53 protein-coding genes (2 of these 53 running past the window's edge) are annotated in these 55710 nt (G+C 73.9%); 30 read left to right on the top strand and 23 right to left on the bottom strand.

The window, feature by feature from the left end; genetic code table 11:
* Both dtd and AB0D32_RS10265 read right to left on the bottom strand, forming a co-directional pair.
* On the bottom strand, positions 1-251 hold the 5' portion of the coding sequence (gene dtd, locus AB0D32_RS10260; protein WP_357087295.1) for a D-aminoacyl-tRNA deacylase. It extends 172 nt beyond the left edge of the window; only the first 251 of its 423 coding nucleotides appear in the window; it begins with the start codon at positions 249-251; the stop codon falls past the left edge of the window.
* Positions 251-1735 (bottom strand): methyltransferase, encoded by a 1485-nt coding sequence (locus AB0D32_RS10265; RefSeq protein WP_357087297.1) that lies wholly within the window; start codon positions 1733-1735, stop codon positions 251-253. Before AB0D32_RS10265 ends, dtd begins: the two co-directional genes overlap by 1 nt.
* Positions 1736-1882: 147 nt before the next feature.
* On the opposite strand from AB0D32_RS10265, the gene AB0D32_RS10270 reads away from it, so the two are divergent.
* The gene (locus AB0D32_RS10270; RefSeq protein WP_357087299.1) at positions 1883-2464 is read left to right on the top strand and encodes an HhH-GPD-type base excision DNA repair protein; all 582 of its coding nucleotides are present in this window, start codon (positions 1883-1885) and stop codon (positions 2462-2464) included.
* An 8-nt stretch (positions 2465-2472) separates the two neighbouring features.
* On the opposite strand, the gene AB0D32_RS10275 is transcribed toward AB0D32_RS10270, so the two are convergent.
* Positions 2473-2784, bottom strand: coding sequence for a hypothetical protein (locus tag AB0D32_RS10275; RefSeq protein ID WP_091634101.1), 312 nt, complete (start codon positions 2782-2784; stop codon positions 2473-2475).
* Positions 2774-3085, bottom strand: coding sequence for a hypothetical protein (locus tag AB0D32_RS10280; protein WP_357087302.1), 312 nt, complete (start codon positions 3083-3085; stop codon positions 2774-2776). Before AB0D32_RS10280 ends, AB0D32_RS10275 begins: the two co-directional genes overlap by 11 nt.
* A gap of 107 nt (positions 3086-3192) precedes the next feature.
* Here AB0D32_RS10280 and AB0D32_RS10285 point away from each other — a divergent pair, with 107 nt between their 5' ends.
* Positions 3193-3549, top strand: coding sequence for a DUF3099 domain-containing protein (locus AB0D32_RS10285; protein ID WP_357087304.1), 357 nt, complete (start codon positions 3193-3195; stop codon positions 3547-3549).
* A gap of 138 nt (positions 3550-3687) precedes the next feature.
* Here AB0D32_RS10285 and AB0D32_RS10290 read toward each other — a convergent pair whose 3' ends face one another.
* Both AB0D32_RS10290 and AB0D32_RS10295 read right to left on the bottom strand, forming a co-directional pair.
* Positions 3688-4584, bottom strand: a complete 897-nt coding sequence (locus AB0D32_RS10290) for a PfkB family carbohydrate kinase (RefSeq protein ID WP_357087307.1) — start codon at positions 4582-4584, stop codon at positions 3688-3690.
* The gene (locus AB0D32_RS10295) at positions 4581-5510 is read right to left on the bottom strand and encodes a pseudouridine-5'-phosphate glycosidase (RefSeq protein ID WP_357087309.1); all 930 of its coding nucleotides are present in this window, start codon (positions 5508-5510) and stop codon (positions 4581-4583) included. Before AB0D32_RS10295 ends, AB0D32_RS10290 begins: the two co-directional genes overlap by 4 nt.
* An 87-nt stretch (positions 5511-5597) precedes the next feature.
* Between AB0D32_RS10295 and AB0D32_RS10300 the strand changes: the two genes are divergently transcribed.
* The 3 genes from AB0D32_RS10300 (at position 5598) to AB0D32_RS10310 (ending at position 8407) form a co-directional block, all read left to right on the top strand.
* Positions 5598-5816 carry a DUF3039 domain-containing protein gene (locus AB0D32_RS10300; RefSeq protein ID WP_089001394.1) on the top strand — a complete coding sequence of 73 codons (219 nt, stop codon included), beginning with the start codon at positions 5598-5600 and terminating at the stop codon, positions 5814-5816.
* Between the two features lie 40 nt (positions 5817-5856).
* On the top strand, positions 5857-6507 hold the full coding sequence (locus AB0D32_RS10305; protein WP_357087312.1) for a TRIC cation channel family protein: 651 nt from the start codon (positions 5857-5859) through the stop codon (positions 6505-6507).
* 169 nt (positions 6508-6676) lie between these two features.
* Positions 6677-8407 (top strand): DEAD/DEAH box helicase, encoded by a 1731-nt coding sequence (locus tag AB0D32_RS10310; RefSeq protein WP_357087314.1) that lies wholly within the window; start codon positions 6677-6679, stop codon positions 8405-8407.
* 188 nt (positions 8408-8595) lie between these two features.
* On the opposite strand, the gene AB0D32_RS10315 is transcribed toward AB0D32_RS10310, so the two are convergent.
* Positions 8596-8829 (bottom strand): hypothetical protein, encoded by a 234-nt coding sequence (locus tag AB0D32_RS10315; protein ID WP_074474066.1) that lies wholly within the window; start codon positions 8827-8829, stop codon positions 8596-8598.
* A gap of 244 nt (positions 8830-9073) precedes the next feature.
* A complete protein-coding gene (locus tag AB0D32_RS10320; protein ID WP_357087317.1) occupies positions 9074-10684 on the bottom strand; it encodes an RNA polymerase sigma factor in 1611 nt (536 codons plus the stop codon).
* Between the two features lie 286 nt (positions 10685-10970).
* Here AB0D32_RS10320 and AB0D32_RS10325 point away from each other — a divergent pair, with 286 nt between their 5' ends.
* Positions 10971-11786 carry an inositol monophosphatase family protein gene (locus tag AB0D32_RS10325; protein WP_357087319.1) on the top strand — a complete coding sequence of 272 codons (816 nt, stop codon included), beginning with the start codon at positions 10971-10973 and terminating at the stop codon, positions 11784-11786.
* 271 nt (positions 11787-12057) lie between these two features.
* Here AB0D32_RS10325 and AB0D32_RS10330 read toward each other — a convergent pair whose 3' ends face one another.
* Positions 12058-12573, bottom strand: a complete 516-nt coding sequence (locus AB0D32_RS10330; RefSeq protein WP_357087455.1) for a LytR C-terminal domain-containing protein — start codon at positions 12571-12573, stop codon at positions 12058-12060.
* 434 nt (positions 12574-13007) lie between these two features.
* Between AB0D32_RS10330 and AB0D32_RS10335 the strand changes: the two genes are divergently transcribed.
* Both AB0D32_RS10335 and AB0D32_RS10340 read left to right on the top strand, forming a co-directional pair.
* Entirely contained in the window at positions 13008-13304 is a 297-nt protein-coding gene (locus AB0D32_RS10335) for a DUF4193 domain-containing protein (protein ID WP_007075406.1), read from the top strand.
* A gap of 136 nt (positions 13305-13440) precedes the next feature.
* On the top strand, positions 13441-14313 hold the full coding sequence (locus AB0D32_RS10340) for a hypothetical protein (RefSeq protein ID WP_357087321.1): 873 nt from the start codon (positions 13441-13443) through the stop codon (positions 14311-14313).
* A gap of 114 nt (positions 14314-14427) precedes the next feature.
* On the opposite strand, the gene AB0D32_RS10345 is transcribed toward AB0D32_RS10340, so the two are convergent.
* On the bottom strand, positions 14428-14928 hold the full coding sequence (locus AB0D32_RS10345; protein ID WP_357087457.1) for a DUF3093 domain-containing protein: 501 nt from the start codon (positions 14926-14928) through the stop codon (positions 14428-14430).
* Between the two features lie 90 nt (positions 14929-15018).
* On the opposite strand from AB0D32_RS10345, the gene dut reads away from it, so the two are divergent.
* The 4 genes from dut to AB0D32_RS10365 all read left to right on the top strand — a co-directional run bounded on the left by dut (position 15019) and on the right by AB0D32_RS10365 (position 17543).
* Positions 15019-15615: a dUTP diphosphatase gene (gene dut, locus AB0D32_RS10350; protein WP_357087323.1), complete on the top strand. Its 597-nt coding sequence runs from the start codon at positions 15019-15021 to the stop codon at positions 15613-15615.
* Positions 15616-15640: 25 nt separating this feature from the next.
* Complete coding sequence (locus AB0D32_RS10355) at positions 15641-16309, top strand: DUF3710 domain-containing protein (RefSeq protein ID WP_357087325.1); 669 nt, start codon at positions 15641-15643, stop codon at positions 16307-16309.
* A 126-nt stretch (positions 16310-16435) separates the two neighbouring features.
* Entirely contained in the window at positions 16436-16816 is a 381-nt protein-coding gene (locus AB0D32_RS10360; protein ID WP_357087327.1) for an OB-fold nucleic acid binding domain-containing protein, read from the top strand.
* 31 nt (positions 16817-16847) lie between these two features.
* Positions 16848-17543 carry a DUF3159 domain-containing protein gene (locus AB0D32_RS10365; RefSeq protein WP_357087329.1) on the top strand — a complete coding sequence of 232 codons (696 nt, stop codon included), beginning with the start codon at positions 16848-16850 and terminating at the stop codon, positions 17541-17543.
* Positions 17544-17553: 10 nt separating this feature from the next.
* On the opposite strand, the gene AB0D32_RS10370 is transcribed toward AB0D32_RS10365, so the two are convergent.
* Together AB0D32_RS10370 and AB0D32_RS10375 are read right to left on the bottom strand one after the other, a co-directional pair.
* Positions 17554-18243, bottom strand: coding sequence for a TrkA family potassium uptake protein (locus AB0D32_RS10370; RefSeq protein ID WP_357087332.1), 690 nt, complete (start codon positions 18241-18243; stop codon positions 17554-17556).
* Between the two features lie 2 nt (positions 18244-18245).
* Positions 18246-18911: a TrkA family potassium uptake protein gene (locus AB0D32_RS10375; protein ID WP_357087335.1), complete on the bottom strand. Its 666-nt coding sequence runs from the start codon at positions 18909-18911 to the stop codon at positions 18246-18248.
* A gap of 162 nt (positions 18912-19073) precedes the next feature.
* On the opposite strand from AB0D32_RS10375, the gene AB0D32_RS10380 reads away from it, so the two are divergent.
* The 4 genes from AB0D32_RS10380 (at position 19074) to dxs (ending at position 25674) form a co-directional block, all read left to right on the top strand.
* Positions 19074-21149 carry an APC family permease gene (locus AB0D32_RS10380; RefSeq protein WP_357087338.1) on the top strand — a complete coding sequence of 692 codons (2076 nt, stop codon included), beginning with the start codon at positions 19074-19076 and terminating at the stop codon, positions 21147-21149.
* Positions 21146-22429, top strand: coding sequence for a TRAM domain-containing protein (locus AB0D32_RS10385; protein ID WP_357087340.1), 1284 nt, complete (start codon positions 21146-21148; stop codon positions 22427-22429). The genes AB0D32_RS10380 and AB0D32_RS10385 overlap by 4 nt, the downstream gene beginning before the upstream one ends.
* Positions 22426-23595 (top strand): anhydro-N-acetylmuramic acid kinase, encoded by a 1170-nt coding sequence (locus AB0D32_RS10390; protein ID WP_357087342.1) that lies wholly within the window; start codon positions 22426-22428, stop codon positions 23593-23595. Before AB0D32_RS10385 ends, AB0D32_RS10390 begins: the two co-directional genes overlap by 4 nt.
* A gap of 135 nt (positions 23596-23730) precedes the next feature.
* Positions 23731-25674 carry a 1-deoxy-D-xylulose-5-phosphate synthase gene (dxs, locus tag AB0D32_RS10395; protein WP_357087344.1) on the top strand — a complete coding sequence of 648 codons (1944 nt, stop codon included), beginning with the start codon at positions 23731-23733 and terminating at the stop codon, positions 25672-25674.
* Between the two features lie 242 nt (positions 25675-25916).
* On the opposite strand, the gene AB0D32_RS10400 is transcribed toward dxs, so the two are convergent.
* On the bottom strand, positions 25917-27113 hold the full coding sequence (locus AB0D32_RS10400) for a hypothetical protein (protein ID WP_357087346.1): 1197 nt from the start codon (positions 27111-27113) through the stop codon (positions 25917-25919).
* Positions 27114-27320: 207 nt separating this feature from the next.
* Here AB0D32_RS10400 and AB0D32_RS10405 point away from each other — a divergent pair, with 207 nt between their 5' ends.
* Complete coding sequence (locus AB0D32_RS10405; protein WP_357087348.1) at positions 27321-29420, top strand: hypothetical protein; 2100 nt, start codon at positions 27321-27323, stop codon at positions 29418-29420.
* Positions 29420-31210: a hypothetical protein gene (locus AB0D32_RS10410; protein WP_357087349.1), complete on the top strand. Its 1791-nt coding sequence runs from the start codon at positions 29420-29422 to the stop codon at positions 31208-31210. Before AB0D32_RS10405 ends, AB0D32_RS10410 begins: the two co-directional genes overlap by 1 nt.
* Before the next feature lie 4 nt (positions 31211-31214).
* Here the strand turns inward: AB0D32_RS10410 and AB0D32_RS10415 are convergent, their stop codons facing one another.
* Complete coding sequence (locus AB0D32_RS10415) at positions 31215-33053, bottom strand: hypothetical protein (RefSeq protein ID WP_357087460.1); 1839 nt, start codon at positions 33051-33053, stop codon at positions 31215-31217.
* 118 nt (positions 33054-33171) lie between these two features.
* Between AB0D32_RS10415 and AB0D32_RS10420 the strand changes: the two genes are divergently transcribed.
* The gene (locus AB0D32_RS10420; RefSeq protein ID WP_357087352.1) at positions 33172-34452 is read left to right on the top strand and encodes a PQQ-binding-like beta-propeller repeat protein; all 1281 of its coding nucleotides are present in this window, start codon (positions 33172-33174) and stop codon (positions 34450-34452) included.
* A 15-nt stretch (positions 34453-34467) separates the two neighbouring features.
* On the top strand, positions 34468-35763 hold the full coding sequence (locus tag AB0D32_RS10425; protein WP_357087354.1) for a PQQ-binding-like beta-propeller repeat protein: 1296 nt from the start codon (positions 34468-34470) through the stop codon (positions 35761-35763).
* A gap of 39 nt (positions 35764-35802) precedes the next feature.
* Here AB0D32_RS10425 and AB0D32_RS10430 read toward each other — a convergent pair whose 3' ends face one another.
* Positions 35803-37098, bottom strand: a complete 1296-nt coding sequence (locus tag AB0D32_RS10430) for a peptidase C39 family protein (protein ID WP_357087357.1) — start codon at positions 37096-37098, stop codon at positions 35803-35805.
* Positions 37099-37247: 149 nt separating this feature from the next.
* Between AB0D32_RS10430 and AB0D32_RS10435 the strand changes: the two genes are divergently transcribed.
* The 4 genes from AB0D32_RS10435 (at position 37248) to AB0D32_RS10450 (ending at position 39937) form a co-directional block, all read left to right on the top strand.
* Positions 37248-37916, top strand: a complete 669-nt coding sequence (locus AB0D32_RS10435) for a response regulator transcription factor (protein ID WP_357087359.1) — start codon at positions 37248-37250, stop codon at positions 37914-37916.
* A gap of 74 nt (positions 37917-37990) precedes the next feature.
* Entirely contained in the window at positions 37991-39160 is a 1170-nt protein-coding gene (locus AB0D32_RS10440) for a HAMP domain-containing sensor histidine kinase (RefSeq protein ID WP_357087463.1), read from the top strand.
* A 169-nt stretch (positions 39161-39329) separates the two neighbouring features.
* A complete protein-coding gene (locus tag AB0D32_RS10445) occupies positions 39330-39554 on the top strand; it encodes a hypothetical protein (protein ID WP_357087361.1) in 225 nt (74 codons plus the stop codon).
* Positions 39551-39937, top strand: a complete 387-nt coding sequence (locus AB0D32_RS10450; protein WP_357087364.1) for a VOC family protein — start codon at positions 39551-39553, stop codon at positions 39935-39937. The genes AB0D32_RS10445 and AB0D32_RS10450 overlap by 4 nt, the downstream gene beginning before the upstream one ends.
* Positions 39938-39991: 54 nt before the next feature.
* Here AB0D32_RS10450 and AB0D32_RS10455 read toward each other — a convergent pair whose 3' ends face one another.
* From AB0D32_RS10455 to AB0D32_RS10470, 4 genes are all read right to left on the bottom strand, one after another.
* On the bottom strand, positions 39992-40957 hold the full coding sequence (locus AB0D32_RS10455) for a hypothetical protein (RefSeq protein WP_357087366.1): 966 nt from the start codon (positions 40955-40957) through the stop codon (positions 39992-39994).
* Between the two features lie 159 nt (positions 40958-41116).
* Entirely contained in the window at positions 41117-43186 is a 2070-nt protein-coding gene (locus tag AB0D32_RS10460) for a 3-hydroxyacyl-CoA dehydrogenase NAD-binding domain-containing protein (protein ID WP_357087368.1), read from the bottom strand.
* 55 nt (positions 43187-43241) lie between these two features.
* Complete coding sequence (locus tag AB0D32_RS10465; protein WP_357087372.1) at positions 43242-44438, bottom strand: thiolase family protein; 1197 nt, start codon at positions 44436-44438, stop codon at positions 43242-43244.
* Between the two features lie 116 nt (positions 44439-44554).
* Complete coding sequence (locus AB0D32_RS10470) at positions 44555-45883, bottom strand: ribonuclease D (RefSeq protein ID WP_357087375.1); 1329 nt, start codon at positions 45881-45883, stop codon at positions 44555-44557.
* A 208-nt stretch (positions 45884-46091) separates the two neighbouring features.
* On the opposite strand from AB0D32_RS10470, the gene AB0D32_RS10475 reads away from it, so the two are divergent.
* Both AB0D32_RS10475 and AB0D32_RS10480 read left to right on the top strand, forming a co-directional pair.
* Complete coding sequence (locus tag AB0D32_RS10475; RefSeq protein WP_357087377.1) at positions 46092-47339, top strand: trypsin-like peptidase domain-containing protein; 1248 nt, start codon at positions 46092-46094, stop codon at positions 47337-47339.
* Between the two features lie 79 nt (positions 47340-47418).
* A complete protein-coding gene (locus AB0D32_RS10480) occupies positions 47419-48309 on the top strand; it encodes a hypothetical protein (RefSeq protein WP_357087379.1) in 891 nt (296 codons plus the stop codon).
* 17 nt (positions 48310-48326) lie between these two features.
* Here AB0D32_RS10480 and AB0D32_RS10485 read toward each other — a convergent pair whose 3' ends face one another.
* Entirely contained in the window at positions 48327-48899 is a 573-nt protein-coding gene (locus AB0D32_RS10485) for a DUF3000 domain-containing protein (protein WP_357087383.1), read from the bottom strand.
* Positions 48900-49070: 171 nt separating this feature from the next.
* Here AB0D32_RS10485 and hemE point away from each other — a divergent pair, with 171 nt between their 5' ends.
* Genes hemE through hemQ form a run of 3 tightly spaced genes read left to right on the top strand, consistent with a single transcriptional unit; the run spans position 49071 to position 52281 of the window.
* Positions 49071-50168, top strand: a complete 1098-nt coding sequence (gene hemE, locus AB0D32_RS10490; protein WP_357087386.1) for a uroporphyrinogen decarboxylase — start codon at positions 49071-49073, stop codon at positions 50166-50168.
* Positions 50169-50173: 5 nt separating this feature from the next.
* Positions 50174-51583: a protoporphyrinogen oxidase gene (gene hemG / locus AB0D32_RS10495; RefSeq protein ID WP_357087389.1), complete on the top strand. Its 1410-nt coding sequence runs from the start codon at positions 50174-50176 to the stop codon at positions 51581-51583.
* The gene (hemQ, locus tag AB0D32_RS10500) at positions 51580-52281 is read left to right on the top strand and encodes a hydrogen peroxide-dependent heme synthase (RefSeq protein ID WP_357087392.1); all 702 of its coding nucleotides are present in this window, start codon (positions 51580-51582) and stop codon (positions 52279-52281) included. The genes hemG and hemQ overlap by 4 nt, the downstream gene beginning before the upstream one ends.
* Positions 52282-53086: 805 nt before the next feature.
* Here hemQ and AB0D32_RS10505 read toward each other — a convergent pair.
* From AB0D32_RS10505 to AB0D32_RS10515, 3 genes are all read right to left on the bottom strand, one after another.
* On the bottom strand, positions 53087-54202 hold the full coding sequence (locus AB0D32_RS10505) for a lytic polysaccharide monooxygenase (RefSeq protein ID WP_357087395.1): 1116 nt from the start codon (positions 54200-54202) through the stop codon (positions 53087-53089).
* Positions 54203-54312: 110 nt separating this feature from the next.
* Positions 54313-54771, bottom strand: a complete 459-nt coding sequence (locus AB0D32_RS10510; protein WP_357087398.1) for a GNAT family N-acetyltransferase — start codon at positions 54769-54771, stop codon at positions 54313-54315.
* A gap of 74 nt (positions 54772-54845) precedes the next feature.
* On the bottom strand, positions 54846-55106 hold the full coding sequence (locus AB0D32_RS10515) for a Prokaryotic metallothionein (RefSeq protein ID WP_357087400.1): 261 nt from the start codon (positions 55104-55106) through the stop codon (positions 54846-54848).
* A gap of 286 nt (positions 55107-55392) precedes the next feature.
* Here AB0D32_RS10515 and AB0D32_RS10520 point away from each other — a divergent pair, with 286 nt between their 5' ends.
* Positions 55393-55710: the beginning of a lytic polysaccharide monooxygenase gene (locus AB0D32_RS10520; RefSeq protein ID WP_357087402.1), read on the top strand. 417 nt of this gene lie beyond the right edge of the window; 318 of the gene's 735 nt are visible here — the first part of the coding sequence; it begins with the start codon at positions 55393-55395; the stop codon falls past the right edge of the window.

A 55710-nucleotide genomic window follows, 5' to 3' on the forward strand; every position in this document is an offset into this window, starting at 1 on the left:
CGGCCCTTGCGGGCGTCGCCGTAGAGGGTGAACTGGCTGACCACCAGGATCGGCGCGCCGGTGTCCGCCGCGGAGCGTTCCTCGTCGAGGATCCGCAGCTCGTGCACCTTGCGGGCCATCGTGCGGGCGGTCTCGGCGGTGTCGGTGTGGGTCACCCCGAGCAGCACCAGCAGCCCGTCGTCGATCGCGCCGACCACCTCGCCGTCGACCGTCACACCGGCCCGGCCGACGGTCTGCACCACGGCCCGCATCAGTCGGCGACCGGCTCGATGAAGCCGCGCTCGACGAGGTGCGCGACGATCGGCCCGGCCGCCTCGGCCAGCTCCCCGGGGGCGACGTCGTGCGCGGCGGCGAGCAGGACGAGCTGGTCGCGCAGCGTCAGCCGCCCGTCCGCCCCGCCGACCAGGGCCAGGACGAGAGGGTCGATCTCCTCGGTCCAGCGCAGGCCGTGCGGCATGGCCAGCACCTGCCGGTCGACCGCCCAGCCCTCGTCGCCCATGGTGGCCTCCTGCCGCAGTTGGAGACCGTCGGCGGCCCGGTAGCGGGCGGCGAGCAGCCCGTCGGTGTCGCGGGAGCGGAGCCAGTCCTGACGGTCGAACCACGTGCCGACCCGGTCGCCGAGCGGCGTCTCGACCCGCTGGCGCAGGTCCTCCACCCGGACGACCGGGTCGTCGTGGCCGGAGCGGCGCAGCGAGACGATGCCGAAGCCGATCGCCTCCACCTTGTGCGCGTCGAACCAGTCCAGCCAGTCCGCCATCCGCCGAGGGTCGGCTGCCTCGCCGACGTCGGTGAGCCACAGGTTGACGTACGCCATCGGGTCGGCCACCTCGCGCTGGATGACCCAGGCGTCCAGCCCGTTTCCGGCGAACCAGCCGGCCACCCGCTCGGCCCAGTCCTCGCCGGCGACGTGCACCCAGTTGGCCAGGTACTGCATGGTGCCGCCCTCGGTGAGCAGGCCGGGCGCGGCGGCGGCCAGTTCCGCGCCGATCGCGTCGCCGACCCGCCCCGAGTCGCGGTAGACGTGCGTGGTGGTGCCCGGGCCGACCACGAACGGCGGGTTGCTGACCACCGTGTCGAAGCGCCGCCCGGCGACGGGCGCCACCATGTCGCCGCGAAGCAGTTCCCAGTCCTGGCCGTTGAGCGCGGCGGTGGTGGCGGCGAAGCGCAGCGCCCGCGCCGAGACGTCGGTGGCGGTGACCCGACGTGCGTGGGTGGCCAGGTGCAGAGCCTGCACGCCGGAGCCGGTGCCCAGGTCCAGCGCGGTCTCGACGGGCCGGCGGACGGTCGCCCCGATCAGCGTCTGCGTCGCTCCGCCGATGCCGAGGACGTGCTCGGTGTGCAACGGGCGGCCGGGCCGGGCGCTCGCGGGCACGTCGGCGAGCACCCACCAGTCGTCCCCGTACGGTTCCAGGTCCACGCCCATCCGCAGCCCGTCGCCGTGCCGCTCGACCAGGCCCCCGGCGAGCGCCTCGTCCAGCGCCAGCGGCGCCAGCGCGGCGGCCACGGCGGCCTCCGGCTCGGTCTGCTCGCAGATGAACACCCGGATCAGGGTGCCGAGCGGGTCGCGGTCCTCGGTGGCGCGCAGCGCGGCCCGGAAGTCGTTGCGGGCCACCCCACCGGTGGCCTGCGGGCCGAGCCGGTTGGCGATGCCGTTCGAGGTGAACCCGGCCCGGGTCAGCGCCGTCCGTAGCGCCTCGACCCCGGCGGGGGAGAGCAACATGTCGTGTCCGTCCACGTCGCCATCCTGCCTGGTGCCCGGCGCCGGCATGTGGCCACCCGGGCGATCCTCCGGCGCGGCCGTCGCCACTCCCGGAACCGATCCGCGGTACGTGACTCGCGTGTCCGGGTACCGGCCGGACCGGGTGGTGACAGCATTGTCGCCATGACGCTCGCACTACCCATCGATCCCGAGGCCAACCGGTTGCTGGAGCGCAGCCCGCTCGCGTTGCTCATCGGCATGGTCCTCGACCAGCAGGTGCCGATGGAGAAGGCATTCTCCTCGCCGTACGTGCTGGCGCAGCGCCTCGGACGGGATCTGGACGCCCGCGAGTTGGCCGACCACGACCCGGAGGCGCTGCTCGCCCTCTTCGCCCAGCCGCCGGCGCTGCACCGGTTCCCGAAGGCGATGGCGGCCCGGGTGCAGGAGGTGTGCCGGGTCCTCGTCGACCGGTACGACGGCGAGGCCAGCCGGCTCTGGTCGGACGCCGCCGACGGCCGGGAACTGCTGCGCCGCATCGAGGACCTGCCCGGCTTCGGCAAGCAGAAGTCGCAGATCTTCCTCGCGCTGCTCGGCAAACGGTTCGGGGTCACGCCGGAGGGCTGGCGGGAGGCGGCCGGCGGCTACGGCGACCCGGACGTCAACCGGTCGGTGGCCGACATCACCGGCGCGGACTCGCTGCGCCGGGTGCGCGAGTACAAGCAGCAGATGAAGGCGGCGGCGAAGGCGAAGACCGCCGGCGGCTGACGTGAGGATCAGGCGGCGGTCGGCCGGGACAGGGCGGCCAGCGCGCGCCGGACGTCGGCGAGGGAGACCGTGGCCGAGTCGTCCAGGTCGGCCAGGCCGGCCTCGATCCACTGCCGCATGAGCGTGGTGACCCCGATGCCACGCGCGTCGGCGGCGGCACGGACCTGCTCGTACGTCTCCAGCGGCAGGCGCACCGAGCGGCTGACCATGGGGGTGTCGGTGTCGGGGGTGGGCAGCTCCACCGGCTGGCTCCCGTCGATCAGCTCCGCGAGCCGGTCACCGCCGCTGTGGAACTGCTTGGTCGCGTCGTTACGGTTCATCGTCACCGCCTCCTCGTCGGCGAGGTCTCCGCACGGCGTCGTCGTAGCGCTTCGCCTCGACGTCGCTCAGCTCACGGGCGGAGAGAATGTCCCAGTCGTTGTCGGTGCCGTCGGCCTCGGCGAGCAGCACGGCCAGCCGACGCCCCCGCCCGGCGGCGGCGTAGACGACCATCACGTCGTCGCCGAGGTGCCGGATCACCCGACGGGCGCTGTGCAGCGCCTCCCAGACTTCCCCGGGCGTGACGTCGTAGACCCTCAGGTTGGCCAACGCCTCGTCGGTGAAGCTGAACCTGCTGCCCACGGCGCGAGCGTACCACGCAGGTAACACGATGCCGGGTGGAGCGAATTTCGCTGATCACGCGCGGCAGGTGACAGGATGAGGCGTAACCCCCTTGGAGGAGGTCCGTGGTGAAGCGTCAGGCGTACCAGCCGATTCTGATCACCGACGCCTCGCGCAGCCAGGACGACCAGCTCACCAGTCGCCAGAAGCGCTATGTGCTGATGATGGGCATCCGGGTGGCCTGTGTGATCGTCGGTGCCGTCCTGGTCGGCGTACAGGCCCCGCTGCTCTGGCTCTGGCTGCCGATGGTGGCCCTGGGCATGGTGGTCGTCCCGTGGCTGGCGGTCATGCTGGCGAACGACCGGCCGCCCAAGGAGCAGCACCGGCTGGCCAACCGGTTCAAGCCACGGCACCGGGACGAGACCTCGCCGATGAGCCTCACGGCCGAGGAGCGCCCCCACAAGGTCATCGACGCCGAACCCTGACCCTCACCTCACTACAACCTGTCCCACCGCAACCCCGTCCTGCCTCGGGATGTCCCCGCGATCTTGCAACTTCTGCCCGGACAAAAGCCGTGAAGAGGGCATGGGTGGGGCGCTAACTGCAAGATCGCGGGGGACGTGTCAGGAGGTGGGGCGGGCGCCTATCTGGGAGACCGCGAGGGCGCCCAGGTCGCCGGCCCGGCCCAGCGCCACTGCCGGCTCCGCGCCCTTGAGCCAGGCGGTCAGCAGTCCGGCCGCGAACGCGTCCCCGGCTCCGGTGACGTCGACCACCGCCACCCGGCGGGCCGGCGCCACGGTGGCCGAGGACTCCCGGTCCACCCAGACGGCCCCGGCCGCGCCCTGCTTGACGACGATCCGCCGGGCGGAGGCCGACAGTGCCCGCCCCTGTGCCGCCGGCTCCAGCCCGCCGGCCAGCACCGTGGCCTCGTCGGCGTTGACCAGGAGCAGGTCGACTCCGCGTACCCAGGACAGGAAGGCCGCCGCGCCGACCCGCCGCAGCGGGGCCGCGGAGGCCGCGTCGACGCTGGTGGTGAGCCCGTGCTCGCGCGCGGCGGCCAGGGCCCGCAGCCCCGCCGGGCGGGACTCGGCGTCCAGCAGGGTGTACCCGGACAGGTGCAGGTGCCGCGCGTCCGGTGCCGCGGCCAGCGCCGCGTCGACGTCCTGCGGGGCCAGCAGCAGGTTGGCCCCCCGCTCGGTGATCATCGTCCGCTCCCCGGCCGTGGCGAGCACGATGACCGTGCCGGTGGGGCGGTCGGGGTGGACGGTCGTCGCGCAGTCGACCCCGGCGCGCTCCAGCTCGGCCACCCGGTCCCGCCCGGCGGCGTCGTCGCCGACGGCGCCGACCAGCGTGACCGGTACGCCCTGGGCGGCGAGCCAGGCGGCGGTGTTGGCGGCCTGCCCGCCGCCGCTGAACCGGATCGCCGCCGGGGTGTCCGAGCCGGTGGCCATCGGCCCGGCCAGCACCGCCACCACGTCGGTGATCAGGTCACCGACGACGAGGACGCGGCCTGCGCTCATGCCCCGGCGCGGCGGGCGGCCGCGGCGACGGCGATCCGGGCGGCGAGGTCGGCGTTGCGCAGGATGATCCGGACGTTCACCGCCAGGCTCGCCCCCTCGGTCGCCGAGTGGAAGTGCGCGAGCAGGTAGGGCGTCACGGCCTTGCCGGTCACGCCGTCGCGCTCCAGCAGCGCCAGCCCTGCGGCGAGGGTCCGGTCGTGCAGTTCCGGGTCGAGCTGCTCGTCGGTCGGCAGCGGGTTGGCGACGATCAGGCCGCCGTGGTGCACGTGGTGCTGTTCCCGCGCTGCCAGCACGTCGGCGACCTGCTCCGGGGAGTCCAGCGACCAGTCCAGGTCGAAGCCGCCGTCGGTGATGAAGAAGCCGGGGAAGCGGCGGGTCCGGAAGCCGACCACGCCGACACCGAGGGTCTCCAGCCGCTCCAGGGTGGCGCCCACGTCGAGGATCGACTTGACGCCGGCGCAGACCACCGCGATCGGCGTCCGGGCCAGGGTGACCAGGTCGGCCGACTCGTCGAAGGTCTGCGCGGCCTCCCGGTGCACCCCGCCGAGGCCGCCGGTGGCGAACACCCCGATCCCGGCGGCGGCGGCGACCGCGCTGGTCGCGGCCACGGTCGTGGCACCGTCCGCGCCGCTCGCGGCAGCGAGGGCGAGATCGCGTACGGAGAGTTTGGCGACCCCGTCGACGGTGGCGAGCCGGGTCAGCTCGGCGTCGTCCAGTCCCACCACGAGCCGGCCACCGACCATGCCGATGGTCGCCGGGACCGCGCCCGCGTCGCGGACGGCCTGCTCGATCTGTCGGGCCACCCGGAGGTTGTCCGGCCGGGGAAGGCCGTGCGAGACGATGGTGCTCTCCAGGGCGACGACGGGACGCCCGTCGCGCAGGGCGTCGGCAACCTCGCTGCCGTAGCGGATGTGAAAGTCGGTCACGTCACCACCGTACGGCCCCCGCCAGGGCGACCTGAAGTGGACCGGACCGGGGGCGACCTGCCACACTTGAGGGTCGGAGGTGCAGAAGTGAGCACAGAGGTTCTCGAGCGTCCGGAGCTGAAGGACGCCGACACCGGTCCCGAAATGTTCCACTACGTGCGTAAGGAGAAGATCGCGGAGAGTGCCGTCATGGGCACCTTCGTCGTCGCACTGTGTGGGGAGACCTTCCCGGTCACCAAGGCCGCCAAGCCCGGCTCGCCGGTCTGCCCGAAGTGCAAGGAGATCTACGACTCCTGGGGCGAGTGAACCGGGGCGGCTCTCCCGGCCGCGCACGTAACCTTCGCCGGTGACCACCTCCACCGCACTGCTCCTCGCCGACCTCACCGGAGTGGCGGTCTTCGCCGCCTCCGGTGCCTCCGCGGCGGTGGCCAAACGGCTCGACCTCTTCGGTGTCGTCTTCGTCGGCTTCGTGGCCGCGCTGGGTGGCGGGATCTTCCGGGACCTGGCGATCGACGAGGCGCCGCCCCTGGCCTTCGGCGACTGGCGGTACGCCACCACGGCCGCCGTCACCGCCGCCGCCGTCTTCTGGCTGCATCCCCAGTTCGCCCGGCTGCGTACCACCGTGCTGGTGCTGGACGCGGCCGGGCTGGCGCTGTTCACCGTCACCGGCACGGTCAAGGCGCTCGACGCCCAGGTGCCGGCGGTGGGGGCCTGCGTGATCGGCATGCTCACCGCGATCGGCGGCGGTCTCGGGCGGGACCTGCTCACCGCCGAGATCCCGGTGGTGCTGCGGCGGGAGATCTACGCCGTCGCCGCGCTCGTCGGCTCGATCCTCGTGGCGTCGCTGGACGCCCTGGGGCACGCCAACGCCGTCTGGCTGACCGTGGCGGCCGTGGTGGTCTTCCTGCTCCGGCTGGTGGCGCTGCGGCGGCGCTGGTCGGCGCCGGTGGCCACCCTGCGTCCCCCGCGCACGGGAACTCCCGGCACCCATCCCTGATCCGGCTGTCGGATTGTGACCAGCGTGGCGTCGGCTGGGTCGGGCGGCCCGCGCTGGTTATGCTGAGTCGGCCTTCGCGGCACCATCTGCGCGGAGGCGTTTTCATGGGCGGCGGTACCCGTGGCCCTCGCCCGGGGTCCGCCGTCAGGCGGTCGGAGAGGAGCTTCCCGTGGCGGCCCGGTTGCCGGCGATCGAGACGTTTCCGGCACTACGCGCGTGGCAGCGCAAGGCACTCGTGGAGTATCTGCGCAGGCGGGACCCCGACTTCACGGCGGTCGCCACCCCCGGCGCCGGAAAGACCACCTTCGCCCTGCGGATCGCCGCCGAGCTGCTCGCCGACGGCACCGTCGACGTGGTCACCGTGGTGGCCCCGACCGAGCACCTGAAGACCCAGTGGGCGCAGGCGGCGGCCCGGGTCGGCATCCAGCTCGACGCCGCCTTCCGCAACGCCGACCTGCACTCCTCCGCCGACTTCCACGGCGCCGTCGTGACGTACGCGCAGGTGGGGATGGCGCCCCACGTGCACAAGCGGCGCACCCTCACCCGACGCACCCTGGTCGTCCTCGACGAGATCCACCACGCGGGGGACAGCCGCTCCTGGGGCGACGGGGTGAAGGCGGCCTTCGAGGGCGCCGAACGCCGGCTGATGCTCACCGGGACCCCGTTCCGCTCCGACGACAACCCGATCCCGTTCGTCAGCTACGAGCGGGGCGGGGACGGCCTGCTCCGCTCCCGCGCCGACTCGGTCTACGGCTACGCCGACGCGCTGCGCGACGGCGTCGTCCGGCCGGTGCTCTTCCTGGCGTACTCGGGGGAGACCCGGTGGCGCACCAACGCGGGGGAGGAACTGGCGGCGCGGCTCGGCGAGCCGATGACCCAGGACCTCGTCGCGCAGGCCTGGCGTACGGCGCTGGACCCGGCGGGCGACTGGATGCCGCAGGTACTGCGGGCCGCCGACGCCCGGCTGACCGTGCTGCGCAACGCGGGAATGCCCGACGCCGGCGGGTTGATCATCGCCAGCGACCAGCAGACCGCCCGCTCGTACGCGAAGCTCATCGAGCAGGTGACCGGCGAGCGGGCGGCGGTGGTGCTCTCCGACGACGTGGGCGCCTCCGCGCGGATCGCGACGTTCGCGGCCTCCGAACAGCGCTGGATGGTGGCGGTCCGGATGGTCTCCGAGGGCGTCGACATCCCCCGGCTGGCGGTCGGCGTGTACGCGACCAGCGCCAGCACCCCGCTCTACTTCGCGCAGGCGATCGGCCGGTTCGTCCGCGCCCGCTGTCCCGGCGAGACCGCCTCGGTCTTCGTGCCCAGCGTGCCGCACCTGCTCGGGCTGGCCAGCGAGATGGAGGCCGAGCGGGACCACGTGCTCGGCAAGCCCAAGGACCGCGAGGGCTTCGACGACGACCTGTTGGAACGCGCCCAGCGCGACGACCAGGCCAGCGGCGAGCTGGAGAAGCGGTTCGCCGCGCTCTCGGCGACGGCCGAGCTGGACCAGGTGATCTTCGACGGCGCCTCGTTCGGCACCGCCGCCCAGGCCGGCACCCCCGAGGAGGAGGAGTACCTGGGCCTGCCCGGGCTGCTCACCGCCGACCAGGTGGCCCTGCTGCTGACCAAGCGGCAACAGGAACAGCTCGCGGCCCAGCGGCGCCGGGCCGCCAGGCCGGCTGAGGCGGCCGCTGGGGCGTCCACGGCGCCGCCGGTGCAGATGAGCGCCGCCCAGCGTCGGGTCGCCCTACGCCGCCAGCTGAACGCCCTCGTGGCCGCCCGGCACCACCGCACGGGGCAGCCGCACGGGAAGATCCACGCGGAGCTGCGCCGCCTCTGCGGCGGCCCGCCGAGCGCCCAGGCGACCATCGAGCAGCTCGAGGAACGTATCGCCACCGTCCAGACCCTCTGACGGCCGAACCGGTCGACGAGGGTCGCCAGGCTGATCCGTCCGGATCTGCGGCCGCCCGCACCGGACCGCGCGATCCGTGCCGCACGGGACGACGTGGCGTCGGTGCGAGGGTTGGGCGGGGGACGCAGAAAGCCGGCCGGAGGCCCTCTCAGGGGCCTCCGGCCGGCTATGTCGTGGGTCTGCGGATCTCAGTTCGCCATCAGATCGGCGCCACGCCAGCTGAACTCCGGGTCCGTCGCGAACCGTACGGTGATCTTCACGAGATCCTCCGCGTACTTGTTCGCGTGGTGCCCACAGAACACCAGCTCGCTCCCACCCGCCAGAGTGATCCGGAGCTTGCCGGCAGCATTGCAGCGGTCGCACCGTTCATCGGCGGCTGGGGGAGCCACCGTCTCGGGCGGCGGCGTGAGGGTCGGGGTCATCGCCTTCCTCCTCTGGTCGTCACCGATGAACACTCTCTTCGGTCGTTGCTCACCTATCGTGCAACACCCTGTCCCGGCGCTGCCTTCCCTGTGTGCCCGCGGGGGACCGAGGTCACACATGGCAGGGACAGTGTGCCGTGCACCAAGGGTGCCACGTCAACGATCACAATCGTGCAACCGAACGATCACCTTCCGACGTTGCACGCCAGGTGGTCAAAACGACACGTTCAGTTGACGATCGCGATCAGTCCAGGTAATCCCGGAGCACCTGCGAACGCGACGGGTGACGCAGCTTGGACATCGTCTTGGACTCGATCTGCCGAATGCGCTCCCGGGTCACCCCGTAGACCTGGCCGATCTCGTCCAGCGTGCGCGGCTGGCCGTCGGTCAGGCCGAACCGCAGGCGTACCACACCTGCCTCACGCTCGGACAACGTCTGCAGCACCTGCTGGAGCTGGTCCTGCAGGAGCGAGAACGAGACCGCGTCGACCGCGACGACGGCCTCGGAGTCCTCGATGAAGTCACCGAGCTGGCTGTCGCCCTCGTCGCCGATGGTCTGGTCCAGCGAGATGGGTTCCCGGGCGTACTGCTGGATCTCCAGCACCTTCTCCGGTGTGATGTCCATCTCCTTGGCGAGCTCCTCCGGGGTGGGCTCACGGCCCAGATCCTGGAGCAGCTCGCGCTGGATGCGGCCGAGCTTGTTGATGACCTCGACCATGTGCACCGGGATGCGGATGGTGCGGGCCTGGTCGGCCATGGCCCGGGTAATGGCCTGCCGGATCCACCAGGTGGCGTACGTGGAGAACTTGTAGCCCTTGGTGTAGTCGAACTTCTCGACGGCGCGGATCAGGCCGAGGTTGCCCTCCTGGATCAGGTCGAGGAAGGCCATGCCGCGGCCGGTGTAGCGCTTGGCCAGCGAGACGACCAGCCGGAGGTTGGCCTCCAGCAGGTGGTTCTTGGCGCGCTCGCCGTCCCGCGAGATCCAGCCCAGATCCCGCTGCATCTCGCGGGTGAGCTTCTCCTCGCCCTCCTCGGCCGCGCGCAGGCGCTCCGCGGCGTAGAGCCCGGCCTCGATCCGCTTGGCCAGCTCCACCTCCTGCTCGGCGTTGAGCAGCGGGACCTTGCCGATCTGCTTCAGGTAGGCCCGGACCGAGTCGGCGGAGGCGGTGAGCTCCGCGTCGCGACGCGCCTGCTTGAGCGCCTCGGACTCCTCGTCGTCCCACTCGAAGTCGTTGTCGCTGGCCGAGTTGGCGGCGTCGGTCTCGGCGGCCCGGGTCAGCTCCGCGGGCTCCTCGACGACCACGTCCTCGATCTCGGCGGCGAGCTCCTCCGGGTCGATGTCGCCCTCGGCGCCCTCGCCCTTGGCCTTGCCGGCGGCCTTGCCCGGCTTGGCGCCGGCCGCCGCGACGGTGGCCTTGGTGGCCCGGGTCGCCTTGGCCGCCTTCGCAGGCGCGGCGGCCTTGGCGGCCACCTCGGCGGTGGTGCCGGCGGCCTTGCGGGGGGCGGCCTTGCGCGGGGCGGGCGCCGGGGCCTCGTCCGCGGCGGGCGCCTGCTTCGGGGCCGGGGCGACGGCCTTCTTGGTGGTCTTGGCGGTGGTGGCCCGGGACGCCGGGGTGGCCGATCGTGCGGCGGCGACGCGGCGGCGGGTGCTCGCCGAGCCGTCCACCACCACGGTCACTCCCGCCTCGGAGAGCGCCCGCAGGATCTTCTTGGCCTGGGCCGGAGTCACCTCGGCGGACTCGACGGTGCGCGCGAGCTGAGCCGACGTGAGCTGGCCGCCGGCGCTCTGCGCGTGGGCGATCAGAGTGTCGGTGAGCGAGCGAACGTCGGCGCCGGTCTGGCGGGGTTCTGTCACGAATGACCTTCCGGAGGCGAAGAGCGACACGGCCGGGTTGTCCGACGCAGAGCGGGCACCTTGCCGGGCGATGTGGTTGAGGCGCCCCCGTGTCCCGGGCCGGCCGGTCGTTGGCGGTCCGTCGCAGCGTGGGCAGGGGTGAATTGTAACGCCGTCTGCGGCGATCATCCGTCGCCGCACGGTGGACCGGCGGTGGGGACCGCCGATTCGGTGCAGATGTGGACTTTGTAAGGATGGTACCGCGCGTGACCCGGAACACCCCGGCCGTGCGGGAAGGGGACGAACGATGGATCGCTCGGTGCCGTCGGAGCTGCTGGAGATCGCGGTCGACGTGGCCCGGGCCGCAGCCGCGACCGCGTACCGGATGCGGGTCGAGGGTGTCTCGGTGGCCGCCACCAAGAGCACCGTCACCGACGTGGTGACCGCCGCCGACCGGGCGGTCGAGCGGCAGGTGGTCGACGCGCTGCGCCGGCTGCGGCCTGGCGACGCCGTCCTCGGCGAGGAGTACGGCGCGGGGGAGAGCGGGCCGGTCGTACCCGGCGGTGTCCGCTGGATCGTGGATCCGATCGACGGCACCGTCAACTACCTCTACGGGATCCCGCACTGCGCCGTGTCGCTGGCCGCCGAGATCGACGGCGAGGTGGTCGCCGGGGTGGTGCGCAACGTCAGCACCGGCGAGGAGTGGACGGCCACCGCCGGCGGGGGAGCCTGGCGCGACGGGGAGCGGCTGCGCTGCTCCACGGAAACCGACCTGGGTCAGGCGCTGGTCGGCACGGGATTCGGCTACGACCCGGGGCGCCGGGCGCACCAGGCCCGGGTGCTCGCCGGGCTGATCCCGCACATCCGGGACATCCGCCGCTTCGGCGCCGCCGCGCTGGACCTCTGCATGGCGGCCGAGGGGCGGGTGGACGCCTACTTCGAGAAGGGGCTCGCCGCCTGGGACCAGGCCGCCGGCGCCCTGGTGGCCACGGAGGCCGGGCTGCTGGTCGCCGGGCTGGGCGGGCTGCCGGCCGGTCCGGACCTGGTGATCGCCGCTCCGGCCGCGCTGTTCGGGCCGCTGCACGACCGCCTCGCCGACCTGGACGCCTCAGGCGGCCCCTGACCCGGCCCGCACCGGGTCCACCCGATCGGCCGGCACCACGCCCCGATCGGGTCGGCGCTGATCCCCGAACGGCCCGATTCTTGTTCCGATCGGCTCGGCGGCTGTGTCCCCGGCCGGCCCGCTTGGTGTCCTCCGGCGGGCCGGTGCGGTGTTCCTGGCCGGCCCGCCCGCGTCCTCCGACCGGGTCGGCTCCGCGCCCCGCGGCCGGTCGGCTCCGTTTGCCCCGAGAGGCCGGTGCCGCGCCCCCGGCGGGACCGGGGGCGCGGCGCGGTCAGTCGTCCTTGGGCTTCGGGCAGGAGCCGGCCGGCGCGACCGGCGAGCCGAGGTCGCCCAGGGACTGGTTGACCTCGGTGGTGGTGGCGAGCTGCTGGAAACTGCTGCCGAGCACCACGTCGACGACGTCGTCGGTGCGCTTGGCGTCGTACTCGTACTCGGCGTTGTCGAGGAAGTACGCCCGCAGCAGGTGTGCCGAGCCGACGCCATTCGGGCCGTAGCGCAGCACCGCGATGTCGTCGATCTGCTTTTTCTCGTTGCCGACCTTCTTGACCTGGAACTTGCGGTTGCGGAAGTCGTCCGCCACGGTGCTGGCCCGACCCGGTTCGTCGGTCGCGTTGTAGACGTTGATCTTGACGTCCTTGGTCTCCCGCAGGGTGACGTCGGCCAGTGGCCAGCCCTCGGGGCAGCTTCCGGCGAGGCCGGCGCTGCTCTGCGTGTCGCGGACCAGTGCGACGACCACGAAGACGAGGGCCAGCACCGCCAGCAGGCCGACGACAACGAGTGCTCGCACTCGTGCAAAGCTCATCAGGGTGCTCCCCGGACAGTGGTGGGTGGTGGCGGCCGCCGGTGGGTCGGGCCGCCCCGCCGGCCGTCGAGTACGCCGCTGAGGTTAACGGTTGTCCGGCCGTCGCGTGGAAACAGCCGGACATGCCGGCGCGCCACCCGGGAACCGGGTAGTACTACCCCTATCTTCGTGTCGCCTGAGTCACATTGGGAACAACTTCGCGTGCGGGGGCGTACATCTCAGCCACGAGGGCGGTATACATGCCTCGCCCAAAGGGGGGGTATGTTCCGCGCTCGTCAGGTGTTCCTTGGGGATGCCTCCGTCCGTGCTGTCTTCGGGTCGGGTGACCGACACAAGTGGTGGCCGGCCAGCGGAACCGAAACAGCGTCGTCCGGCGTTACAACCGGAAGCGACAACATCGATATGGGAGAGTGAAACCGATGGCCACCGACTACGACGCCCCGCGTCGCGACGAGGTCGACCTCGGCGAGGACAGCCTGGAAGAGCTCAAGGCCCGACGCGTCGACTCACAGTCGGGCGCCGTTGACGTCGACGAGGCCGAGGTGGCCGAGAGCTTCGAGCTGCCCGGCGCCGACCTGGCCGACGAGGAACTCACGGTCAAGGTGCTGCCGATGCAGCAGGACGAGTTCCGGTGCGCCCGCTGCTTCCTGGTGCACCACCGCAGCCAGTTGGCGGTCGAGCGCAACGGCGAGCTCATCTGCCGCGAGTGCGTCTGACACCGTGCGTCCGCACCAGCGGCGGCTCCCCCGGCGGGGCCGCCGCTGCTCGAGTCGTGCGGCACTCCGGGGGACCTGCTTGACTCGTTGACGGACGACCGTCATGTCGACGTCGGTCCATTCGGGAGGGCGGACCATGAGCGATCGGAGCGAGTCCGGCGGCACGCGTGGCGTCGACCCCGCCCGGGCCGACGGCGTGGGCGAAACCGGCCCGCCGGATGACCACGCCGACGGCGTGTCCACCCGCGGCGCGGACGACGAACTGGGCGTCACCGTCGCGGCGCTGACCGCCGACGACATCGAGCCGGCCCGCAGGCGGCAACTGCTCGGCCGGCTCGTCGGGCAGGCGCGGGCCCGCGGGCTGAGCGACCTGTTCAAGCCGAAGAGCGCGGTGCGCTGGATGGTCGACACCGTCGCCGAGATCGCCCCGCACGTGCCCGTACGCGATCTGGCCACCCTGCGCCGGCACTTCGACGGCCTGGACGGCGAGGCGCTGGCCGAGCGGCTGGTGCGCAACGCCGCGCGGACGACGGCCGGGATCGGCGCGGCGGGCGGGGGAGTGGCGGCGGTCGAGTGGACGGTCGCTCCGACCCTGCTCTCCGCGCCGGTGCTGCTGGCCGCCGAGACGGTCGCCGTGGTGGCCGTCGAGCTGAAGCTGATCGGCGAGCTGCACGAGGTCTACGGCGTTCCGGTGCCGACCGGCGGCACCGGCCGGGCGGTCGCGCTGGTGCAGTCCTGGGCCGGCCAGCGGGGGGTCAACCCGATGATGCCGGGTGTCGGGGTCGGCGCCGTGCTGGGCACCGCCGCGCGCAAGGAACTACGCGACATGCTGCTCAAGCGCTTCGGCCGCAACCTGACCACCCTCGGCCCCTTCCTCACCGGGGCGGCGGTGGCCAGCTACCTCAACCGCCGGGCCACCCGGACGATGGCGGACCAGCTCCGCAGTGACCTGCGCCGCCAGAGCGTGGCCCTGCCGGGCGCACCGCCGGCCCTGCCCGGCGCCAGCTGAGCCGGCCAGGGCCGAGCCCGGAACGCGGCGGTCGAGCCCGGCACGGCAAGAGGAGCCCGGGACGGCGGTGGCGCGTCGAGCGGCTCAGGAACGGGCGGCTCAGGAACGGGCGGCTCAGGAACGGGCGGCGTCGCGGGCGGCGAGGAGCGCCTCGGCCAGCTCCACCGGGCGACGGGTGCTGACCACCCAGAACGGGGTGGGGTCGGCCGAGTCGTCGAGGACCACCTGGACGGCGCCGGGGACCCACGGCCGCTGCACCACGAACGCCAGCGGGTCGGCGCCGACCCCGAGCACCTCACGCCGGCCGGCGGCGTCCAGCGGGACGACGTCGGCGACGAACCGGACCGGCAGCCGGGCGTCGTCCACCAGCAGTTCGCCGTCGCGTACGGCGATCCGGATCCGGCCGAGCCAGACCAGGCCGGCGACGGTCGCCGGCAGGAGCACCGCGAACGGCAGCCAGGCGCGGACGCCCGGCGCCCCCATCCAGACCTCCAGGGCGAGCAGCGCGGCCACGGCCAGCCCGCCCAGCCACAGCCACCAGGGCAGGCCGAGCCGCTCGGTGTGCTGCGGGGGCGCCGCGGCGGGCGACGCCGGGGACGGCGAGGATGGCGACAGGCTCACTCCTGTGAGGGTACGGCGCACGACGGTCGACGGAACCGGCAGGATGGCAGGGTCACCCCAGGAAACGGACGGAAGAGGGGAACCGTGACCGACGTCGTACCCGTGCCCGTACGGCAGCTCGACCCTGAGTTGCCGCTGCCGGCGTACGCCCATCCCGGTGATGCCGGGGCAGACCTGGTGGCGGCGGCGGACGTCGAGTTGCCACCCGGCGGCCGGGCCCTGGTCCCGACCGGCGTGGCGATCGCGTTGCCCGAGGGCTACGTGGGCCTCGTCCATCCCCGTTCGGGGCTCGCGGCCAGACTCGGCGTGACGGTGCTCAACGCGCCCGGTACGGTCGACGCCGGCTACCGGGGTGAGATCCTGGTCAACCTGATCAATCATGATCGGGACACACCGGCGAAGATCTCCCGTGGCGACCGGATCGCGCAGCTCGTCGTGCAGCGGGTGGCGTGGGCGGACTTCCGGCCTGTGCCCGAGCTGCCCGCGTCCCGGCGCGGGACCGGCGGGCACGGCTCCACGGGCGGCCACGCCGGCCTGGTGCCGTCCCCAGCGGCTGTCGGGGCGGGCGGTGGGCAGGGCGCGGCCCCGGCGGCACCGGACGGACGGCGGGTGCCGGACGCGCCGGAGCGACGGGAAGAGCGGGACCGGGCAGGCGGACGGACGGAAGAGGTGGCAGGGTGAGCACGAACAGCGGAGGGTTGGCGCAGTGATCTTCTCCCGTAAGCGGGACGATGCCGGACGGCACGCCCGTGACGAGCGGACGACCGAGGTCCTCGACTCCCACGAGGAGTCGGCCCCGGCCCGCGGCCCCTACGACATCTCGGAGGCGCCCGAGGGGGTGCAGCGGCTCGACCTGGGCAGCCTGCACATCCCGGCGGTGCGCGACGTCGAGGTGCGGGTGCAGGCCGACCCGGAGGGCGTGATCCAGCAGGTCGTGCTCGTGCACGGCCCGAACGCGCTCCAGCTCGGCGTCTTCGCCGCGCCGCGCTCCGAGGGCATCTGGGACGAGGTGCGCGAGGAGATCCGCCAGTCGCTGTTCAACGACGGCGCGGCGGCCCAGGAGGCCCAGGGCGAGTACGGCACCGAGCTGCACGCCCGGGTGCGCACCCAGGACGGCCTGACCGCACTGCGGTTCGTCGGCATCGACGGACCGCGCTGGATGGTGCGCGGTGTCTACCAGGGCGAGGCGGCCACCGACCCGCTCGCCGCCGGCCCGCTCGCCGAGTGCCTCGACGGCCTGGTGGTCGACCGGGGCCAGGAAGCCAAGCCGGTGCGTGAGCCGCTGCCGCTGCGGCTGCCCCGTGAGGTGGCCGACCAGGCAGGCGACGGGGCACCGGCGGACGGCAACGCCGCGCCCGCTCCCCGCGAGGCCTGACCGTCCGTCACGACGCGCCGGGACGGGCCCCGTCGGCGTACGCTGGCGGGACGGTTCCGGCGTCGCCGGGGCCGGCCCGGATGCCGGCGACGCGTCGGCCAGCGTGGAGAGGGTGACGCGGAGGTCATGTCGACCGACGAGGGCCAGGGGTCGCTGCGCCGCATGCTGCGCCGGCTCACCGCGAGCGAGGCGGAGATCGAGGCGCAGGAGCTGCGCCGGGAGAGCGCCGAGCACGGCGGCGTCCCGGCCGGGCAGTGCAGGCGGGGCCAGGTGGTCTCGGTGGCCGGTCGGCTCCGCACGGTGGTCTACACCCCGCGGACCAACCTGCCCACGCTGGAGGCGGACCTCTACGACGGCAGCGACGTGGTCACCCTGGTCTGGCTGGGCCGGCGGCACATCGTCGGGATCGAGCCCGGCCGGCACCTGACCGCGCGCGGGCGGGTCGCCGTGCGGGACGACCGCAAGGTGATCTACAACCCGTACTACGAGCTGGAACCGCCGAAGTGACCCGGTGGCCGCGGCGGACGGAAGGCATGCGATGACGACGGGACAACACCGGGCGGCACAGCCGGCGAGCGGTCCGCAGGGCGACCCGCAGGACGAGGAACGGCTGCCCAGCCTCGCCGAGCAGATGGCCGACCAGCTCGGCGGCTGGCGGGGCCTGGTCGAGTCCAGCATCCCGGTGGTCGTCTTCGTGCTGGCCAACATCCTCGGCGAGCTGCGGCCCGCCGTGATCGCCTCGGTGGCGGTGGCGCTCGTGATCGCCGGTCTCCGGCTGGCCCAGCGCCGCCCGATCCGGCACGCGGTCAACGGGCTCTTCGGCATCGCCGTCGGCGCCGCCATCGCCTGGCGTACCGGCGACGAACGTGACTTCTACCTGCCCGGCATCCTCTACGGCATCGGCTACGGGCTGGCCCTGCTGGTGTCGGCGGCGGTCCGGCAGCCCCTCGTGGGGTGGATCTGGTCGGTGCTGGTGGCCAAGGGCCGCTCGGAGTGGCGCGACGACCCGCGCCTGGTGCGGACCTTCACCGGGCTCACCGTGCTCTGGGGCGTGGTGTGGCTGGCCAAGGTCGGCGTGCAGGCCGGGCTCTACCTCGCCCACCAGGACACGGCCCTCGGCGTGGCGCGGCTGGCGCTGGGCTACCCGCCGTACGTGCTGCTGCTGCTGATCACCGTCTGGACGGTCCGGCGGGTGACCCGGGAGCCCCAGCCGGAGGCGCTGCCCGGCGCCTGAGCCGCCCGCCTCAGCGTTGCCCGCGGGTGCGTTCGACGCTGTCCGCGCCGAGCATCACCGTGCGGACGGCGTCCTCGACCTCCGCGGTGCACACGAAGATCAGCTCGTCGCCGGCCTCGATCGAGTCGTCCGGAGTGGGCACCAGCACCCGCTTGCCGCGCAGGATCGCCACCAGCGCGGAGTCGCGGGGCAGCGGGATCACGCGCAGCGGCTCGCCGACGTACGGCGCGGCCTCCGGCAGGGTGATCTCCACGAGGTTCGCCTCACCCTGGCGGAACGTCATCAGCCGGACCAGGTCGCCGACGGTGACCGCCTCCTCGACCAGGGCGGCCATCACCCGCGGCTTGCTCACCGCGACGTCGACGCCCCACTGCTCGGTGAAGAGCCACTCGTTCTCGGCCCGGTTGACCCGCGCCACCACCCGGGGCACCGCGAACTCGGTCTTGGCCAGCAGCGAGACCACCAGGTTGACCTTGTCGTCCCCGGTGGCCGCTACCACCACGTCGCAGCCGGCGAGGTCGGCCTCCTCCAGGCTGGTCAGCTCACAGGCGTCGGCCAGTACCCAGTCGGCGGCCGGCACCCGGTCGGGCCGGAGCATCCTGGGCTGGCGCTCGATGAGCATCACCTGGTGGCCGTTGTCGATCAGCTCCTGGGCGATCGAGCGGCCCACGTTGCCCGCCCCGGCGATGGCGATGCGCATCCTCACAGCCCTCCTTCCGGCGGCGCCGCCGCCACCGACGTGACCGTCGCCGCCATGTCGTCGGTGACCAGCATGAAGAGCTGGTCGCCCTCCTGGACGACGCTGGACGGGGTCGGCAGCGTGCCGATGCCGAAGCGGATCAGGTACGCCACCCGGGCCCCGGTCGCTGCCTCCAGGGCGCGTAGCGACCGGCCGACCCAGTCCTTGTGCACCGGCACCTCGATGATCGACACGGTGCTCGTCGCGTCCCGGAAGATCTCCACGTTCCCCTCGGGCACCAGGTGCCGCAGCATCCGGTCGGCGGTCCACCGGACGGTGGCCACGGTGGGGATGCCGAGCCGCTCGTAGACCTGCGCCCGGCGCTGGTCGTAGATCCGCGCCGCCACCCGGGACACGCCGAACGTCTCACGGGCGAGCCGGGCCGAGATGATGTTGGAGTTGTCGCCGCTGGAGACGGCCGCGAAGGCGTCCGCCCGCTCGATGCCGGCCTGCCGGAGCACGTCTCCGTCGAAGCCGGCGCCGGTGACGGTGATCCCGGCGAAGTCGGGGCCGAGCCGGCGGAAGGCGTCGGCGTCCTGGTCGATGACCGCGACCGAGTGCCCCCGGGACTCCAGGCTGTGGGCGAGGGTCGAGCCGACCCGGCCACAACCCATGATCACGACATGCACCACGTCCCTCCTCAAGGTGCGCAACGCCCCGCCGGTGAACGTGTCGTCTGCGAGCCTGCCACGTTCCCGGTGTGGACGCGGACCGACGGTACTCCGCCGCCGCACGCCGCCGTGATCGACCGCCCCGCGAGGCCAGCCCCGGGGGTCGTACGCTTGGCGGTTGTGGCCAGACCCACCTCGCTGCTGAAGCGGCTGCTTCTCGGTCGACCGTTCCGGTCCGACCGGCTGAAGCACACGCTTCTGCCCAAGCGCATCGCGCTGCCCGTGTTCGCGTCCGACGCGCTCTCCAGCGTCGCGTACGCGCCCGACGAGATCCTGCTGACCCTCTCCATCGCGGGCGCCTCGGCCTACTTCTTCTCGCCGTGGATCGCCCTGGCCGTCGTGGTGGTGATGCTCACCGTCGTGGCCAGCTACCGGCAGAACGTGCACGCCTACCCCTCCGGCGGCGGCGACTACGAGGTGGCCACGGTCAACCTCGGTCCCCGGGCGGGAGTCGCGGTGGCCAGCGCGCTGCTGGTCGACTACGTGCTCACGGTCGCGGTCTCGGTCTCCTCCGGGGTGGCCAACCTGGGCTCGGTGGTGCCGTTCGTGGCCACCCACAAGGTGCTGATCGCGGTCTGCGCGGTGGTGCTGCTGACGGCGGTGAACCTGCGCGGCCTGCGGGAGTCGGGGACGGCCTTCGCGATCCCCACCTACGGCTTCATCATCGTGATGGTCGGGATGCTGCTCACCGGGCTGGTGCGGGTCTTCGTGCTCGGCCACGACCTGCGGGCGCCCAGCGCCGGCCTGGAGATCCAGGCCGAGCACAGCGTCACCGGCTTCGCCCTGGTCTTCCTGCTGCTGCGCACCTTCTCCTCGGGGTGCGCGGCGCTGACCGGCGTGGAGGCGATCTCCAACGGGGTGCCGGCGTTCAAGGCGCCGAAGAGCCGCAACGCGGCCACCACGCTGCTGCTGCTCGGCACCATCTCGGTGGCCATGCTGGTCGGCATCATCTGGCTGTCCCGGCTCACCGGCCTTCAGTTCGTCGAGAACCCGAAGCTGCAGATCGTCTCCGGCCCCGAGGGGTACGTGCAGAAGACCGTCACCACCCAGCTCGGGGAGACGGTCTTCGGCTCCGGCTCGGTGCTGCTCTTCGTGGTCGCCGGCATCACCGCGCTGATCCTCTTCCTCGCCGCGAACACCGCGTTCAACGGCTTCCCGGTGCTCGGCTCGATCCTCGCCCAGGACCGCTACCTGCCCCGGCAACTGCACACCCGCGGCGACCGGCTGGCCTTCTCCAACGGCATCGTCTTCCTGGCCGTCGCCGCGATCGTGCTGATCGTCGGCTTCCAGGCCGAGGTGACCCGGCTCATCCAGCTCTACATCGTCGGGGTGTTCGTCTCGTTCACGCTCTCCCAGGCCGGGATGATCCGGCACTGGAACCGGCACCTGAAGACGGCACGGGATCCGCAGGCGCGCCGGCGGATGGTCCGCTCCCGCGCGATCAACGCCTTCGGCATGGCGATGACCGGCACCGTGCTGGTCATCGTGCTCGTCACGAAGTTCCTGCTCGGCGCGTGGATCGCCATCGCCGCGATGGCGATGATCTACATGCTGATGCTGGCCGTCCGCCGGCACTACGACCGGGTCGCCGCGGAGCTGACCCCGCCGGACGAGGGCCGCGCCGTGCTGCCCGCCCGCAACCACGCCGTCGTGCTGGTCAGCAAGCTGCACAAGCCGACGCTGCGGGCGATCGCGTACGCCCGGGCCACCCGGCCGGACACGCTGACCGCGGTGACCGTCAACGTCGACGAGAAGGACACCCGGGAGTTGCAGCAGGAGTGGGAGCTGCGGGACCTGCCCGTCCCGCTGACCGTGGTCGACTCGCCGTACCGGGAGATCACCCGCCCGATCCTGAACTACGTGGCCGGCGTACGCCGGGAGTCGCCGCGCGACGTCGTCACGGTCTTCATCCCGGAGTACGTGGTGGGGCGCTGGTGGGAGCACCTGCTGCACAACCAGAGCGCGCTGCGTCTGAAGGGCCGGCTGCTCTTCGAACCGGGTGTGATGGTGACCAGCGTGCCGTGGCAGCTCGCCTCGACCGCCGGCAAGGACCTGGACCGGCTGGACGCCACACTGACCCGGGGGCCTGCGCGCGGCCCCCGGGTCGCGCCGCGCGGCACCCTGCCGCCGAGCGTCCCGCCGGTCGTCTCCGCGCCGCCCGGCGAGCGCGGCCCGAGTGAGGAAGGTGGGCGATGACAGCGCACGGGGAGGGCCAAGGGCTGGAGGAGGCCGAGCGGGTCGAACTGACCGTCGGGGCGGTCGCGCCGGGCGGGCACTGCGTCGCGCGGGTGGACGGCCAGGTGGTCTTCGTCCGGCACGCGCTGCCCGGCGAGCGGGTGGTCGCCGAGGTGACCGAGGTGCACCGCGGGTTCGTCCGGGCCGACGCGGTGACGGTGCTCCAGGCCGCGCCGGACCGGGTCGAGCCGCCCTGCCCGTACGCGAAACCGGGCCGGTGCGGCGGATGCGACCTGCAACACGTCGCACCGGCCGCCCAGCTCGACTGGAAGGCGACGGTGGTGCGCGAGCAGCTCACCCGCCTCGGTGGGCTCACCGACGCCGACCTGGACGCCCTCGGCGTCCGGGTCGAGGCGCTGCCCGGCGGGCCGCTCGGCTGGCGCTCCCGGGTCCGCTACGCCGTCGACGGGGCGGGCCGGGCCGGCCTGCTCAAGCACCGCTCGCACGAGGTCGTCCCGATCGACCGCTGCCTGATCGCCCACCCGGCGATCCGGGAGCTGCCCGTGCTGGCCCCGACCGGGGCGCGCTGGCCGGACGCCGACACGGTCGAGACGGTCGCCTCCAGCGGCGGGGACGTGGCGGTGACCGCCGTCGCCGACGGGGTGCCCCACCCGGTGAGCGGCCCGGACCGGGTCCGCGAGATGGCGGCCGGCCGGAAGTGGACCCTGCCGACGTCGTCGTTCTGGCAGGTGCATCCGGCCGCCGCCGACACCCTGGTCGACGCCGTGCTGGAGTTGACCGACCCACGGCCGGGGGAGCGGGCCTGGGACCTCTACGGCGGGGCGGGACTCTTCGCCGCCGCGCTGGCCGGCCGGGTCGGCGACGCGGGTCGGGTCACCCTGGTCGAGTCGGCCGCGTCGGGCGTCGCCGCCGCCCGGGAGAACCTGCGCGACCTGCCCCGCGTCGAGATCGTGTCGGCCCGGGTGGAGACCGCGCTGGCCCGCCGCCGGATCACCGGCCCGGTCGACGTGGTGGTGCTCGATCCGCCGCGCTCCGGCGCGGGCGCCCGGGTGGTGCGGGACGTGGTGGCCGCCGGTCCGCGCGCGGTGGCGTACGTGGCCTGCGACCCGGCCGCCTTCGCCCGCGACGTGCGCACCTTCGCCGGGCTGGGCTGGCGGCTGGCCGCGCTGCGCGGCTACGACCTGTTCCCGATGACCCAGCACGTCGAGCTGGTCGGTCTGCTCCTCCCGGATGCGGACTCCTCTACCGGAGCCGACAGGAAGGGACACCTCCTCACATGAAGATCGTCGGGTTGATGTCGGGGACCTCGTACGACGGGGTGGACGTGGCCGCGGCCGAGTTCACCGTCGACGGGGAGACACTGCTGCTGCGCCCGCTGGGGCACCGCGGGCTCGACTACGACGACGAGCTGCGCGCCGGGATCGGCGCGCTGCTGCCGCCCGGGAGCACCACGATCGAGGCGGTCTGCCGGCTGGACAACCGGCTCGGCGAGGTCTTCGCCGAGGCGGCGGCGGTCGGCGTCGAGCTGGCCGGCGGGGCGGTCGACGCGGTGGTCTCGCCCGGGCAGACGGTCTTCCACTGGGTCGCCGACGGGCGCGCCCGGGGCACCCTGCAACTGGGTGCCGTCGCCCGGGTGGCCGCCCGGGTCGGCGTACCCGTGCTGAGTGACCTGCGCTCGGCCGACGTCGCCGCCGGCGGGCAGGGCGCGCCCCTGGTGCCGGCGTTCGACGCGCTGCTGCTCGACCCGGCGGACGGCGCGGCCCCGCGCGCGGCGCTCAACCTGGGCGGCATCGCCAACCTCACGGTGGTCGCGCCGGGCGCGCCGGTGCTCGGATACGACGTCGGGCCCGCCAACGCGCTGCTCGACGCCGCCGCCCGCCGCCTGCTGGGCCGGCCCTGCGATGTCGACGGCGCCCGCGCGGCGGCTGGTCGGGTGCATCCCGGCCTGCTCGCCGCGCTGCTCGCCGAGCCGTACTACGCGGCGCCACCGCCCAAGTCGACCGGCAAGGAGCTGTTCCACGCCGGCTACCTGGACGCGCGGCTGGCCGCCCTCGGCGAGCCGGTGCCGGCCGACGACGTGCTCGCCACCCTGACCGAGCTGACCGCCCGGGTGGTGGCCGCCGAGTGCGACCGGCACGGCGTGGTGGAGGTGGTCGCGGCCGGCGGCGGGGTGCGCAACCCCACACTGACCGCCCGGCTGGCCGCCCTCGGGGCGGGGCGCTGGCGGCTGCGCACCACCGACGAACTGGGCATCCCCGCGCAGGCCAAGGAGGCGTACGCCTTCGCGCTGCTGGGCTGGCTCTCCTGGCACGGGCTGCCCGGCGCGCTGCCCTCGGTGACCGGTGCCGCCCGGGCCGCCGTGCTGGGTTCCTGGACCCCGTCCGGGCCGGCGTACCGGGGCGCGGCCGCCGTCGCGGCGCCCCGTCGGCTGCGGGTCGCGGACTGATCCGGGTACGCGGTCGGCCGGCGCGCGTCGGCCGACCGTGGATCCCGGCCTGACCAGGCGCTCAGTGTCCCCGGCCGGTGGAGAGGCGTCCGGGCCAGGCTGCGGAGTACCGTGCGGCCGATAGACTCTTGCCCCATGAGCGTTGAAGAGGGCACGGTCCACCACACCGGGCTGCTGGCCACCGTCCGGAGCCCGCAGGACGTCAAGCGGATGTCCGCCGAGGAGTTGGACGTCCTCGCCGCCGAGATCCGTGACTTCCTGATCGCCAAGGTCTCGCGCACCGGCGGGCACGTCGGCCCCAACCTGGGCGTGGTGGAGCTGACGCTGGCCATGCACCGGGTCTTCGACTCCCCGCGCGACCGGTTCCTGTTCGACACCGGCCACCAGGCGTACGTGCACAAGATCGTCACCGGGCGGCAGGCCGGCTTCGACCGACTGCGCCAGCGCGGCGGACTCTCCGGCTACCCGAGCCAGGCCGAGAGCGAGCACGACCTGATCGAGAACTCGCACGCCTCGACCGCCCTGTCGTACGCCGACGGCCTGGCCAAGGCGTACAAGCTGCGGGGCGAGCCGCGCAGCGTGGTCGCCGTGGTCGGCGACGGCGCGCTCACCGGCGGCATGTGCTGGGAGGCGCTGAACAACATCGCCACCGCCGGCAACCCTCTCGTCATCGTGGTCAACGACAACGGCCGGTCCTACGCGCCGACCATCGGTGGGCTGGCCGACCACCTCTCCTCGCTGCGGCTCAACCCCGGCTACGAGCGGGTGCTCGACACCGTCAAGGAGGCACTCGGCTCGACGCCCCTGGTCGGCAAACCGATGTACGAGGTGCTGCACGCGGTCAAGCGGGGCATCAAGGACGCGGTCGCCCCGCAGGCGATGTTCGAGGACCTCGGCATCAAGTACGTCGGCCCGGTCGACGGCCACGACCGCGAGGCGGTCGAGTCGGCGCTGCGCGCGGCGAAGAACTTCGGCGGCCCCGTGATCGTGCACGCCGTCACCCGCAAGGGCTACGGCTACCGCCCGGCCGAGGAGGACGAGGCCGACTGCCTGCACGGCCCCGGTGGCGCGTTCGACGTGGAGACCGGCAAGCTGGTCGCCGCCCCCTCGGTGAAGTGGACCCACGTCTTCGCCGACGAGCTGGTCGCGATCGCCGACGAGCGGCCCGACGTGGTGGGCATCACCGCCGCCATGGCCGAGCCGACCGGCATCGCCAAGCTGGCCCGCAAGCATCCGAACCGCGTCTACGACGTGGGCATCGCCGAGCAGCACGCGGCCACCTCGGCCGCCGGCCTGGCCCTCGGCGGGCTGCACCCGGTCGTGGCGGTCTACGCGACCTTCCTCAACCGCGCCTTCGACCAGGTCCTGCTGGACGTGGCGATGCACCGGCTGCCGGTGACCTTCGTGCTGGACCGGGCCGGGATCACCGGCCCCGACGGGCCCAGCCACTACGGCATGTGGGACATGTCGGTCTTCGGGGTCGTACCGGGCCTGCGGATCGCCGCGCCCCGCGACGCCGCCACCCTGCGCGAGGAGCTGCGCGAGGCGGTGGCCGTCGACGACGGCCCCACCATCGTCCGCTTCCCGACCGGCACCGTCGCCGCCGACCTGCCGGCCGTACGCCGGGTCGGGACGGTCGACGTGCTGGCCGAGTCGGCGCGTAAGGACGTGCTGCTGGTCGCGGTCGGCTCCTTCGGCCAGCTGGGCATGGAGGTGGCCACCCGGGTCGCCGAGCAGGGCTACGGGGTCACCGTGGTCGACCCCCGCTGGGTCCGCCCGGTCCCGGCCGAGCTGGTCGAACTGGCCGCCGGCCACCGGCTCGTGGTCAGCGTCGAGGACGGCGTCCGGGTCGGCGGCGTCGGCGACGCCCTCGGCCAGGCGATGCGGGACGCCGACGTCCGGGTGCCGCTGCGCGACCTCGGCGTACCGGCCGACTGGCACCCGCACGGCACCCGCGCGCAGATCCTCGCCGACCTCGGCCTGACCGCGCAGGACGTGGCCCGCGACGTCACCGGCTGGATCTCCCGGCTGGAGGCCGAGCCGGTCATCGCCGTCGACGACGCGCCCGCCCAGAACTGAGCCCCTGACGCGCGCGGCGGGTGCCCCGGAACCCCCGGGACACCCGCCGCGCTCGCTCTCTACCCCGCGCTCGCTCTCTACGCCGCGCTCGCTCTACGCCGCGCTCGCTCTCTACGCCGCGATCTTGCAGTTTCGGCCCTCGGTTTGTCGTATCTGTCGCCTATGTCGGGGCGGAAACTGCAAGATCGACGCGGGCTTAGGGGTGGGGGCGCGGGGCGCGGGGCGAGGGGCGCGGGGGGAGGTCAGCGGTGGGGGGTCAGGGAGCGGTAGTGGGTCTTTTCCGCCTCGGCGAGGCTGAACGTCTCCGAGCGGGTCGGCATCGGCACCACGGCAAGGCCCGGACGGTCCACCAGTCGGGGCGTGTCCGGCGGCGTCGACAGTGCACTGTCGGCGGTCGACCGCCAGCTCAGTACGGCCAGCGGCTGCCCCGGCACCGGCAGTGTGTACGTCTGCAACGGGTTGGACCGGTCGGCCGGGGAGACCACCGGCGCGCCCCCGTCGGCGGGGCGGTACACCACGGCGGTCATCGTGCCGTCGGCCGTCTCCCAGCTCAGCTGCTCCAGTTCCGCCGGCTCGCCGCCGCCGAGGGCGACCTCGCCCAGGGTGCGTACGGTCAGCTTGGCCATCGGCCAGGACGACGGCACCGAGAGCGGCGCGTCCCGGTCGCCGATCCGTCGGGGGACGCTGCCGAACGGGCCCTCCTCGCCGGCGAGCACGCAGGTGTCCAGGCCGGTGAGGGCGCGCTTGCCGGAGCCGCTCTCGTCCCGCACGAGGGGGTAGCGCGGGTCGGTGGTGCCGGTGCCGAGATCCAGCAGCCGGTCGGCGGCCCGGCCCCGGGGCAGCGCCTTGGTGGCCCTGAGGGTGGCGGTCACCGGCACCGCCCGGCAGGCCGGCACGTTCACCGGCTCGGTGAGGCCGTCGGCGTTGCGCAGGGCGCGGCCGTCCGGCCCGAGCAGCCGCTGCACCCGGCTCGACGTGAGATAGCGTCGCCCGTCGGAGGTGTGCACCGGGAGCACGTCGGAGTAGACGAGGTAGCCGGGATCGGTGTACTCGGCGGCGCGGGTGACCGCGTACCGGCCGTCCTCGGCGGTGACCTGGAGCAGCCAGGAGGCGCTCTCGCCGGGCACGTCCGCGGCGACCAGGGTCAGCGGCGTGCCGCCGACCTCGCCCGACCAGAGGACCCCGGACGTGGGCAGGTGCACCCGGTCGTCGGCCGGTGACCGCCAGTCGCGTACCGCCCCGGTCACGGCGGACCTGACGGCGGCGTCGCCCGCCAGGGTGCCGCGAGGCGGCCAGACCGCGAGGTCACCGTCCAGGCTGTCGTACCCGACCCGCAGCTCGCCCGGCTGCCGGTCAGCGACCGGCCCGCAGGCGGTCGCGGTGAGCAGCAGGGTCAGCAGTGCGGTGGCCGTGATGCCGCGTCGGCGGACTGGAGCCACCTGTACGCCCCCTCGATCGCCTCAGCCGTCGTTTCAGCCTCAGCCGTCGTTCAACGGAAAGCGCCATAGTACGAGATGTCGGATCACCGGGACGCGGCACCTCGCCCACGGTCCGTGTGCAGGTCGCGGGCCGTGAGCGATGTCGACCACAAAGGACACTGCCGCGGTTTCAGGGTGATTGTCCCGCTCGGGTAGACTCCGCCGACTGTGACGCCTGCCGAGACCCGCGCCGAATCCTGGTCGGAATCCGACGCCGCCGCGGCCCCCGCGTCCGAACCCGTGGCGCCGCCCGTGGACGCAGGTGGCCGTACGCCGAACGGGGGCGCCTCCGCCGACGGCGCTGACGCCCCCGGCGCGACCGTCGCCACCGCGTCGGCCGGCGCCGCCCCCGCCGAAGCCGCCGCCCCCGCCGGGAAGGCCACCGCGTCGGCCGTCGCCGCTGATCCCGAAGCCGCCGCCCCCGCCGGGAAGGCCGACGCCGCTCCTCCCAGAGCCGCCGCCTCCACCGGGGCGGCCGGTGCCGCTGCTTCCGGGGAGGCCGGCGGGGCGGACGGCGCGGCCCGGCCGCGGCGGTGGGGCCGGCGGCGGCAGGACCTCACGGTCTTCGGCTTCTTCCTGCTCGCCGCGGTGTGGGTGACCAGCCAGATCTGGGTGGACCCGGCCGGCCGGGTGGCCTCGCTCTACAGCAGCGACCCGGCCCAGGTGCAGTTCTTCCTCGCCCACTCGGTACGTGTGGTGCTGCACGGCGAGTTCCCGTTCTTCACCGAGCAGTTCAACTATCCCGACGGGGTCAACCTGATGGCCAACACGGCCATCCTCGCCCTGGGCATCCCGATGGTGCCGGTGACGCTGCTCTTCGGCCCGGCCGTGACCTTCGTGGTGCTGGTCACGCTCGCGCTCGCCGGCACCGCCTCGGCCTGGTACTTCGTGCTCTCGCGGCACGTCGTGCGCAGCCCGCTGGCGGCGGCCGTCGGCGGCTGGTTCTGCGGGTTCTCGCCGGCGATGCTGTCGCACGCCAACTGGCACCCCAACATCATCTCGCAGTTCCTGCTGCCGTTCATCGTCTGGCGGGTGCTCGTCATCACCCGGTCCCGGCGACCGTGGCGCGACGGCGTGCTGCTCGCCCTGATGGTCACCGCCCAGGCGTTCATCAACGAGGAGATCCTGCTCTTCACCGCGCTCGCCTGCGGGGTGTTCCTGCTCGCCGTGCTCGCCCAGCGGCCCCAGCTCTGGTCGGCGGCCTGGCGACCGCTGGCCAAGGCCCTCGCGACCTGCGCCGTGCTCGCCGGTGCGCTGCTGGCGTACCCGCTCTACATCCAGTTCGCCGGGCCGATGGCGTACCACGGCCTCAGCGACGCGGTCCGCGACTACGGCAACGACATCGCGGCCTTCTTCGCGCCCGGCTCGCCGACGATCGGCGGCGCCGAACGCGCGAACGTCAACCTCGCCCCGAACTACTCGGAGGAGAACGCCTTCTTCGGCTGGAGCCTCTCCCTGATCGCCGTCGGCATCGTGGCCTGGCTGCGGCGGGAGGTGCTCGTGCGGGCGCTCGCCGCGACCGGGATGTTCTTCGCCGTGCTCTCCCTCGGCGAGCGGGTGTCCTGGTGGGACCGCGAGCTGATCACCGGGCCCTGGGAGTGGCTGGTCCGGCTGCCGCTGCTCGACGCGGTGGTGCCCACCCGGTTCGGCCTGATCACCAGCGTGGTGATCGGCATCCTGCTGGCACTCGCCGTCGAGCGTTCGCGGACGCTGCCGGTGCAGCCGCGGACGCTGCGTACGCTCACCGTGGCCGGACTCGTCCTCGCGTTGCTGCCGATCGCGCCGATGCCGCTGAAGGTGACCTCCCGCCCGGCGGTGCCGGAGTTCATCACCGCCGACCGGTGGCGCGGATACGTCGGGCCGGACCAGACCCTGGTGCCGATCCCGGTGCCGAACATGGGCCACACCCACGGGATGCGCTGGGCCGCGTCCACCAACCTCGACTTCAAGATCCCCGGCGGCTACTTCCTGGCGCCGCGCAACGGCAACACCGGCGACCCGGGCCGCTTCGGCGGCCGGCCCAGCGGCGTCGGGCAGCTGCTGGAGGAGGTCGCCTCGACCGGTCGCATCCCGAAGCTGGACGACCGGCAGCGCCGTCGCGCACTGGACGAGCTGCGACACTGGCGGGCGGCGATCCTGGTGCTCCCGGTCGGCCAGCACCACTCCGAGCAGCTGCGGCGTACCGTCGAGCAAGTGGTCGGTCCGGGCCGCCGGGAACTGGACGTCTGGGTCTGGGACGTCCGGGCGTTGACCCACCAGTCGACCTGATGGCCGCCCCGGCGGCGACCGACACCGCCGGGCCGGCGCCCGCCCGCCGGTCCCGCCGGCTGCCGGTACGCGCCCCCGACGCGCTGGTGGTCGCCGGCTACCTCGCCCTGGCGGTGCTGCTGACCGTCGGCCAGTGGGGACGCCCGGGGCGGCTGTTCCACCAGGCGGGGGACCAGATCCTCTTCGAGTGGATGCTGGCCCACGCGGCCAGGGCGGTGACAGGCCTGGAGAACCCGCTGTACAGCACCGGGCTGAACGCCCCGGACGGGGTGAACCTGATGGCCAACACCTCGGTGCTGGGCCTGGGCGTGCCGCTGACGCCGGTCACCCTGCTCTTCGGCTCGCAGGTCGCGTTCCTGGTGGCCGTGGTCTGCTGCCTCGCCGGCACCGCGACCGCCTGGTACGTGCTGCTGCGCCGCCGGCTGGTCGACTCCCGGGCGGCGGCGGCCGTCGGAGGGCTGTTCTGCGGCTTCGCCCCCGGCATGGTCGCGCAGGCCGGGGCGCACCTGCACATGGCGGCGCAGTTCCTGGTGCCGGTGATCCTGGCGCTGGTGTTCCACCCGGACCCGCGCCGGGTGCGGCGGCACGGGACGCTGCTCGGGCTGCTGGTGGCGTACCAGGTCTTCCTCGGCGAGGAGGTGCTGGTCTTCCTGGTCCTCGCCGCCGGGACGTTCGCCCTGGCGTACGCGGCGGCGGACCGGGGAGCGGCCCGCCGGCTGGCGCCCGCGCTGCTCGGCCGGCTCGGGGTCGGGGTGGCGGTCGCGCTGCCGCTGCTGGCGTACCCGCTGTGGTTCCAGTTCTTCGGCCCGGGCCACTACCGGGGGATGCCCTTCCACGCGTACGGCTACCAGCTCGACGCCGCGTCGTTCACCGCCTCGGCCCGGCAGACGGTGCTCGGCGACGACCACCTGCCCGGCCTGCTCGCGCCGAACCCCACCGAGGAGAACTCCTTCTTCGGGCCAGGGCTGCTGGTGCTCGCCGTGGTGATCGTGATCTGGCAGTGGCGCCGGCCGCTGGTCCGCGCGCTGGCCGTCTGCGGGCTGCTCTTCGCGCTGCTCTCGCTCGGCGGGCAGGTCCGCCTGGGCGGCACGCACACCGGCATTCCCGGGCCGTACCGGCTGGTCGCCGAACTGCCACTGCTCGACCACGCGGTGCCGGCGCGATTCCCGCTGGTCTGCGTCCCGGTGCTGGGCATCCTGCTCGCGCTCTCCCTGGACCGGCTCCGCCCCGACGCCGCAGCGGGAGCACGGGCGGGCGGCGTGCCGGTGCGGCTGCTCTGGGGCGGGGCGGTGGCCGCCGCGCTGCTACCGCTGATCCCCACCCCGATCCGCACCGTGCCGGCCTGGCCGGTGCCGGCGTTCGTGGCCGAGGGCGGCTGGCGGGCCCACGTGCCGCCCGGCCGGACCCTGGTCCCGGTGCCGCCGGTGACCGGCGCCGGGGTCAGCCCGGCGATGCTCTGGTCGGCCCGCACGGGGCTGGCCTTCCCCGCGCCGGGCGGCTACTTCATCGGCCCCCGCGCCGCCGACGACCCGGCCGCCCGCTGGGGAGCCCCGGACCGTCCCACCGCCGCACTGCTGCGCCGGGTGGCCGAGACCGGTGAGGTGCCGGTGGTCACCGACCGGCACCGCCGGCAGGCGGTCGAGGACCTGCGCCACTGGCGCGCCGCCGTGGTGGTCCAGGGTGGACTGCACCACGGCGACCCGGTGCGCCGTACGGTCGACGCGCTTCTCGGCCCCGGCCGCGAGGTGGCCGGGGGCCACGTCTGGGACGTCCGTCCCCTGGTGGGTTGACGGCTCAGCCGACGAGCGGCCGGACGTCCCACAGCCAGACGTCGTCGACGCGCTGGGGCGGGCCGATCAGCGCCGTCATCAGCTCGCGCAGGGCCGTCTCGCGCGGATGCGCGCCGAGCACGACCACGGACGCCCGCCAGAAGCGCAGGTCCTCGACCGCCTGCCGGCGGTTCTCTGCGGTGAGCGCGGGCACGGCGTTCTTGTCCATGGTGGAGTAGACCAGCGTGCTGGTGGGCCGGTTCGGTGCCCCGAAGACCCCCTCGCCCAGCTCGTTCGGCCCGATGAAGTAGCCGCCGGGAATGGGGAAGGCGTGCTGCGTCAGCGCGCTCCACCGCAGCGTGGGCAGGCCGTGCACGTTGCTCGGGATCGGCAGCGGCACCAGGGTCCGGCCTTCCGGCACGTACGGGCGCCAGCCGCCGGCGGTGATGAAGTGCGGCGGCGGGTCAACGGGCTGCGCGGGCAGCGGGCGTGGGAACAGCGGCAGCACGGCGAGCGCCACGGCCGCGTACCCGACCGGCCGTAGCCAGCGGCGACGCGGCCCGGCGGCGTCGGTGTCGTCGCCGGCACGGGGGGCGGGGACCGGCGGGCGACCGCCGCCGGCGACCGCGTCCCAGGCCAGGGCGAGCAGCACGCCGAGCGCCGCCGCCACCACCAGGGCCAGTCGGGTCGGCATCATCATCTCGACCAGCGGCAGGTCGTCGGAGATGTAGGCCCACGGGCCGTCGGTCTCCGTCTCCACCCCGTTGATCCGCACCTTCGGGCCGATCGAGGCCACCGTGAAGACCACCACCAGCACCGCGAGGATCCGGGCGGTGAGCGAGCGGCGGACCAGCAGCACCAGCGCCACCACCGACAGCAGCACCAGCGGCCAGCCGAACCAGGTGTTCTGCTCGGTCAGCCCGATGGTCTTCTCCACCGCCTCGTCGCCGGCCACGGTGTCCCGGGCGAAGGTGACGAACGCGGCCAGGTCCTCGCCCCAGCTGTGGAAGACCCCTCCCTGCAAACCCCGGTAGGACTGCGGGCCGTTGAACTGGAACCAGATCGGGTAGGCCGTCAGCACCAACGCCAACCCGCCGCCCACACCGAGCGCGGCGGCGAAGGTGCCGGCCACCGCCCGCGTCCGCGCCGGCCGCATGACCGCGTACGCGACCACGACGACCAGGCAGGCCAGCGCGGTGAGCAGCAGCATCTCCTCGTTGATGAAGATCTGGTACGCCACCAGCAGGCCCAGCACGATTCCGTTGCGCCGCCACCGGCCGGGCTCGCCGAGCCGGAGCACCCGCACCACGATCAGGGGCAGCAGGAAGTTCGACACGAAGTTGGGCTGGCCGTTGGCGTGGTGCACGATGCCCGGCGCGAAGCCGAGGAACGCGCCGCCGACGAAGGCCGCCGCGCGCGAACGCACCAGGTGCCGCGACAGCATCCAGTACGACGTGCCGGCGGTCGCGGCCAGCGCGCCGCCCAGGTAGAGCGCGTACATGACCTGGGGGCCGAGGAGCATGGTCAGCGGCGCCAGCGGCAGCGTCACCCCGAGCAGCGAGGTGTTCGCCATCATGTTCACCCCGTCCGGGGCGTTCTGCCGCTCGGTGAACAGCGGGTTCTCCAGGTGCCGCACCGAGTACGCGCCGTGCGAGAAGAGCCACTCGAACCAGCTGTGGTCGGTGGGCAGGTGCGACGACACCCGGTGCTGCACGTCCACCCAGTAGTTCAGGCACACGAAAACGCCGAGCAGGACATAGGCTCCGATGGCCAACATGTCGGCGCGGGACGGCCTCCGCCGGGGCCGGCGTGTCGGCTCGGCCGCGATGGGCTCGGAGACGGAGTTCAGCGAGGGGTCTACCACCGGCACAGCCACGACGGGCCATCGTACAGGCGTTCCCGCGTCGCTTTTGCCGGGCCGGTGCCCCCACGGTCGATTTGCCGGTCCGCCGGAGGCCACGGTGTGACGGGGAGGACGGCACGTGACGGTCATCGACCTCGGCGAGCGACGGGACACCCCGGCGCCAGCCGACCCCGGACCTCGCCGGTTCCTCCGCCGCTGGGCGCCGGCCCTGGTGGTCCTGCTCTGCCTGGTGGCGCCGACCGCCGCCGCACCATGGCCCACGCAGCCGCCGGTTGCCACGGTCCCGGCCGGCCCGGACGTGCAGGTCCTACCCTTCGGCGACGTGCTGCTGGTGGCCGACGGGCCGGAGTCCGCCGCAGGGCCGACGCCGCTACTGGCCGCTTATCAGCTGCCCACGGGCCGTCCGCTTTGGCGGGTGCCGCTGCCCGGCCCGGGGCGGGCCTATCAGGCTGTGCGCGTCGGCGACCTGGTGGTGCTCGGGGTGATGGTCGGGGCGCAGTCGCCGAGCGAGGTCGTCGGGCTCTCCGCCGCCGACGGCGGGGTGCGCTGGCGGGTCGAGGGGCGACTGCACGGGACCACCCCGGCGGGGCACCTGCTGGTGTGGGGCGTCGACGCGTCGGGCGTGTCCGTGCTGCGCTCGCTCGACCCCGCCGGGGGCGCTGCCCGGTGGTCACAGCGGCTGGCCGCGGAGGACGTGCACGCCGTGCGGCGGGACCTACGGGTGTCCCTGTTGGCGGTGCTGGCCGGGGGGCAGTTGGAGCTGCGCGACCCGGACACGGGCGCGGTGCTACGCGGGACGTCCGTGCCCGCCTCGGCCGGCCGGCCCAGGGTGCTGGACGCTACGGCGGAACTGGTGCTGCTCTCCGACGGGCTGGGCGCGCTGACCGCCTACGAGACCGCCACCCTGCGCCGGCGGTGGAGCCTGCCCCCCGGCCCGGCCGACCAGCCGGACGCCGCCGACTGTGGTCCCTTGATCTGTGTGGACGACGGGTCGCCCGCCACCCGACTGCTCGACCCCGTCACTGGCGAAACCCGGTGGCGGTCCGACATCGGGCCGCTGCTGGGTCCCGTCGGCAACCGGATGCTGGCCGTCCGGAGCGCCTCCGGCATCCTGCGGGAGCACGTGCTACTCGACGCGGCGACCGGCCAGCCGGTGCGGAACCTGGGCCGCTGGCAGGTCGCCAGCGACATATTGGTCTTGAGCGACGCGACGTTCGTGAGCCGTCGGCAGCGCGACGGGCGGGTCCTGGTCGGCCGGATCGACGAACGTGGGGACGGCGTGCAGGTGCTGGCGGCGCTGCACGGCGTGGTGGGGGTCTGCGGCGTCTTCCGCTCGTTCGTCCTCTGTCGCCGGGAGGGTGGCGCGCTCGGCGTCTGGGAGCTGCCGGATGCCCGGTGACCGGAAGGGACGCGCATGACGCTGATCGACCTCGGTGAGCTGCGCGACGAGCCGGACCGCGACCTGCCGCCGCCCCGCCCGCCCCGCGCCGTCGGCCGGCCGCTGCGGGTCGCGCTGGTGCTCGCGTTGCTGGTGGCGACGGTGGCCGGCGCGGCGCCGACGCCGGAACGGATCTCGGTCGTCGTGCCGGCCGGCGTGCGGGCGGAGGCGTTCCCTGACGGTGACCGGCTCTACGTGGTCGGCCCGGCGGAGGGAGAGACCGCGGGGACCGCCGAGGTGCGCGCCTACGCCATGCCCCTGCGGGAGTCGGCCGCCGGCCGGTCGCCGGTCCTGTCGTGGCGTGCCGTGGTTCCGGTGGGCGACCGGGTCTGGCAGGCCCGGACCTGGCCGGGCGTGGTGGTGTTCGCGGTCGCCGGTGAGCAGGACCTGGGTCAGACGCTCGCGCTCGACGCCGCTACCGGCCGCGAGCGCTGGCGGCAGCCCGGCTTCCCCTGGTGGGATCGGGCCGGGACCCTGCTGGTGCAGAGCGGCGGGGAGGACGGGGGCACGCTGCGGTCGGTGGACCCGGCCTCCGGACGGACGACCTGGTCGGTGCCGACGTCGCGGGAAGGTGCGATGTACAGCGTCCGCGACGGGCTGATCGACCGGATCGTGCTGGCCCCCGCGCGGGGGCGGGTCGAGGTGCGCGACGTCCGCTCGGGCGAGCTGGTGCACGCGGCGGACCTGCGCCTGGGCGAGCTGCCCGGGTACGGGCACGCGATGGTGGCCAATGGCCTTCTGCTGGTCCTGCGACCGGCGGCGGGAGTGCTGACCGCGTACGGGCTGGACGGGCTCCGGCAGCGGTGGGAGACGAGCCTGCCACTGATGGACCACATCGAGGACTGCGGCGAGGTGCTCTGCGCCAACGGGCGGACCGGCGGGTTCAGCGCTGTCGACCCGGCCACCGGTGCCATCCGCTGGACCGGGGGCCGGTGGGCGGGGGGGTTGCACGCGCAGGGTGACCGGCTGCTCGCGCTCGAGCCCGGGCCCCTCGGGGAGCGGTTCAGCGTGCTCGACGCGACGACCGGACGGGCGATCGCCGACCTCGGCATGTGGCAGCTGATGCCGGGGCACGGCGACGACCGGCTCCTCGCCGTTCGCCCGGCCGCCACCGGCGGTGGGCTGGTGGTCGCCGAGCTGGACCTCGCCGCCGGCCGGGTCCGGGTGCTCGACGTGCTGCGGGACGCCTCCGGGGACTGCCGTGGCAGCGTCGACACGGTGCTGTGCCGGCTGCACTCGGGCGGGTTCGGCGTCTGGCGGTTCCGGGGCTGAGCCCTGTGCGGCGCGGCCGCTGCCCAGGCCCCGCCCGGATCACCAGTTGGCCTGCTCCGGTGCCGGGGGAAGTGGCACGCCGGGCGGCCGGAGCACGTACGCCACCCCGCCGCTGCCGGTCTGCCAGGCGGCCTCGAACCGGTCCCGGTCGACGGTCCGGCGCACCGCGTCGTCGTCCGGGGCGTACGGGTCGTTGAGCACCGGTGCGCCGGCGTCGGTGAAGCCGACCAGCACCATCAGGTGTCCGGCGGTGTCGTAGTCCAGCCCGGGCACCTGGCCGGCGGTGAACGCGGCGGAGACGATCAGCGGGATGCCGGCGGCCACGAACGCCTCCGCCTCGGCCAGCGAGCGCAGCCGGGTGACGAAGGCGTCCACGCCGTGCAGGCCGGCGTACGCGGTGTTGAACGGCCAGTTCCCGGCCCCGGCGTAGGCGTGGTCGTAGCAGTGCCGCGCGGCGTGCACCACCACCGGGCGGGGGCCGGCCGGGGCCACCCAGGCGTACCGGGTCGGTGCCGGGGCGGCGCCCCAGAAGGCCAGCACCATGGAGGTGCAGGTGGGGCTGCACCAGGAGTCACCGCCACCGCCCCACTGCGGGTGGGCGCCGGCGTGCAGCCGCTGCGAGTAGCGCGGTACGTCCAGCACGGTGCCCCAGCCGGCCGGCGTCGCCCCGGTCGCTTCGCCCGTCCCGGTTGCCCTGCTCGCTTCGCTTGCCCCGGTCGTCGCGGTTGCCCTGGTCGCCCCGGTCGCCCCGGTCGCCCCGGTCGCCGTGGTCGCCGTGGGGCGGGGGCCGGCGGCGACCGCACCGATCGCGCGCAGCACCGGGGTCGCGTCGGTGCCCTCCGGCCTCAGCAGCGTCACCCGGACCTGCCAGCCGGTGACCGTCGCACCCGTCGTCACCAGGGTGTCCGTGTCCACCCGGGCGTCGGCGTCGCGTTGCCCGGGCACGGACGTCCGGCGGAACACGTGGTCGTCGGCCGCCCAGTCGGCGAGGACGTACCACCCGGTGGCCGGGGCGCCGTCGTGCCAGCCCCGCAGCTCCACCCGCAGCCAGCAGTCGCCGGGCGTGTCTCCGGTCCACGAGGGCACCACGTCGCGCACGGCGAAGCCGACCGGCACGGGCGGGGACGTCCAGCTGCCGGCCGCGTACCGGCGGGTGCGGCCGTCGGCGTCGGTGTGGGCGATCCGGTCGGCCGGGTCGGCCAGTTCGAGCCCACGCCCGCCCGCGCGCAGCCCGGACAGGCTCCCCAGCCCGGCGTCGGCGGGGAGGCGGAAGCCCCGGTAGGCGACGTCCCGGTAGCTGACGTCCCGCCGGATCATCGGCGCCGCGTCGGTCATGCGTCTCCCCGTCCGTCGCGAAGGTTTGCGCCGAAAGCATCGCGTACGACGAAGGTTTTCTGCAACGGGGCCGACCCGGGACGGCGGGTGCGGGCCGGTTTGGCTGCCGGCACTAGGTTGTGGGTGGTCAGGGGCGCGAGGAGGCCGGGATGCGGGTACTGGTGGTCGAGGACGAGCGCAACCTCGCCGACGCGATCGCGCGAGGGTTGCGCAAGCGGGGCATGGCGGTGGACGTCGCCTACGACGGCGACAGCGGCCACGAGATGGCGTTCGTCACCCGGTACGACGTGGTGGTCCTGGACCGGGACCTGCCCGGCATGCACGGCGACCAGATCTGCGCCGAGCTGGCCACCTCCGGCACCCTCACCCGGGTGCTGATGCTGACCGCCAGCGGCACCGTCGCCGACCGGGTGGAGGGGTTGCAGCTCGGCGCGGACGACTACCTGCCGAAGCCGTTCGCCTTCGACGAGCTGGTCGCCCGGGTGCAGGCGCTCGGGCGCCGGGCCACCCCGGCCGCGCCGCCGGTGCTCGAACTGGCCGACCTGGTCCTCGACCCGGCCCGTCGGGTGGCCACCCGGGCCGGTCAGCCGGTCGACCTGACCAACAAGGAGTTCGGCGTGCTCTGTGAGCTGCTCAAGGCGCGCGGCGCGGTGGTCTCCAGCGAGGAGCTGCTGGAACGGGTCTGGGACGCCAACACCGACCCGTTCACCACGATCGTCCGGGTCACCGTCATGACGCTGCGCAAGAAGCTCGGCGACCCGCCGCTGATCGAGACGGTGGTCGGTGCGGGCTACCGCACGGCGGAGCCGTCGGCATGAGCGCGAGGAGTGAGCCTGCTCTGAAGGCCGCGCGGTCGGGCGCGAAGGCCGACGCCGCGACCCGGCGGAGCCGGCTGCGGCCCACGCTGCGACTGCGGCTGACCCTGCTCAACGGGGTCCTGCTGGTCGGCGCGGGCGCGATCCTGGTGCTGCTGGCCTGGCTGCTGGTCCGCGACGCGCTGCGCCCGACCGACGAGCTGCTGCCCGGCACCACGGTGGTGCTGGCCGACGGCCGGTCGCTGGACGCCGCGCAGTGGCAGCGTCAACTGGTCGACGCCGCCAGTGGGGAGTTGCTGGTCAAGGGCCTGGTGGCGTTGCTGGCGATCAGCGTCGTCGGGGTGGCCGGCGCGTACGCGGTCGCCGGCCGGGCGCTGCGCCCGCTGCACCAGGTCACCGCCACCGCCCGCCGGCTCGGCGAGACCACCCTGGACCAGCGGATCGGCTACTCGGGCGCCGACGACGAGGTGGCCGAACTGGCGGCGACCTTCGACGAGATGCTGGACCGGATCGCCGCCGCGTTCGAGGCACAGAAGCGCTTCGTGGCCAACGCCTCGCACGAGCTGCGGACGCCCCTCGCGGTGATGCGTACCGAGATCGACGTGACGCTCAGCGACGACGAGGCGGACGCCGCCGAGTACCGCCGGATGGCCACCGTGGTCCGGGACGCCTCCGAGCGGGCCAACGGGCTGGTCGACGCCCTGCTGGTGCTCGCCCGCAGCGAGGCCCAGGCGGGCCGCCGGCTCGGCCGCCGCACCGAGTGCGACCTCGCCGCCGGCACCGCGAACGCCCTGTCGGCGGTACGCCGGGAGGTGGAGCGGATAAAGCTGCGGGTGCAGACCTCGCTGGAGTCCGCGCCCGTCGTCGGCGACCCGGGGCTGCTCGACCGGCTGGCCGGCAACCTGATCGAGAACGCGATCCGCTACAACCACCTGCACGGCCGGCTCTGGGTGCGTACCGGTTCGGACGGGTGCCGGTCCTGGCTGGTGGTGGGCAACACCGGCTTCGAAGTGGACCAGGCCGACGTGCCGGGCCTGTTCGAGCCGTTCCGGCGCGGCGGCCGGGAGCGTACCGGGGCGCGGGGCTCGGGCCTCGGGCTCTCCATCGTCCGGGCGGTCTGCGACGCGCACGGCGGCACCGTCAAGGTGATCGCCCAGCCCGGCGGCGGGCTGGAGGTCACCGTGACCCTGCCGGCGGCGGAGGCCGCCCCGGCCGTCACCGCCGGGGAACCGGCCGTCCGGCGCTGACGGGGTCGTCCCTGGGTTGCGGGGCAGGCTGGCCGGATGGAAGGATCATGACGTCAGCCCGATGACCGAAGGGGGGTGCGTCGATGTCCACGATCGTGATCTCCGCGCCCCGTCTCGCCGGCTGACCCTTTTCGCACGCGGGGCGCCTTCATCCCCAGCGGAGGAACCCGTGTATCCACGGATTCAGAACATCAGTTTCGACTGTCACGACACCCACGGCCTCTCCGGCTTCTGGTCGGCGGTGCCCGGCCTCGGCGCGGCCCTGGTGACCGACCGGCGACGCGCCGACGGCACGGGCTGGGTGACGCTCGCCGACCTGGAGGGCAACGAGTGCTGCGTCCTGCGCGGCGCGGCGGAGCGGACGGGCACGACCATCGAGGAGGAACACCCGTGAGCGCACGGATCCACAACATCGGCATCGACTGCCGCGACACGTACGCCCTGTCCGGCTTCTGGGCGCAGGTCTTCGAGTGCCCCCGCCAGCCGGACGACTTCCCCGGCGACCCGGAGGCCATGCTGCTGCCCCCGGGTGGCCCGGAGGTGCTCTTCCTGGCCGTGCCCGAAGGCAAGAAGGTGAAGAACCGCCTGCACCTCGACCTGGAGCCCACGGACCGGACGCGGGACGAGGAGGTCGCGAGGCTGTTGGGCATCGGGGCCACCCAGGTCGCCGACGAGCGTCGCCCCGACGGCTCGGGCTGGGTGGTGCTCGCCGACCCGGAGGGCAACGAGTTCTGCGTCCTGCGCAGTGCCGCCGAACGGGCCGCCACGGCGGGCTGACGTGCAAGGGGCCCGTCCACGGAGGTGGACGGGCCCCGCGCGCTGCCGTACGGGTCAGTACTTCTGCTCGATCTCACCGCGGATCGCGACGAACTCCGCCGCCGAGGCGGCCGCGGAGGAGAAGAACATCACGATGATCCCGAGGCTGCCGTGGTCGGCCCACGCGCAGACGCCCAGCGGCACGCTGGCGGACTCGCCGTCGCCACACTTGGCCAGGCCGCCCTGCGGTCCGGGGGCGATGGTGCTCATCTTCTTGACGGCGAGGTCCTTCGACATGCCCTTGATCGCGTCGTCGAGCTCCCGTTCGGGGTTGAGCACGAAGGTGGAGGCGGCGATCACCATGACCATGTTCCGCTCGTCGGCGCTGCCGTAGAAGGCGCCGGCGACACCGGTCTCGCCGCGTACCGAGGAACGCAGCTCCCGGACCATGTCGTCGGCGGCCTTCCGCAGCGTCGGCTCGGTGCTCTTGGCGCGACCCGCGAGGGTCTCCGGGGCGACGACCCGGATCTGAGGGGCGGTGCTGGGCTCGGGGGACGGGGCGGCCACGGACGACGCGCCGGCGCTCGGCGTGGCTTTCGACGCCGCCACGGTCGGGGTCGAGGTGACCTTCGGGTCGGAGCGCTGCCCGCCCTCGTAGGCGAGGTAGGCGACGCCGCCTCCGCCGAGGCAGAGCACCAGCAGCCCGACCAGGCCCAGGGCCAGGACCAGCTGGTGCGACCTCGCCGGACGTTCCCCGCCGGGAGCGGGCGGCGGGTAGCCGGCGTACGGACTGGTGGGGAACCCGCCCTGCGGCGTGACGGGATATCCGCCGTACGGCTGGGTGGGATAGGGCTGGGCCGGCGGGGGAGCGGGGCGTGGCGCGGCGGGCCAAGCGCCGTCGTACGGCGGCTGCCCGCCCGGCGGGGACGCCCAGCCGGCGGCGGGCGGTTCCGGGTAGCCCTCCGGTCGCGGCGGATGGAAGTCGTAGTGCGGCTCGTGCTCCGGCTGCCCGGACCAGGGATCGACCGGCGGTGAGGACATTGGTCAGCTCCAGGCGAGGGGTGCGAACGGGTGATCGTAGCCAGCCACCGCACGGTAGCGCTGCCCGATCCCGAACGGACCGGCCGCAACGACGTTCGCGGTGGCCACCACCATCCAAGCTGGACGGGGCAACCACCGCGAACGCGGGGCTGGTGTGGGTCAGGCGGGCAGGCTCGCCACCCCGTGCGGCAGGAACCGCTGGCCGGTGACCCGCTCGGAGGTGCCGGTCCGGTCCAGGTACGGCGTGATGCCGCCCAGGTGGAACGGCCAACCCGCGCCGAGGACCATGCACAGGTCGATGTCCTGCGCCTCGGCGACGACACCCTCGTCGAGCATCAGCCGGATCTCCTGCGCCAGCGCGTCGAGCGCGTTCTGGCGCACCTGCTCGGCGGTGAGTGGCTGGTCGCCGACCACGAGCAGCTTGGCCACCTCGTCGTTGACCTGGTCGTCGACGACGATCGGCTGACCGGAGTCGGCGATCCGCTTGAGGTTCTCGCTGACGTCGAACCGGTCCGGGAACGCGGCGTGCAGGGTGCCGCCCACGTGGTAGGCGACGGCCGGCCCGACGAGCTGGAGCAGGGCGAGCGGGCGCATCGGCAGGCCCAGCGGGTCCAGCGCGCTGTTCGCCACGTCCAGCGGGGTGCCCGCGTCCACGGCGGCGAAGACGGCGCCGAGGAAGCGGGTGAGCAGCCGGTTGACCACGAACGCCGGGGCGTCCTTCACCAGGACGCTCGACTTCTTCAGCTGCCTGCCGACCGCGAACGCGGTGGCGAGCGTCGCGTCGTCCGTCCGCTCACCCCGGACGATCTCCAGCAGCGGCAGCACGGCGACCGGGTTGAAGAAGTGGAAGCCGACCACCCGCTCGGGGTGCTCCAGCTCCTCGGCCATCTCCGTAATCGACAGGGAGGAGGTGTTGGTGGCCAGCACCGCCTCCGGCTTGACGATCTTCTCCAGCTCGGCCCAGACCTGCTTCTTGACGGCCAGGTCCTCGAAGACCGCCTCGATGACGAAGTCGGCGTCCGCGAAGACGCCCTTGTCGACGGAGCCGCTGACCAGGCCGTACAGCTTGGCGGCGGTGCCCTTGTCCATCCGGCCCTTGCTGACGGCCTTCTCGATCTGGGCGTGCACGTAGGCCACGCCCTTGTCCACCCGGGCCTGGTCCAGGTCGGTCAGCACGACCGGCACCTGGAGGCGGCGGGCGAAGAGCAGGGCGAGCTGGCTGGCCATCAGGCCCGCGCCGACGATGCCCACCTTGGTGACCGGGCGGGCCAGGCCCTTGTCCGGCGCGCCGGCCGGTCGCTTGGCCCGCCGCTGCACCAGGTCGAACGCGTAGAGGCCGCTGCGCAGCTCCTCGGAGAAGACCAGGTCGGCGAGGGCCTCGTCCTCGGCGGCGGTGCCGGTGGCGAAGTCGGCGTCCTTCGCCGTCTCCAGCAGGTCCAGCGCCCGGTACGCGGACGGGACCGCGCCGTGCAGGCGCTGGTCGAGGGTCTGCCGGGCGAAGTAGAGCACGCCCGCCCACATGTCCTTGTCGACCTCGGGCCGGGTCACGGTGACCTCGCCCCGGACGACGCCGGCGGCCCACTCCAGGGACCGCTCCAGGAAGTCCGCCGGCTCCAGCAGCACGTCCGCGATGCCCATCTCGGCGGCCTGCTTCGGCTTGAGCATCTTGTTCTGCATGAGCGGGTTCTGGATGATCACCTGGGTCGCAGCCGGGATGCCGATCAGGTTCGGCAGCAGCTGGGTGCCGCCCCAGCCGGGCACCAGGCCGAGGAAGACCTCGGGCAGGGCCAGCGCCCCCGCGCCACCGGAGAGCGTCCGGTAGTGGCAGTGCAACGCCAGCTCCAGGCCGCCGCCCATCGCCGCGCCGTTGACGAAGGCGAAGGTCGGGACCTCGCTGTCCTTGAGCCGGGCGAAGACCCGGTGGCCGAGCCGCCCGATCTCCAGGGCCTGCTCGGGGTCCGCGAGCTGCGGGAGGCTGGTGAGGTCCGCGCCCACGCAGAAGACGTACGGCTTGCCGGTGACCGCGACGAACGCCGGCTCCGCCGCCAGGGCCGCCGTGATCGCCTCGTCCAGGCTGGTCAGGCCGCCCGGGCCGAAGCTGTTCGGCTTGGTGTGGTCGAAGCCGTTGTCGAGGGTGATCAGGGCGGCCGGCCGGTCCAGCCCCGGTACGTTCACCTGGCGCAGCAGCGCCCTGGTGACGACCTCGTTCGGTGCGGCGAGCGCGCTCACTGCGTCTCCTCCGTTCGCGGCTGCGGGACTCGCAGGCCCGGCTCGTTCCTCGCGCTCACTTGTCTTCACCCTCCCAGTGCGGGTTCTCCCAGATCACGGTGCCGCCCATGCCGATGCCGATGCACATGGCGGTGAGGCCGTAGCGCACCTCGGGGTGCTCGGCGAACTGCCGGGCCAGCTGGGTCATCAGCCGGACGCCCGAGGAGGCGAGCGGGTGACCGATGGCGATCGCGCCGCCCCACGGGTTGACCCGCGGGTCGTCGTCGGCGATGCCGAAGTGGTCGAGGAAGGCGAGCACCTGCACGGCGAAGGCCTCGTTCAGCTCGAACAGGCCGATGTCGTCGATGGTCAGGCCGGCGAGGCGCAGCGCCTTCTCGGTCGACGGGATCGGGCCGACACCCATCACCTCGGGCTCCACGCCGACGAAGCCGAACGACACCAGCCGCATGGCGACCGGCAGGCCCAGCTCGCGGGCGACGTCCTCGGAGGCGAGCAGGCTGGCGGTGGCGCCGTCGTTCAGGCCGGCCGCGTTGCCCGCGGTGACCTTGCCGTGCGGGCGGAACGGGGTCTTCAGGGTGGCGAGCTTCTCCAGGGAGGTGTCCCGGGGAGCCTCGTCGACCGTGGCCATGCCCCAGGCGTTCTCCGCGTCGCGGACCGCCACCGACACCAGGTCGTCCTGGAGCTTGCCGTTGGCGTACGCCTTGGCGGTCTTCTGCTGCGAGGCGAGCGCGAACGCGTCGGTGCGCTCCTTGGTGATGTGCGGGACCCGGTCGTGCAGGTTCTCCGCGGTCGCGCCCATGACCAGTGCGGACGGGTCGACCAGCTTCTCGGCGACGATCCGCGGGTTCGGGTCGACGCCCTCGCCCATCGGGTGCCGACCCATGTGCTCGACCCCGCCGGCGATGGCGATGTCGTAGGCACCCATGGCGATGCCGCTGGCGACGGTGGTCACCGCGGTCATGGCGCCGGCGCACATCCGGTCGATCGCGAAGCCGGGGACGGTCTTGGGCAGGCCCGCCAGCAGGGCGGCGGTCCGGCCGATGGTCAGGCCCTGGTCGCCGATCTGGGTGGTGGCGGCGATGGCGACCTCCTCGACCCGCTCCGGCGGCAGCTGCGGGTTGCGGCGCAGCAGTTCGCGGATGCAGCGGATCACCAGGTCGTCGGCGCGGGTGTTGGCGTACATGCCACCCGCCTTGCCGAACGGGGTACGGACGCCGTCGACGAAGACGACATCCCGGACTTCACGGGGCACTTGAGCCTCCTTGCCGGCACGGGCGTGTTCTGCCGAATGCTACTCGCCAGTAACCAGCCCTGGCACCCACCCCACTGTGTCCAACCCCACACCCCTCCCGCCCGGCGCGGGGCGGGCTAGGGGTTCGGGGGCGGGTCCTGGAGGGACTCCGCCAGGGCGGGGAGAAGAAGGGCGATCTGCCACTCGCGGGCGTTGAAGCCCCGGAGGGTGTCCGCGACGGCCACCTCGGTGACCTCCTCCGGGGGCACCCAGGCCAGCCGGCGGATCGAGTCGGGGGTGATCAGGTTCTCCGGCGGCAGCTGGTGCGCGCCGGCGATCCGGACCACCACCTCCCGGCACCGGGCCAGCCGGGCCGCCGCCACCGGGTCCCGCTCCGCCCAGCGGTGCGGCGGGGGAGGGCCCTCGACCGTCGGGGCGACCGGCAGCGCGTCGTCGGGCAGCTGCCGCGCGTCGTCCAGGGCGGCCAGCCAGGTGCGGGCCAGCCGGCGTACCGAGCGACCACCGAAACCGGGCAGGGTGAGCAGTGTCTGCTCGTCCTTCGGATCCAACTCCGCCGCCGCGACGATGGCCGAGTCCGGCAGCACCCGCCCCGGGGCGGCGTCCCGCCGGGCCGCGATCTGGTCCCGGGCGTACCAGAGGGAACGCACCCGGGCCTGGGCCCGCGCCCCGCGCACCCGGTGGATGCCGGACGTGCGGCGCCACGGCTCGGCCCGGACCCGCGGCGGCCGGGCGCCGGTGCGCACCAGCGCGGCGAACTCCTCCGCCGCCCACGCGGACTTGCCCTGCCGGGTCAGCTCCTCGTCGAGCGCGTCGCGCAGGTCGATCAACATCTCCACGTCGAGCGCGGCGTAGGTCAGCCAGGCCTCCGGCAGCGGGCGGCTCGACCAGTCGGCCGCCGAGTGGTGCTTCTCCAGGCTGTAGCCGAGCAACTGCTCGGTCAGGGCGGCCAGGCCGACCCGTTCGAATCCGGCCAGCCGGGCGGCCAGTTCGGTGTCGAACAGCCGGCGCGGGCGCAGGCCCAGCTCGGCCAGGCAGGGCAGATCCTGGCTGGCCGCGTGGAGCACCCACTCGGCCTCGCCGATCACCGTGTCGAGGGCGCTCAGGTCGGGCAGCGGCAGCGGGTCGATCAGCGCCGTGCCGGAACCGGCCCGGCGCAGCTGCACCAGATAGGCGCGCTGGCTGTAGCGGTAACCCGAGGCGCGTTCGGCGTCCAGCGCGACGGGGCCGGTGCCTGCGGCGAAGCGGGCCACGACCTCGTCCAACTCGCCCGGCACGGCCGCCGGCTGGGGCGTGCCGTCGCGCGGGGCGGTCAGCGGAACGGGCCCGTCGGCGGTCGGTTCGGTCCCCGCGGCCTCCGGCTCCGGTCGGGCCGACGGCGGGCGGTGCGCATCGTTTCCCGTACGGCTTTCGGCGGGCCGACGGCGCAGGGGTGGTTCGTCGGTCACCTGACAACCCTAGTGCGCGACGCGACGCGGTGGGTGAAGCCGGTCCGGTGTGTGTCGGCCGGACGACCGCCGGACGCTCCCGGCCGAAGCCGGACATCGGGGAAGACAAAGCCCGTCGGCGCAGGTACGGTCCATCGGGCCGTTGCGCGGGTGCGGCATCATCAGGTCCCGGAACGAAGCGGGGCGTCTACGGGGAGGCAAGGCGATCATGACTGCTGGCTACGGGTCGGCGGGCACGGGCCCGGCAGGACCGGGCGACGGCGGGGTCCCGCGGGGTACGGCCCGTCCCGGGCCACTGCCGCCCCGGATCGAACCGACCGCTCCCGCCTACCTGCCGCCGGGCGCCCCCGGTCAGCCCTCGACCGCCCCGTCCCCCCGGCCCGCCTGGTCCCCGCCGGCGCAGCCGGGCCAGTGGGGCGCCCCGGCCACTCCGAGCGCCCCGCAGGCCCCGACCGCAGCTCCCACCGCCGGCGGCTGGGGACATGGCGGGGCGCCGTCCGCCACCCCGGGCACGTCGACGCCGCCCGGCGCCGCCCCGGGCCCCGGCTGGCCCGCCGCGTCCGGTCCGACGCCGCTGGGCGCCACCGGTCAGCCGCCCGCCCACAACCACCCCCAGGCCCCCGGGACGGGGCAGCCGTACCCGTCGGGGACCGCCCATCCGGGTACCGCGCCGGCGGCGAAGGGGCGGTGGCTCACCGTCACCGCGCTCGTGCTCGCCGGCCTGCTGACCGTGGTGACGGGCGTGCAGGCATTCCAGATCAACCGGCTCTCGGACCGGCTGGGCGACACCGACAGCAGGCTGGAGGCGGCGCAGGCGGCCGACGGCACCCGCCTCGAAGGCCTGGAGTCCAGGGCGGGGGCGCTGGAGAAGCAGGCCGGCGCCGCGTTCAACCCGGAGGCCGTCGCCAGCGCCGTGCTGCCCAGCGTGTTCCGCGTCCGGGCCGGCAACTCCACCGGCACCGCGTTCGCGATCGGCAAGCCGGCCGCCGGCGGGGGCACCAACCTGTTCACCAACTACCACGTGGTGGACGCGCTCTGGCAGACCGGGGAACGGGAGGTCTTCCTGGAGCGCACCGACCAGCGCTTCCCGGCGACCATCGTCCGGGTCGACGAGGCGAACGACGTCGCCCACCTGCGCACCAACGGCAAGTTCACCGGCCTGATCGCCGCGCCCGCCGCGGTGAAGTCCGGGCAGCAGATCGTGGTCGTGGGCGCGCCGCTCGGCCTGGAGGACAGTGTCACCACCGGCGTGGTGAGCGCCTTCCGCCAGGCCGGTGGCGGCGAGGGCCCGGTCATCCAGTTCGACGCCCCGATCAACCCCGGCAACTCGGGCGGCCCGGTGGTCAACGGCAGCAAGCAGGTCGTCGGCATCGCGACCGCCAAGGCACGTAACGCCGAGGGGATCGGTCTCGCCGTACCGATCAAGGTCGCCTGCGACGGTTTCAAGATCTGCTGACCCCGTCAGCGCCCAAACCCACCCCCCCTCGGCCCGGCGCTCATCCCGCCCGGACCAGCACACGTGGAGGAAGAACGAGATGTCCCAGCCACCGACCGGGCCGGAGGGCTATCCGCCGTACCCGCCGTCCGCGCCCGGTCAGCCGCCGTCGGGCGGCACCCCGTACGGCACCACCTACGGCAGCCCCCGCCAGTACTCGCCCGAACAGCCGGACGCCGGCCAGCAGTACGCCGCCCCGGCCCCGTCGGCGCCGCAGCAGTACAACCCGGCCCCGCCCGCCGGTTACCCGCAGTCCACCCCGCCTGCCGGACCCGCCGGTTACCCGCAGTCCGCCCCGCCCGCGTCGCCCGGCTACGCCCCCGGTGGCGCGTCGTCCGGTTACGCCCCGGGCAGCGCGTCGCCCGCCGCCGCGCCGCACGCCGGCCAGGCCTCCGGCGGGCCGGCCTTCGGGCAGCCGATGTCCGTGCCCCCGGCGTCAGGGTCGGCGTACGGGCAGCCGATGTCCGCCCCGCCCGGCTCCGCCCCGCCCTTCGGCGCCCCCGCGCCGGGCGGCGCCGGCAAGAGCCACAAGGCGCTGGTCCTGGCCCTGGTGGCCGGGCTGCTCTTCGTGCTCGGCGGGGTGATGACCGGCCTGTACGTGACGACCAACAACGAGCTGGGCCGGACCGAGAAGAAGATGGCCAGCGAGGTCAGCCAGCGCGACGGCACCATCGCGGCGAACGGCAAGGAGATCGAGAAGCTCAAGGCCGACCTCCAGGGTGTCCGGGACAAGCTCGGCGACACCGAGCAGGACCTCACCGGCACCCGCAACGACCGGGACGAGCAGGCCCGGCAGAAGAAGGTAATCGCCAACTGCCTCGACAAGCTCACCACCGCGCTCGCCGCGGCGGCGAACAACAACAAGGCGGCCTACGAAAAGGCCATCCAGGGCATGGACAAGGTCTGCAACGAGGCCGAGAAGTATCTGTGAGGTGACCCGTCGCGGGGTCAGGCCGCGCCGGCGGGGCGACGCTCCGGCAGCGCGGTCACCCCGGGCGGGGGAAGCCCGGCGGTCGAGGCCAGCAGCGCGCACCAGGCCAGCAGGTGCGGGCCCAGGTCGTCGTCCACCGGCGTCCAGGAGGCGCGGATCTCGATGTCACCGGCCGCCGGTGGCCCGGCCAGGTCACCGAAGCGGGTCGACATGGTCTGGGTGACCGTGCCGCCGATCGCCCGGTGGCCCGCCTCCTGCGCCTCCAGCGCGTCGGTCAGCCACGTCCAGCCCACCCCCGGCAGCAGCGGGTCGGCGGCCAGGTCGACCTCCAGCTCCGCCGTCACGTAGGTGACCAGCCGCAGGGTGCCCTGCCACGCCTCGTGGCCGGCCGGATCGTGCAGCAGGATCAGCCGCCCCCCGGCCACCTCGTCGCCGTCGCGCAGGACGGTGGCGGAGAGCGCGAAGGCGTACGGGGCGAGTCGCTGCGGGGCGCCGACCTCCTCCAGCACGATCTCCGACCGGGGTGCCGCGGACCGCAGCCCGGCGACCGCGCGGGCGAAGGTCTCCGGGAGCGCGATCGGGGGGGCCATGCCGGCAGCCTATGCCGCCGGCCGCCCGCCCGCCCGAGAGGCGCGCCGACACCGCCCACCCCACGGCGGCGCCGCCGCCCCGGACAGGTCCCCTCCCCGGGGGACTGACGGGGGTCACAAAAGGCGGCGCTGCCTGCTGCCGCCCGCGCCCCGCGTGGCACGATGGCCGCGATGACCACCACGACGACGGGCGCCGACGCCCGAGACGAAGACCCCCGCCCCGGCGGACCGGCCGGCTCGCCCTTCGTCCGGGCCTGCCGGCGTCAGCCCGGCCCGCACACCCCCGTCTGGTTCATGCGCCAGGCCGGCCGCTCGCTGCCGGAGTACCGCGCGATCAGGGCCAACGTGGCGATGCTGGAATCCTGCCGCCGTCCCGACCTGGTCACCGAGATCACCCTCCAGCCGGTACGCCGGCACGGGGTGGACGCCGCGATCCTGTTCAGCGACATCGTCGTGCCGGTCGCCGCCGCCGGGGTCGACCTGGACATCGTGCCCGGCACCGGCCCGGTGGTCGCCGAGCCCGTACGCACCCTGTCCGACGTGGAGCGGATCCGGCCGATCACCCTCGACGACGTCTCGTACGTGGACGAGGCGGTCCGGATGCTCGTGGCCGAGCTGGGCGACACCCCGCTGATCGGGTTCGCCGGCGCGCCGTTCACCCTGGCCAGCTACCTGGTCGAGGGCGGGCCGTCGCGTACCCACGCGAAGACCAAGGCGCTGATGTACGGCCAGCCGGAGCTGTGGCACGCGCTGTGCGCCCGGCTGGCCGAGGTGACGCTGGAATTCCTGCGCATCCAGGTGGCGGCCGGGGTCTCCGCCGTGCAGCTCTTCGACTCGTGGGCCGGCGCCCTGTCGGAGGCCGACTACCGCCGCTTCGTGCTGCCGCACTCGGCGGGCGTGCTGGCCGCGCTGGCCGACGCGGGTGTCCCCCGGATCCACTTCGGGGTGGGCACCGGCGAGCTGCTCGGCGCGATGGGCGAGGCCGGCGCCGACGTGGTCGGCGTCGACTGGCGTACGCCGCTGGACGCGGCGACCCGGCGGATCGGGCCGGACCGGGCGGTGCAGGGCAACCTCGACCCGTGTGTGCTGTTCGCGCCGTGGCCGGTGATCGAGGGCGAGGTGCGGCGGATCCTGGAGCAGGGCCGGGCCGCCCCCGGGCACGTGTTCAACCTCGGGCACGGTGTGCTGCCGGAGACCGACCCGGACATGCTGACCCGCGTGGTCGCCCTGGTGCACGAGCTGTCCGCCCAGCCGGCCGACCGGGGCTGAGCGGCATGCGGGCGCCGTGGCGGGTGGCGGTGGTCGGCGGCGGGATCGCCGGGCTGGCCGCCGCGGTCCGGTTGCGTGACCGTGCCCCCGCCGGCACCGAGATCACCGTGTACGAGCAGTCCGGCGCGCTCGGCGGCAAGCTGCGCACCGGCGAGCTGGCCGGCTCACCGGTGGAGTTCGGCGCCGAGTCGTTCCTGATGCGCGACCCGGCCGGGGGCGAGTCCGCCGCCGTGGCCCTGGTCCGCCGGCTCGGCCTGGGTGAGCGGATCGTGCACCCCACCGTCGGGCAGGCCGCGCTCGTGGTCGACGGCGGGCTGCGCCCGATCCCGGGCGGCACGCTGGTCGGCGTACCCGGGGATCTGGAGCGGGTGGCCACGGTCGCGCGTCCGGCGGCGGACGCCGACGTCGACGCCGGGCGCCCGCTGCTCGGCGCGGACGAGGACGTCTCCGTCGGCGCGCTGGTCCGGGCCCGGTTCGGCGACGAGGTGGTCGACCGGCTGGTCGACCCGATGCTCGGCGGCGTCTACGCCGGCCGGGCCGACGACCTCTCCCTGACGACCACCATGCCCGCGCTGGCCCGGGCCGCCCGGGTGGAGCACACCCTGGTGGGCGCGGTCCGCGCCGCGCAGGCCGCGGCTCCCCGCACGCCGGGGACGCCGGTCTTCGGCACTCTGGCCGGCGGGCTCAGCACCCTGGTCGAGGCCGCGGCGGCGGCCAGCGGGGCGACGCTGCGGCGGGGCGCGGCAGTGCGTGAACTGGCCCCGAACGGGGCGGGGTGGCGGCTGACCGTCGGTCCCACCCGCGACGCGGAGTCGGTCGACGTCGACGCCGTGGTGCTCGCCGTGCCGGCCCGACCGGCGGCCCGGCTGCTCGGCGGCGTGGCCCCGCAGGTGGCCGAGGGCGTCGGCGGGCTGGACTACGCCAGCGTCGCGCTGGTCACCCTGGCGCTGCCCGAGCCGGAGCTGCCGGAGCTGTCCGGCTTCCTGGTGCCGGGCACCGAGGGCCTGCTGATCAAGGCGTCGACCTTCTTCACCACCAAGTGGGGTCACCTGCGCCGCGGCGACGGGCTGGCACTGGTCCGCGCCTCCGTGGGCCGCTACGGCGACGAACGGCAGGTGCAGCGCACCGACGAGGACCTGGCCGCCACCGTGCACCGGGAGCTCTCGGCGGTGCTCGGCGTGCCGCTGCCCGCCCCGGTCGCCGGCCACGTGCAGCGCTGGGGCGGGTCACTGCCGCAGTACACCCCGGGGCACGCCGACCGGGTGGCCGCCGCGCGGGCGGCCCTGCGGGCGAGCCACCCGACGCTGGTCCTGGCCGGCGCCGGGTACGACGGGGTCGGCATCCCGGTCTGCGTCCGCTCCGGCGAGACGGCGGCCGAGGAGATCATCACAGCACTGGGAGGATCGGGGACATGACCGAGCAGACCAACGCGGCCCGGATTCGGGAACTCAACGACAGCATCCGCTACACGATGTGGTCGGTGTACCGGGCCACCAGCCCGCTCCCGTCGCTGCGCGAGAACGTCACCGGCGAGGTCGAGGCGCTCTTCGCGGAGCTGGCCGGCAAGGACGTGGTCGTCCGCGGCACGTACGACGTCTCGGGGCTGCGCGCCGACGCCGACCTGATGATCTGGTGGCACGCCGCCACCAGCGACGACCTCCAGGACGCGTACCTGCGGTTCCGTCGTACCACCCTGGGCCGGGCGCTCACGCCGGTCTGGTCGCAGATGGCCCTGCACCGGCCAGCGGAGTTCAACAAGAGCCACATCCCGGCGTTCCTCGCCGGCGAGGAGGCGCGTCCGTACATCTGCGTCTACCCGTTCGTCCGCTCGTACGAGTGGTACCTGCTGCCGGACGCCGAGCGGCGCGAGATGCTCGCCGAGCACGGCAAGATGGCCCGCGGCTACCCGGACGTGCGGGCCAACACGGTCGCCTCGTTCGCGCTCGGCGACTACGAGTGGATGCTCGCGTTCGAGGCCGACGAGCTGCACCGGATCGTCGACCTGATGCGCGACCTGCGGGGCTCCGGCGCCCGCCGGCACGTCCGGGAGGAGATCCCGTTCTACACCGGCCGCCGCCGCTCCGTCGCCGACATCGTCAACTGCCTGGTCTGACGCGGCCCCGCTCTGCCGGCTGCCTTGATCTGTCTGCCTGATCCGTCCGGGATACGGGCGGCGTTTCGGGGCTGGCGGGCACGACAACCTGGCCGTATGCGCCCTGTCGAGCTGCCCCTACGGATGGGGCAGTGACCCAACCTGGTTGGTGCCCGCGCAGGCAGACCCGACACTCCGACGCTGAGCCGAGGTCGGGGCTTTGACCCCGGTCGGTATGTGCGGGTGGTGGCCTGGCCGGTGTGGCGCGTGGGCGGGTGACTCCGCCCGGCGTCGGGATGGACAGGTGGCGGGCCAGCCGGAGACGGTGCTGCTTGGAGCCCCTTCGGGGATTCTGCCTGTTCTGGGGCCCGCTCTGTCGGCTCTGCCTGGAAGGTTGAGCCGGCGTTGACGCGCTCGGGGGTATGTCTGTGCATGGTGGCCCCGGGCCCGGGCGTTGCCCGCGCAAAACACTGTGCCCGTCGGTCGTGGGTTGCGACGGCGGTCTCATGGACGGGGCAGCTCGACAGGGCCCGAGCACCCTGGTAGCCCGGCAGTGGGTGATGACCGAACGCTTCGGCGTAGTCACCGTCGTGGCCTTCCGCCTGGAACTCGCGCCCGCCGGTGGTCGGTTGCCCCCGGCAACAGCCCTGGCGCACCACCACCACACCACCACCACTCGGCCCGGCGCCGGTCCCGACGCGCCGGAGCCGACGCCACCGGCCGCCACCCGTGGTCACCGACCGTCACCGTCGCCGTCATCGTCGGTGCCGGCCGGGGTCGCGTTCCGGAGGGAGTGGAACGCGACCCCGGCCGGGGTCCGGAGTGGTCAGACGACCGCGGTACAGGTGGGCACCGGGGTGGTGTTGCCGCCGTTGGACGAGCCGACGAAGCCGAACGTGGTGCTCGCCCCGGCACCCAGCGACCCGTTGTAGGCCGCGTTGCTCGCCGTGACCCGGGCGCCGCTGGCGGTGACTGTCGCGTTCCACGCCGAGGCGATCTGCTGACCGTCGGCGTAGGTCCAGGTCACGGACCAGCCCCGGATCGCCCCGCCACCGGCGGTCACCTGCACCTCGCCCTGGAACCCGCCGGTCCACTGCCCGGTCACGCGGTACGTCGCCGTGCAGGCCCCGGCGGGCGGGGGAGTCGTCGGTGGGGGAGTGGTGGGTGGCGGTGTGGTGGGTGGGGGAGTGGTGGGTGGCGGCGTGGTGGGCGGCGGAGTGGTCGGGGGCGGCGTCGTCGGCGGGCTGGTCGGCCCGCCGGAGAAGTCGACGTCGCTGCACAGGTAGTACGACTGGTCCAGGTGGCTGGCCTGCCAGATGGTGTAGACGACGTGCCGCCCGGTCCGTCCCGGCGCGTTCGCCGGGATCTCGATGGACACCCCGTTGGGCTCCGGATTCCACCCGGACGCCGGGGTGTTGCCGATCTGGCCGACCAGTTCCAGGTCGTCCCAGCCCAGCGGTTCGGTGAGGGCGTCGAAGCCCTGCTTCGTCGCGTACACCCGGATGTAGTCCGCGCCGTGGCTGGCCTGGTCGTACAGGCGGACCCGGAAGTTGCTGGAGACCGGGGTGGTCTTCCAGGCGCCGACCGTGTCGAGGGCGTCGTAGCGACCGCCCTCGGTCCGGCCGCCGGAGCAGAGTTGCCCGTTCGGGACGGCGGCCTGGTGGTTGCCGGCGACGCCCTCGCGGAACAGGCCGTTCCAGTTCCACATGGCGTTGGGGTTGGCCTGCCAGGCCTGCCAGCACATCGGGTCCTCGGTGGCCATCCGGGGATTCTGGAAGTCGCTGCCCCAGCGCTGCCAGCAGCCGTAGTTGCGTGACGCCGGGTCCACCACGGAGCCGTGCGCCGACACGGGGTTGGCCAGGGCCGTGGTCAACAGCAGCACGGCGGTCGCGGCGACGGCGAGCAGCCACGCCAGGCGGGATGATCGGAGACGAGTGGACATGGGAGCCCCCGGGGGAGAGGTCGGACGACGACGCCCGGACCGCCCGGGAGTTGCCCCTCCCGTGCGTGCTGCGTGGCTTCCGCGACGGCTCTGCCCGGAGGCTGCCATATTTATAGGGCTTGGTCAATGCCTTCCCGGCGCATCGGGGTGTGCGGGATGCCGTCCTCGACGTAGTCGGGGCCGCTGACGGCGAAGCCGTGCCGGGCGTAGAAGGCGGCCAGGTGGGACTGGGCCTCCAGCACGCACGGGCGGTCGCCGACCAACTCCAGCGCCGCGGCCATCAGCCGGCCCGCGTGTCCGCCGCCGCGCGCCCGCGGCGCCACCACCACCCGCCCGATCCGCGCGACGCCGCCCGGGTCGGCGAGGATCCGCAGGTACGCCAGCGGCGCGCCACCCTCGTCGAGCCACAGGTGCCGGGTGTCCGGCTCGACGTCGCGCCCGTCGAGTTCCGGGTACGGGCACGCCTGCTCCACCACGAACACGTCGATCCGGAGCCGGAGCAGGTCGTGGAAGGTGCGGGCGTCGAGGTCGGCGAACGAGGCGCTCCTCGTCACGGGGGTCTGCGGCACCCCGCGATGGTAGGCCGCGTCCACCGGCTCGTGGGCCGCCGCCCCGACCGTCGTCCGGGCCGGTCCGCCCAGTGTCAGGCCGGGCGGGCGCCGACCGTGTCGCGGATCTCGGCGCCCTCGGTGCCCTCCTCGGCGCGGGCGCAGTGCGCGCAGCAGAAGAACCGGCCGGACACCTCCACACCGTGCCCGACGATCTTGACCTGGCAGTGCTCGCAGATGGGCGCCAGCTTGTGTGCGGCGCACTCGAAGGAGTCGAAGGTGTGCACGTCACCGCTGACGGTCCGCACCTCGAACGCCATCCAGTAGTCGTTACCGCAGACCTCGCACGTTGCCACGACAGGACCCCCCGAAACAGGACACGTTTCCGTCAAGCCTGCGGCACCGGCTCCGCTCGTGCGGGCGGAACGGCCAGGTTGCCGCCGTTCGACGGCGTGTCGCCCGGCGTGCCGGGTCGTTGCGCTGCTGCTTCGCGCTGCGCCGGGGCGGTCTGCTGTGCTCCAGCCGTCACTCTATGTGCTCATGATGGTCGATGTTTTTATCGACAAGAGTCTTTACTGTTAACAAGGTTTAATTTATGTTGGAGGCCACCTCACCAGGACGAAGTTCGAAGGAGCAGCCACCATGCGCCGAAGAATCACGATCCCGCTCGTGGCGACGGGCGCCGTCGTCTCCGCACTGGCCGTCGCGGCGCCCGCCCAGGCCCACGGTTACGTGTCCGGCCCTCCGAGCCGGCAGGCGCTCTGCGCCCAGGGGCGGGTCCCCGACTGCGGGCAGATCAAGTACGAGCCGCAGAGCGTCGAGGGGCCGAAGGGGCTCCGCAGCTGCCACGCGGGAATCGCCCACTTCGCGGTCCTGAACGACGACAGCCGGGGCTGGCCCGCCACCTCGGTCGGCAGTTCGGTCACCTTCACCTGGACCAACACCGCCCGGCACGCCACC

The organism is Micromonospora sp. NPDC048170 (assembly GCF_040652795.1).
Classification (GTDB): Bacteria; Actinomycetota; Actinomycetes; order Mycobacteriales; family Micromonosporaceae; genus Micromonospora.

What these genes read in the sequence shown, in the direction of transcription:
- AB0D32_RS10290 (WP_357087307.1), bottom strand. Translation starts at nt 4,584, where the DNA reads ATGAGCGCAGGCCGCGTCCTCGTCGTCGGTGACCTGATCACCGACGTG.
- AB0D32_RS10455 (WP_357087366.1), bottom strand. Translation starts at nt 40,957, where the DNA reads ATGTCCTCACCGCCGGTCGATCCCTGGTCCGGGCAGCCGGAGCACGAG.
- hemG (WP_357087389.1), top strand. Translation starts at nt 50,174, where the DNA reads ATGCGGGCGCCGTGGCGGGTGGCGGTGGTCGGCGGCGGGATCGCCGGG.
- AB0D32_RS10365 (WP_357087329.1), top strand. Translation starts at nt 16,848, where the DNA reads ATGACGACGGGACAACACCGGGCGGCACAGCCGGCGAGCGGTCCGCAG.
- AB0D32_RS10385 (WP_357087340.1), top strand. Translation starts at nt 21,146, where the DNA reads ATGACAGCGCACGGGGAGGGCCAAGGGCTGGAGGAGGCCGAGCGGGTC.
- hemE (WP_357087386.1), top strand. Translation starts at nt 49,071, where the DNA reads ATGACCACCACGACGACGGGCGCCGACGCCCGAGACGAAGACCCCCGC.
- AB0D32_RS10475 (WP_357087377.1), top strand. Translation starts at nt 46,092, where the DNA reads ATGACTGCTGGCTACGGGTCGGCGGGCACGGGCCCGGCAGGACCGGGC.
- AB0D32_RS10360 (WP_357087327.1), top strand. Translation starts at nt 16,436, where the DNA reads ATGTCGACCGACGAGGGCCAGGGGTCGCTGCGCCGCATGCTGCGCCGG.
- AB0D32_RS10505 (WP_357087395.1), bottom strand. Translation starts at nt 54,202, where the DNA reads ATGTCCACTCGTCTCCGATCATCCCGCCTGGCGTGGCTGCTCGCCGTC.
- AB0D32_RS10390 (WP_357087342.1), top strand. Translation starts at nt 22,426, where the DNA reads ATGAAGATCGTCGGGTTGATGTCGGGGACCTCGTACGACGGGGTGGAC.
- AB0D32_RS10325 (WP_357087319.1), top strand. Translation starts at nt 10,971, where the DNA reads ATGGATCGCTCGGTGCCGTCGGAGCTGCTGGAGATCGCGGTCGACGTG.
- AB0D32_RS10430 (WP_357087357.1), bottom strand. Translation starts at nt 37,098, where the DNA reads ATGACCGACGCGGCGCCGATGATCCGGCGGGACGTCAGCTACCGGGAC.
- AB0D32_RS10425 (WP_357087354.1), top strand. Translation starts at nt 34,468, where the DNA reads ATGACGCTGATCGACCTCGGTGAGCTGCGCGACGAGCCGGACCGCGAC.
- AB0D32_RS10485 (WP_357087383.1), bottom strand. Translation starts at nt 48,899, where the DNA reads ATGGCCCCCCCGATCGCGCTCCCGGAGACCTTCGCCCGCGCGGTCGCC.
- hemQ (WP_357087392.1), top strand. Translation starts at nt 51,580, where the DNA reads ATGACCGAGCAGACCAACGCGGCCCGGATTCGGGAACTCAACGACAGC.
- AB0D32_RS10315 (WP_074474066.1), bottom strand. Translation starts at nt 8,829, where the DNA reads ATGACCCCGACCCTCACGCCGCCGCCCGAGACGGTGGCTCCCCCAGCC.
- AB0D32_RS10275 (WP_091634101.1), bottom strand. Translation starts at nt 2,784, where the DNA reads ATGAACCGTAACGACGCGACCAAGCAGTTCCACAGCGGCGGTGACCGG.
- AB0D32_RS10370 (WP_357087332.1), bottom strand. Translation starts at nt 18,243, where the DNA reads ATGCGCATCGCCATCGCCGGGGCGGGCAACGTGGGCCGCTCGATCGCC.
- AB0D32_RS10435 (WP_357087359.1), top strand. Translation starts at nt 37,248, where the DNA reads ATGCGGGTACTGGTGGTCGAGGACGAGCGCAACCTCGCCGACGCGATC.
- AB0D32_RS10335 (WP_007075406.1), top strand. Translation starts at nt 13,008, where the DNA reads ATGGCCACCGACTACGACGCCCCGCGTCGCGACGAGGTCGACCTCGGC.
- AB0D32_RS10410 (WP_357087349.1), top strand. Translation starts at nt 29,420, where the DNA reads ATGGCCGCCCCGGCGGCGACCGACACCGCCGGGCCGGCGCCCGCCCGC.
- AB0D32_RS10270 (WP_357087299.1), top strand. Translation starts at nt 1,883, where the DNA reads ATGACGCTCGCACTACCCATCGATCCCGAGGCCAACCGGTTGCTGGAG.
- dxs (WP_357087344.1), top strand. Translation starts at nt 23,731, where the DNA reads ATGAGCGTTGAAGAGGGCACGGTCCACCACACCGGGCTGCTGGCCACC.
- AB0D32_RS10480 (WP_357087379.1), top strand. Translation starts at nt 47,419, where the DNA reads ATGTCCCAGCCACCGACCGGGCCGGAGGGCTATCCGCCGTACCCGCCG.
- AB0D32_RS10340 (WP_357087321.1), top strand. Translation starts at nt 13,441, where the DNA reads ATGAGCGATCGGAGCGAGTCCGGCGGCACGCGTGGCGTCGACCCCGCC.